The organism is Nonomuraea sp. NPDC050022 (assembly GCF_044460705.1).
Taxonomy (GTDB): Bacteria; Actinomycetota; Actinomycetes; order Streptosporangiales; family Streptosporangiaceae; genus Nonomuraea.
The window spans coordinates 1-56,608 of the sequence record NZ_JBITKE010000005.1; the positions used below are offsets into that span (position 1 = coordinate 1).

Sequence of the window (56,608 nt, forward strand, 5' to 3'; positions counted from 1 at the left end):
CCGGCCCGGTGTCAAATTGACCCGACCCGCTCCGACCTGCTGGAATAAAGACCGCCCCGTTTCCGGGACAACCCCTCTAACTTACCAGACCATCCGGACAGATGCGAATCAACCGGACGAATCAGGAAGAAGTGGGATGTGCCGGGCACTGCCTTGGTTCCATGAACCCTTGGCCGCCCTGCCTGAGCAACTCTAGCAGCCGTCCACGCCTGCTTCGTGCCGTACAGGTAATCATGAGGTCCTTCCCTGCCCTCAGGATGCTCAAACCCGTCGAGTCGCCGACCGGATCCGCGGCGGGAGGGTGACATGGCCGAGACAAGCCGACAGCAAGTCATCCGCAATCGGGGGTGTGTACGAAGTATGTACGAGCAATCTGCGCCCTCGGAGGTGTCCGCAATGACCCGCTCGGAGTTCGATGACATCCGTGCCTTCCTTGCCGACGATGCGACTCATGCTGGAGACCTCCTCCGAGTCGCCCGGACGCTGATCGATGACCTCGAGCACGCGCGCATGCGCGAAGCTGTCCTGCGGACGTACTACTTGCGCCTGCTCACCGCCGCTCGGGCCACGGTGGCCGCGGAGACGGTGGGCGCGCCCGATCCGCTGGCCTTCATCAAGCACGAGCTCGCCGAACGCGGTCAGCTTCCCGAGGACGGGGAGGCCGTGCAGCGCATCCTGTCCGACGCGCAGGCGGCGGCCGCCTTGCTGGCCTGTCTGGAGCAGCAGCAGCCGACTCAGGTCCGGCCGAGGGGCATGCGACTGCGCCGCTGTGTCGGCACCGCTCGCACGCTCCCCCGGTAGGCCAGCCGGATCGCGAAGCCCCACGAACCTGACGGACCAGACAGACCTGGCGAAGCTCGAACGGCTCTTGGAACCCAGACGAAGAGGCCGCTCGCGTGCCGAACAGGGCGTCAGGTAATGTTGCCGTCCCCAGCGATGGACCCGATCGAGGAGGTGAGACCCATTAACGCTGCAGCAGGCTGGGTGCTCCCGCCTCATGATCGTGCGGTCCACCTGACATAGGTGACCGAGGGAGCGCTCATTGGCTTTCCGAAAGGCGCTCATGTCGGTTTTTCCGTCACCTGTCCCCCCAACCGCCATCATCACCAGGCTCCGGGCCGCCGGCTGTGTCTTCGCCGAGGACGAGGCGGAGTTGCTCATCTCGACGGCGAGGACGCCGGACGAGCTCGCCACCATGGTCGATCAGCGGGTCGCCGGGCTGCCTCTTGAGCATGTTCTCGGGTGGGCGGAGTTCTGCGGGCTGCGGATCGCGGTGGATCCCGAGGTGTTCGTGCCGCGCCGCCGTACCGAGTTCCTCATCGACCAGGCCGAGGCCGCCGCGCTGAGCGATCCTTCCCCCACCGTCATCCTCGATCTGTGCTGTGGCACGGGCGCGATGGGCGCCGCGCTCGCCGCGGCCCTCAGCAGAGAAGGGGTCGAGTTGCACGCCGCGGACCTGCACCCAGCCGCCGTACGGTGCGCGCGCCGCAACCTGGCCCCCATCGGCGGTCACGTGTACGAGGGGGACCTCTACAAGCCCTTGCCCGCCACGCTGCGCGGCCGCGTCGACATCCTGATCGCCAGCCCTCCCTACGTGCCCACCGAGGCGATCCGGCTGCTGCCCTCGGAGGCCCGCGTCCACGAGCCGCTGGTGGCGCTCGACGGGGGCGCCGACGGGCTCGACGTCGTGCGGCGGGTGATCGCGGAGGCGCCGGCGTGGCTGGCGCCGGGTGGTCATCTGCTGGTCGAGACGAGCGAGCGCCAGGCGTCGCGGACGGCCGAAGACATGGCCGCCGCCGGGCTGACCCCGCGCGTGGCCGGCTCTGAGGACAGGTACGCCACCGTCGTCATCGGCACCAAAACCGCCGAGTAGCCCGCTGCCCAGGTGACCAGAAGACGACCGCTCACTTACCCAGCCTTGGCCGATCGGCTGCAAGACTGCGCATATGTGGCAGCGATGGTTCAACTGGGCAGCAATCGCCCTAGTCGGCGGTTTCAGCCTCATATGGATGGGTGTCGTCATTTACGTTGAAGACACCCCAGCCCTCTGGGTGCGCGTCGGCCAACTGGTCTTCGGTGCCGCGCTGGCCGCTTGGGCCGTACGCAAGACAACCCTGATGATCACCAAGGCGTGAGTCTCATGAGCGATCAACTCTACGAAATCAGTCATGACATGGGGGATGACGTACAGCTCTCCGCCACCGCCATGTACCTGGACAGACTCCCGCAACGGCACAGGATCCTCGAGATCGATGACGAGGCCGCACGCAGCATCTCCAGATGGGTGAACGAGGAGGACGATCGTGAGTCCGACGCCTTCGCCGATCCGCTGGAGGACTCCTTCTTCTTCGAGCAGGAGTAGGGACTATGGCTGGAAGCGATAGCCCATTCCGGGCTCTGTCAGCAGGTGCACGGGATGTCCCGGGTCGCGTTCCAGCTTGCGGCGCAGTTGCGCCATGTACTGCCGCAGATAGTGGGTCTCCTTCACGTACGAACTCCCCCACACCTCGTTGAGCAACTGCCGCTGGCTGATCAACTTGCCGGGGTTCCGGGCCAGCAGCTCCAGGAAGTGCCATTCCGTGGGCGTGAGCCGTACCCCGCCCGAGACCGTCTTCGTGGCGAAATCGATCACGTGCTCCCCCACCCGCACCGTCGCGGGCTCGTCGGCGGCCGTTGCGGTGCGGCGCGTCACCGCGCGGATCCGCGCGAGCAACTCGTCGATCCCGAACGGCTTGGTCACGTAGTCGTCGGCCCCCGCGTCGAGGGCGTCCACCTTGTCGGGGCTGCCCGCCCGGCCCGAGAGCACGATGATCGGCACGCTGGTCCAGCCACGCAGCCCCTGGATCACGTCCACCCCATCGAGGTCCGGCAGTCCTAGGTCCAGAATGACCAGGTCAGGATGCCAGTCGGCGGCCTGGCGCAGGGCGGCGGTGCCGTCCGGCGCGACGGCCACCTCGTAGTATCTGGCGACCAGGTTGACGCGCAACGCCCGCAGGATCTGCGGTTCGTCGTCCACCACGAGCACACGGGTCAAGGAGTCCTCCCCAAGAAGACGGTCGTGGTCAAGGAGCCCTCCACAGCGAGACGGTCACACTCAAGAAGCCCTCCGCAGCGAGACGGTCATGGTCAAGCCCCCTCCGGGCGTCTCCTCCGGGGTGAGCGTGCCGCCCATGGCCTCCGTCAGTCCCCGGGACAGCGCCAACCCGAGCCCCAGCCCCACGCCCTGCCGATCGCCCAACCGCTGGAACGGCAGGAACACCCGCTCCTGCGCCTCCGGCGGAATCCCGGGCCCCCGGTCGATGACGCGGATCTCGACGTGCTCGCCGTACGCACTCGCGGAGATCACCACCTGGCCGCCGGGCGGGCTGAAGCGGACGGCGTTGGACATCAGGTTGACCAGCACCCGCTCCAGCAGCGCCGCGTCGGCCATGAACTCCGGCACCTCGCCGGTGAACCCGTCATGGACGCGCGAGCGCAGCGGTCCGAGCTCGGCGATGGCCTGGGGGACGACGTCCTCGACGGCCAGCGGTTCCAGCGTGACGCCGAGCACGCCCGCCTGCAGGCGGCTCATGTCGAGGAGGTTCGACACCAGCCGGTCGAGCTTGATGAGCGACTCACCGGCCGTGGCCAGCAGTTCTTCGCGGTCCTCGGGGGTCCAGTCGACCTCTGTGCCGCGCAGGCCGTCGACCGCGGCCCTGGCCGCCGCGAGCGGGTTGCGCAGGTCGTGGCTGACGGCCGCGAGCAGGGCGGTGCGCATCTTGTCGGCCTCGGCCAGCGGCCTGGCCCGGTCGGCCTCCGCACGCAGGCGTTCCTGCCGCAGGGCCACCGCCGACTCCGCCGCGAACGCCTCGAGCACCTGCCGGTCGGCCGCGTCGAGCAGCCTTCCCCGTACGGCGAGCACCAGGTCGTCGTCGATGGGCACGTCGGTGTCGGCATGGCCCGGCGAGGTGGACGGCGGTCCCCCGGCCGTGGCCACGACATGCCACGAGTCGCCGTCGCGCTCCAGCAGCGTGACGGACTCCAGGCCGTACACCTCCTTGAGCCTGGCCAGCAGGGACGGCAGCGCCGCGTCGCCGCGCAGGACGTGGCCGGCCAGCGTGGACAGCACCTCGGCGTCGGCGCGTGAGCGGGCGGCCTCCCTGCTGCGGCGGGCCGCCTGGTCGACGACCGTGCTGACCATCGCGGCGACCAGCACGAAGGTGGACAGCGCGAACAGGTTTTCCGGCGCGGAGATCGTCAGCGTGTGGAGCGGCGGCGTGAAGAACCAGTTCAGCAATGCGAAGCCGAGCACCGCCGCCGTCAGCGCCGGCCACCTGCCGCCCACCAGCGCGACGGCGACCACCAGCAGCAGGAAGAAGAGGATCTCGCTCGGCAGTGTGAGCCGCTCGGCGAGCATCAGCATGACGGCTGTGAGCAGCGGCACCGCGAGCAGCGCCAGCGCCCAGCCGGCGATCCGCCGGTCCCGGTTCAGCGCGGCCGGCGAGCGGGCGGGACCGCGTACGCTCCGAACCGCCTCATGGGGCACCAGATGGACGTCGATCGAGCCGGACAAGGCGGTCGCCGTGACGCCCACGCCGCGGGACAGGATCTGCGCGAACCGGCCCCGCCTGGACGCGCCGAGCACGAGCTGCGTCGCGTTCGCGCCGCGGGCGAACTCCAGCAGCGCGCGCGGGATGTCGTCGCCCACGACCTGGTGATAGGTGCCGCCCAGGCTCTCGACGAGCGCGCGACGGCGTACGAGCGTCGCCGGCTCGCCATCGGACGCCGGACCGTCGGGTCTGGTCACGTGTACGGCCAGCAGGTCCACGCTCTTGGACCTGGCGGCGATCCTGGCGGCCCGCCTGATCAGCGTGTCGCCCTCGGGGCCCCCGGTGAGCGCGACGACGACTCGTTCGCGGGCTTCCCAGGTGCCCGCTATGCCATGGTCCGCCCGGTAGCGGATGAGCTGGTCGTCCACCTTGCCGGCGACCCAGAGCAGGGCCAGCTCGCGCAGCGCGGTGAGGTTGCCGACGCGGAAGTAGTTGGACAGGGCCGCGTCGACCTTGTCCGGGGCGTAGACGTTGCCGTGCGCCATCCGGCGGCGCAGCGCCTCGGGGGACATGTCGACGAGCTCGATGCGTTCGGCCCGGCGTACCACCTCGTCGGGGACGGTCTCGCGCTGCGGGACGCCGGTGATCTGGCGTACCACGTCGTTGAGCGTTTCGAGGTGCTGGATGTTGACGGTGGAGACGACGTCGATGCCCGCGTCGAGGATCTCGTCGACGTCCTGCCAGCGTTTGGGGTTCTTCGATCCCGGGACGTTGGTGTGGGCCAGCTCGTCGATCAGCGCGGCCTTCGGCGCGCGTTCGATGACGGCGGCCACGTCGAGTTCGGTGAAGGTGGCGCCTCGGTGGACGAGCGTTTTGCGGGGGATCGTCTCCAGCCCGTCGAGCAGGGCGGCCGTACGGGCGCGGTCGTGGGTCTCGACGAAGCCGACGACCACGTCGCGGCCGCGTTCCCTGGCGCGGGCCGCCTCGGCGAGCATCGCGAACGTCTTGCCCACGCCGGGGGCCGCGCCGAGGTAGATGCGCAGCCGCCCGCGTGTCATGCCTCGCTCCCCGGTGGTAAGTCTGTGACCTCCAGGCTACGACCAGGGACGCGACGGCCTGTCTACGGCTGGTACGGCGGCGCGACGCCCCAGCCCCAGTGGGGCACCGGAGCCTTGGTCGGAGGCTTCGCGCCGGGCTGGGAGTTGTGCACCGCCAGCCGGGTGCCCCACTCGATGTAGCCGGCGAAGGCGGCCCTGAACTCAGGGTCGTCAGGCAGCCCGACCTCGTCGGCGGCGTCCATGAGCAGGTTGACCCACCTGCGTCGCTGCGGCTCGGTGATGGCCTTGCCGAGGTGCTGGGAGAGCATGTGGGGGTAGCCGCCGCGCTCCTCGGTGTAGCGGTCGGGGCCGCCGAACACCTCACCGAGCCACATCGCCACGTATCGGGGATGGCCGGGGTCCATGTGCGCGAACAGCGGCCCGATCAGCTCGTCCTTCTTGACGTGCTGGTAGAAGACCTCGGTGAGCCGCTCCAGCGCCTCCACCCCGCCCGCCCACTCGTAGAGGCTCGGCACTGCTTCATTGTCCATGTAATCATGTAATCATCAAGGGGATCAGGTGGTCAATCCACGGCGATGGCCCTGAAAGTTACCCGCCGTTCCGGGCAGACGCCGCAGGTCGCGAGCCCCTCCAGAGCCGGTCGCCTTCCCGCCACCGCTCCGCGCTCCTACGCTCTCGGCAGACCCACGATCTTCGGGAGCCGACGATGTCGAGGACGAGCGCCTTGCTGGTGGCGATGCTGACCCTGATCGGAACGGTACTCTTCCTGACCACCACGCCGGCCGGCGCCGCCGCCATCAGGATCATGCCCCTCGGCGACTCGATCACCGGCTCACCCGGCTGCTGGCGGGCCCTGCTGTGGAACAGGCTGCAGAGCACCGGCTACACCGACATCGACTTCGTCGGCACCCTGCCGCCGCAGGGCTGCTCGGTGGCGCACGACGGCGACAACGAGGGCCATGGGGGCTTCCTGGCGACCAACGTGGCCAACCAGAACCAGCTCCCCGGCTGGCTGGCGGCCACCAGGCCCGACATCGTGGTCATGCACTTCGGGACCAACGACGTGTGGAGCAACATCGCGCCGGCGACGATCCTCAGCGCGTTCACCACGCTGGTCAGCCAGATGCGGGCGAGCAATCCCGCGATGAAGATCCTGGTCGCGAAGATCATCCCCATGAACCCGGCCAACTGCGCCGACTGCGGGCAGCGTGTCGTCGCCTTCAACAACGCGATCCCCGCCTGGGCCGCCGCCACCTCCACCCAGCAGTCGCCGATCGTCGTCGTGGACCAGTGGACGGGGTTCAGCACGAGCGCGGACACCTACGACGGAGTGCACCCGAACGCCTCGGGCGACCAGAAGATGTCCGACCGCTGGTACCCCGCGCTGGCGAACTTCCTGACCCCAGGGGGAAGCACCCCCACCCCCACCCCGGTAGGTGGCTGCACGGCGACGTTCAAGAACGTCGGGCAATGGACGGGCGGCTTCCAGGGTGAGGTCACGGTCAAGAACACCGGGGCCGCGACGCCGAACGCCTGGACGGTCCGCTGGACGTTCGCCAACGGTCAGCAGATCACCCAGATCTGGGGCGGCACTCTCAGCGCGAGCGGGGCCGCCGCGAGCGTGCGGAACGTCGCCTGGAACGGCACCCTGGCCGCCGGAGCCTCGGCCACCTTCGGTTTCCTGGCCTCCTGGAACGGCACCAACACCGCGCCCGTCCCCACGTGCTCCCCCACCTGAGCGCGCCGGGTTCCCGCGCGGAACGAGCCTGACCGCCTTCAGCGGGCGGACGCCCTGATGGCCAGGATGCTAGGGATGGGCTGCTCGCCCGGTTCGTACACCCGCTCGATGGCGAGCCCCGCGTCGATGAAGGCGTTGATCAGGTCCGCCAGCGGCACCTGGCTCATCCCGACCCGGTCCCTGATCCCGCCCTGGCGCCACCAGGACCCGCGCTGATGCCAGCCCTTGAGGTGGTACGTGGGATGGATGATCAGCGCGCCGTCCTCGCGGTTCTCGATGTGCGGGCCGTTGAAGCACGGGTGGACCCCGTAGAACAGCAGCAGCCCGCCCGTGCGGAGCACCCGGGCGGCCTCCCCGAGCAGTCCGGGGAAGTCGCCGATGTCCGTGGACACCCAGAGCATGGTGACGGTGCCGAACACCCCTGAGGCGAACGGCAGCGTCGTCCCGTCACCCTGGAGCAGCGGCGCGAGATCCCGGCGGCGGGCAAGGCGCAACTGGTCGCCGGACCGGTCGAGCCCCACGACGGTCCTGCCGGTGGATCGGATCGCGTCGAGGTAGCGCCCGGTGCCACAGCCCAGGTCCAGGCATGTCCCATCGCCTGGGCCCAGGAGTTCGGTCACGTCCGCGAGGTTCGGGACGATGAGGTCGTCGTACCACTCGGACAGACCGTCATAGCGTGCCGCCATGATCCCTTGATACCTCGAAATATGCCTGAACGGCGGGTTATTAGCCGCGCGGCTGCCGTAGCTGGCGTATTCCGAGGATGGCGACAACAGCGCCGACGATGAGGACGATGGGGCCGATGATGGCCCAGAGAGTAACGCCGCTCATCACGCTGCCGCCGACGATGCCCAGCCCTTGAAGCGTCCACAGGGCGCCCATCAGGACCAGGAGAACGCCGAGGACTAGGAAGATCCAGGCTTTCACGGCATTTCTCGTTTCTGTCGTGGAGGGGAAGACGGCGAAACTATCGGGTTTGTATCGGTCATTATGCTGCGCGAAGATCCTCGCCGCGAGCGGCCTCGACAAGGTCGTACAGACCGCCATGTTGATCTCACGTCGCCCGAGCCAGTGACCGATTCGTGATCCGACGCCCCCTTGTTGGGTCTTCGCATGCTATGTACGGTCCTTTCATTGCCACTTAACAACTTGTTCAGTCAGGTCGATCAAGAGGTTCGATGACGGAGTCGGAGACCGAATACTTAGGTGTACGCATCCGGGCCTACCGGAACATGCGCCAGATGACCGTCCGTGGACTCGCCGCCGAGGCCAAGGCGAGCGCCAGCTTCATCAGCCAGTTGGAGCGGGGGCGGACCAGCGCGAGCATCGGGATGCTGCGGCGGATCGCCGGGGCTCTCGGGATCACGGTCGCAGACCTGTTCAACGAGCAGGACGAAGTCGGACACCGGGTGCTACGCCGCGCCGGACGCCCGGAGCTCCCCACCCAACCCGGCACCCGCAAGTACCTGATCTCCCAGCGCCCCCTGCAGAACCTGGAGGTGTACGCCGGGGAGCTCGACCCGGGCGCCTCCACCGGGGACGAGCCGTACACCCACGGCGACTCCCAGGAGATCTTCCTCATCGTGCGCGGCCAGGTGACCCTCTGGCTCGGCCCCGCCGACTCGGCCGCCCCGCACGTCCTGGCGGCCGGCGACAGCGTGGAGTACCGCACGTCAGTGCCTCACCGCGTGGTCAATGACGGCGACGAGACAGCCGAGGTCCTCTGGACGATCAGTCCGCCCACACCCGCTTGACCAACCCCGTCGCGGTGACGAGGTCACGCTCACCTGGCGCGGGTCCGACTCCGTACTCCTGGCCGACGAAAGTGATGTGGAGGCAGTGCTCACGTGAAAGGCATCCCGCTGACCGAGGACTTCGCCAACGGCGGCGTCTCCTTCTGGTATCGGCAGATCGGCGTGCCGGACCGCCGGGCGGCGCTGCCCGGGTCCCGCTCGTACGACGTGGTGATCGTGGGTGGTGGCTACACCGGCCTGTGGACCGCGTACTACCTCAAGAAGGCCCAACCCGACCTGCGGATCGCGATCCTGGAACGGGAGTTCGCCGGGTTCGGCGCGTCCGGGCGCAACGGCGGCTGGCTGTCGGCGGAGTTCGCCGGCTCGCGCAAGCGGTACGCCAAGGCCCGGGGCCGCCAGGCGATGATCGACCTGCAGCACGCCATGTTCCGGTCGGTCGACGAGGTCATCGAGGTGACCCGCCAGGAGGGCATCGAGGCCGACATCCACAAGGGCGGCCTGGTGCACGTCGCGACCAACCCCGCCCAGCGCCGCCGCCTGCGCGAGGAGCTGTCCTCGTTGCGTACCTGGGGGTACGGGGAGGACGACCTCAGGGTGATGTCCCGAGACGAGCAGCAGGAACGTCTGCGGGTGGCGGGGACCCTGGAGGCCACGTACTCGCCGCATTGCGCCCGTATCCAGCCCGCCAAGCTGGCCGTCGGACTCGCCTCGACGGTCGCCGCGCTGGGCGTGGACATCTTCGAGAACACCACGGTGACCGAGATCCGCCCTCGCCAGGACGGTATGGCCTCGGCCGTCACCTCGCGCGGCGTCGTCTCGGCCGAGTACGTCATCCGCGCCACCGAGGGCTTCACCGCCAGCCTCGCCGGGCAGCACCGGCAGTGGCTGCCGATGAACAGCTCCATGATCGTCACCGAGCCGCTGCCCGCCGAGGTGTGGAAGCACATCGGCTGGTCGGGCAACGAGCTGCTCGGCGACGAGGCGCACGCCTACATCTACGCCCAGCGCACTGCGGACGACCGGATCGCGATCGGCGGGCGCGGCGTGCCGTACCGGTACGGATCGCGCACCGACTCCCGGGGCGCCACCCAGGCGCAGACGGTGGCGCTGCTCTGGCGGATGCTGGTCAAGCTGTTCCCCGCCGCGGCCGACGCCCGTGTCCAGCACTCGTGGTGCGGCGTGCTCGGCGTGCCGCGCGACTGGTGCTCCACGGTGCACCTGGACCACACGACCGGCCTCGGCTGGGCGGGCGGTTACGTGGGCAGCGGCGTCACCACCACGAACCTGGCCGGCCGTACGCTGCGCGACCTGGTGCTGCGCCGCGACACCGAGCTGACGGCACTGCCCTGGGTGGGCCGCCAGGTCAGGCAGTGGGAGCCGGAGCCGCTGCGGTGGACGGGGGTGCAGCTCATCTACGCGCTCTTCAGGGCGGCGGACCGGCACGAGAACGACCGCGGCACCACGACCTCGGCCTACGCCCGCCTCGCCAACCTCATCTCAGGCCGCTGACCCTCGTGAATCTCAGCCGCGTGGGCCGCCCGGTTTGCCTCGTCGCGTTCCGCGGGGCCACAGTGGCAGGCGAGACCCGCGCCGGCTACCTTCCCGAAGGGCGCACCATGAGCGACACGCCTTCCCCTGATGATCGCAAACGGAGCGATTCGTTCCCCGATTCCATCGGTGCGTTCCTCGCCCCTTTCGTGATTCTCACGCTGATGTTGGCGACCGGCTCATGGCTGACCAAGAAGTACGACTGGGCCGACCACGGCGGCTTCCAAGCACCACTCGGTCATCTCGTGGGCACCGTCGTGGGTGGCGTGATGCGCACTTTCGCGACGTTCTCCCTACCCATGCTCCTGTGGCGATTGGGGCGGTCGATCCTCCGTCGTGCGTACAGCCGCCTGAGCGCCGGGCTCCTACTCTGCGGACTCGCCACCTTTAGCTTCGTACTCTGGGTGCCCGACGGCGGCGGCCCCGTCCAGACCTGGCCTCAGTGGCTCTTGATCGAGGTTTCGGCCGGTTCGACGTTTTGCGGCCTGGTAGGTCTCGGGCACTGTGCATTCCTTGCCCGTAAGACGCGCGAGACAGGCGATTAACCCTCCACACGATGCTTCTCATCGCCTGGGCCGGCCGCACGCTAGCGGCCATGCACAGGCGCGACAGCAATACCGCCGAAAGGCCGATCACCAACATCGCCCCCTCTGGATCAGCTCCAAAAGGGCCTTTTACCTGGTAGTGGGGGCAGGAATTGAACGGGCGGCCTGACGTGATCAGAGTCGCTCACGCAGCCGCACGTACTCACGGCCGGCCTCGGTGATCGCGACGTACCGCTTGAGGTCGAACTCCTCGTAGGTGTGCCCGTAGTCCTGCGGAATCGCGTTCAGCCCTCGCGGGTCGACCGGCTCGACGAACCCCATGGCGTCGAGCCGGTCGAGCTCCATCTGCAGCTTCCTGTCCTGCCGGAATTGCGCGGGCACGGGCCCCTCCGCCGCGAGCCGCCGCAGATGGCCCCACTCGTACTTGGTCACCAACCCGCTCAACGCCACCTGCAGCGCCCGCAGCTCGGACTCCAACACGCGCTGCTTGGCCTCGGCCCTGTCCAGCCTGGCGCTGACGCCGCCGGCTCCGATCGAGAGATCGGTGATGGAGTACGACGAGGCCGTGAAGCAGACCCCGACCAGCAGCCCGGCCGCCAGCACCAGCTCGTGCGCTTCGAGCCGGTGAGACCTTCTTGGAATTCGCCTGCCTAGCGATGGACGTTGGGAGTACTGATCACTCAGGACGCTGCCCAGAAGTACCAGCCCTGGTCATCGAAGCAGGGATGGGTCTGTGTCCCACCTGCCTGCACACCGTTCCTCCAGTATTCGCAAATTCCCTGAGTGGAATAGGGGCCGTACCAGTGACCCGCCGTTTCCTTGGCCTGTGCGGGACTGACGGAGAGCAGTAGGGCCGAGAGGCCGCCGAGCGCGGTAATGGCAATTCTCCCGGTCACGTTTCGCTTCATTTCTCCGCTTCCTTCCAGTCGTTTCATCGTCATACGGCCGGCTACGTCAAGCGCGGAACCGGTATAGGCGACCACTACTTGCCCGGCAGAGAAGCGACCGGCCATTCGGTTCCACGTGATTGAAGACGGACGCATTTCTGGAGGTGCCGACAATTTTCGCCACCCGTGTGTCATTAACGCTAATGTCCAAGAAGGGCTTGACGCCAGGTAACCAGCAGGACATTCATAGGGCGTTTCGCTGCCAATGGAGCAGCTCGTGAGAGCTCGTATCGGCGTGCGGGGTTCAAGTGCAGAGCCATGGACAACAAGCACCGCTCTATCGCTGATCTTGGGACGTGGCACGATCCGGCTAGTTGATCGTATGCGGAATGCGTTGAGGAGCTGCTCCCGCATTGGGCGGGGATTGTGGTCGAGGTCGCGGGTTGGTGAGCGTGATGCCCGATACCGAGCCGATGTGGGAGTGTGCCCGCAGTGCGGTGTGGCGTCGGGCCGGGCGCATGACCGGTACGTTCGGTGGCCGGCCGACGCCGCGCCGAGCGGGATCAAGACCGCGCCCTGTACCTACGCCGAGGCCGCCCGCATCGGAGCACCCCAAGCTCGGCAGGTCGTTGCGCGCGCTGCGGGCGCGCTTGGGGACGGCGGCCGGAGCGAAGCGGAGGCACTTCAGGGGTCGGGGCTCCGGCGCGACCGGAAGCAGCGTCTGAGCTCCGAGAGCGCGAAGCGCACCAGACGAAGCCCTTCGTGCGCCGCCCCAAGTAACACAGCCCTCGCGAAGTGAGGCCCATCGTGGCCAGACGCGAAAAGGCCCTCCGGGATAATCCCGGAGGGCCTTTTCGACTTGGTAGCGGGGGCAGGATTTGAACCTGCGACCTCTGGGTTATGAGCCCAGCGAGCTACCGAACTGCTCCACCCCGCGTCGGTGTGTGTCTAAAGACTATAGGCGGCACGGGGTGGACGCAAATCGAAGAGGCTACGTACCGCCTGTCGGCGTGGGGGTTGCGGTGGGCGTCGGGGTGGCGGAGGTCGACGGTGACACCGTGGGTGACGCCGACGGGGAAGCCGTAGGTGACGGCGTCGGGGTGGTGGCGGTGGACGGCAGAGCGCCCAGCCCCTCCAACGCCTTCAGCGCGTCTTGCAGCCGCTTCTGGGCCTTGCCGTACTCGTCCCAGTTGGGCGGGCTTGACTGCAGGGCCTTCTGGGCGTCGTTGTAGGCGCTCTGCGCGCTGTCGATCGCCGACTTCAGAGCAGTGGTGTTCTGGTTGGGTTTGGCCTGCTCGTTGTTGGGCGTAGTCTGCTGCTGCTCTCCGCCGAACACCTGTTTCAGCGCGTCCTCGAGGGTGCGGGCGACACCGATCTTGCTGCCGAACGACACCAGTACGCGCTGCAGGATCGGATACGGCTCCTGCCCCCCACCGGCGGCGACCTGGATGTACACCGGCTCGATGTACACCAATCCCCCGGCATAGGGCAGAGTCAGCAGATTTCCGTATCTGACCGACGAGGCACCCACGCCCAACAGGTTGAGTTCGCCGGCGAATCGGCTCTGGAAGGCGTTCTGTGCCTGTCCGGGGCCCGGAATGGGGGTATTGGATGGCATTCGCAGGATGCGCAACTTGCCGTAGTCAGGGCCGGCCACCGAGTCGACCGCCATGAAGGCCGCCAGGTTGGGCCCCGATTTCGGGACGAACGTCGTCGTCAGCGAGAACGTCGGCGCCGGATTCTGGTCGGGCATCGTGGTCGTCACGTAGTAGGGCGGCTGCTTGGTGTTCGTGTCGCCCTGTGACGGGTCACTCGGGATGTTCCAGAAGTCCTGGCCGCTGTAGAAGGCGGCGGGGTTGGTGATGTGGTAGCGCGACAGGGTGTAGCGCTGCACCTTGAAGAGGTCTTCCGGGTAGCGGACGTGGGCCTTGAGGTCGGCGCTCATCTTCGATTCCGGCTGGATGATGCCGGGGAAGGCCTTGCTCCAGGTCTTGAGCACCGGGTCCTTGTCGTCCCAGGCGTACAGCGTGACCGTGCCGTCGTAGGCGTCGACGGTGGCCTTGACCGAGTTGCGGATGTAGTTGACCTTGTCCTGCGGCTGCTGGGCGACCACGCGGCGGTCGGTGTTGCGGTCGCGGGTCATGTCGCCCAGGCTCTCGCTCTGCGCGTAGGGGTATTCGTTGGAGGTCGTGTAACCGTCGATGATCCAGGTGATCCGACCGTCGACGATCGACGGGTAGGGGTTGCCGTCGAGGGTCAGGAATGGCGCGACCTTCTGGACCCGTTCGCGCGGGTTGCGCACGTAAAGGATCTTGGAGTTGTCGTTGACGTCACCCGAGAGCAGGATGTTCTTCTCGCCGTACTTGGCCGCGTAGACCAGCCGGTTGAGGAACGAGCCGACCGGGACACCGCTCTTGCCGGTGTAGGTGGTGTTCTTCTGCTCGGTGCCGCCCGTTTCCGGGTAGTCGAGCTCCTGCGGGTTGTTCGGGTTACCGCCGGCGATGACGTATTCGTTGGACGCCGGGCTCTCACCGAAGTAGACCCTCGGCTCCTTCAGCTTGGTCGTGTTGACCAGCGGGCCGACGACCGGCATGTCCTTGGCGTCGTAGTCGGGCAGGCCGCCGGAGTCGACCTCGTTGCCGGGCGCCGCCACGATGCCGTAGCCGTGGGTGTAGACGAGGGCGTTGTTGATCCAGTTGTTCTGGCCCTCGGGTGCCCCGAGCAGCTCGCGTACGCCGACGACGTGGTCGACCTGCTTGCCGCTGGCATCGGGATAGCGGTCGACGTCGAGCTGGGCGGAGAAGCCGTAGAAACCGCGGATGCGCTGGGTCTGCTCATACGTCGCCGAGACCAGCGCGGGGTCGAGCAGCCGGACGCCGGACACAGAGGCGTCGCCGCCGGTCTGGACCTTGGTCGGGTCGGCCTCCGCCGTGTAGGGCAGGATCTCCGTCTTGTCGACGTTGTACGACGCCCGCGTGGCGTCGATGTTGCGCTGGATGAAAGCCGACTCCTTGAGCTGCTGGTTGGGCTTGACCTGGAACTGCTCGACCAGCGCCGGGTAGACGCCGCCGATCAGGATGGCCGAGAGCACGAGCAGGCCGAAGGAGACGCCGGGCAGCATGCCACCGGGGCGTATGACTCCAGCGAAGAACAGAGCGGCGCAGATCAGCGCGATGATGGCCAGGATGGTCTTGGCCGGGAGCACCGCGTTGACGTCGGTGTAGGAGGCGCCGTGGACGAAGCCGCGGTCGGAGAAGACGAGCCCGAAGCGGTCGATCCAGTAGGCGACGGCCTTGAGCAGCACGAACACACCGAGCAGCACCGACAGGTGGGCACGCGCCGCGCGGGAGGCGTGCACGCCGGGTGACTGCAGCCGGAAGCCGCCGTAGAGGTAGTGCGTGATCCCCGCCAGGATGATCGAGATGATCACGGCGGTGAACAGGAAGTTGAGGATCATCCGGATGAACGGATAGTCGAACATGAAGAACGACACGTCCATCCCGAACAGGGGATCCTTCGTGCCGAAGGGCACCCCGTTGATGAACTGCAGCCAGGTCGTCCATTCCCCGGCGAACGACGAGCCCGCGAAGAGCGCGAGCAGGCCCATGCCGACGATGAAGATCAGCTTGCGGTGGGGGTCGAGCGCCATCCGATAGCGGTCGGCGCCACTGCCGCCACCGAACATGGCCGGGCCGAACATCGGCCGCATCCGGAAGGCCAGCAGCATGTTGCCGCCGGCGATGCCGACCATGAGCACCGCTCCGACCAGGAACAGCACGATCTCGGTCAGCAGCACGCCGGAGAAGACCGAGGTGTAGTCGACTCCAGGGTCGACCGTGTCGAACCACAAATAATCGGTATAAATACCGGAAAATAGGAAAAATAGCGCCACAATCGCCACGAGCGCGATCGCAACTGGAAGAAGCAGTCGCGGTCGGCGGGGCAAACGCATTGCCCTGCCGCCGGCTCCTGGGGTCCGGAAGCTCAAGGCCAACCCCTCGTCGTGATGAACAAACGGTCCGTGTCTGGCAACCTACACCGCTGTGCCAGCCGTACGGCTAACGGATGGCATTCGCCAGAAGTTTCATCCAGCAGCGCAAGCGGGCACATCGCCCTTGCCGGTGCGCAGCGCCTCAAGCGCGCCCACCGCGGCGTGCAATGTCTCGGCCTTCACCAGGCGGAGGCCGTCGGGGACGGCCTTCATGGCCTCGGCGCAGTTGTCCGGCGGGGTGAGGAACACGGTCGCGCCGGACTTGCGGGCGCCGACCATCTTCTGGGCGATGCCGCCGATGGGTCCGACCTCGCCCGACGCCTGGATGGTGCCGGTGCCGGCGATGTCCTTGCCGCCGGTGATCTCGCCGGGGGTCAGCTTGTCGAGGATGCCGAGCGAGAACATCAGCCCCGCGCTCGGCCCGCCGACGTCACCCACGTTGATGTCGACCTTGAACGGGAACTTGTAGCTCTCCTGCATGATCACGCCCACGACGGCCTGGCCATCCTTGTCCGCCACGGTGGGCACGCTGACCTGGCTCTTGTCCTTGCCCCTCGTGACGGTGAAAGCCACGGCGTCGCCCGGCTTGTGCGCCTTCACGGCGTCGCTGACGGTCTTGACGTTCACTACCGGCTTGCCGTCGACCTCGCTGATCTCGTCGCCCTGCTTCAGCTTGCCGTCGGCCGGCTTGCCCTTCTGCGTGGACGCGACCGAGACCTTCATGCCGAAGGGGATCTTGAGCTCGGTCAGCGCGGCCGCGGTGGCGAAGTCCTGGGAGTTGGTCATCTCGACCGTGTTCTCCTCCTCGACCTCCTTGGGCGAGCGGGACTTGGGGAAGATGGTCTCCTCGGGGACGACCGCGACGGTCGGATCCACCCAGCCGCGCAACGCGGTCAGCAGATCGATCCTGCTGCTCGGCCCACCCTGGTAAGCCACCGTGACCAGGCGCAGCGCGCCCTTTGTGGGGAAGGTCTGATGCCCGCTGATCGTGATCACGGGCTTCTTGTCGACCTCGCCGATGGTGTTCTCGGTCGGCCCAGGACTCAGTACGACGTACGGCACGGGCAGGAAAGCCCCTGCGACACCGAGCGCTAGCACGAGGAAACCCGCAACCAGCAGGGTCAAGGCGCGTCGCGACATGAAGACGAGCTTATTGGCAGGCGCCGACCCACTCGGCCGACCCGTCGGCGAAGATTTGGTGTTTCCAGATCGGTACCTGGGACTTGAGGTCGTCGATCAGCCTGCGCGACGCCTCGAAAGCCTCGCCCCGGTGCGGGCACGCGACCGCGACGATCACGGCGATGTCGCCGAGCTTCAGATCGCCGACCCGGTGCACGGCGGCCAGGGCGGTGACCGGGAAGTCGGCGGCCACCTTCTCCGCCACCTGCCGCAGCGAGTCGAGGGCCGAGGGGTGCGCCGAGTAGGAGAGCCCGGTCACGGGCTTGCCGTGGTCCTGCTCGCGCACGGTGCCGACGAAGAGTGTGGTGCCCCCTGCCGCGTGGTCCCCCACAGCGGCCAGCACCTCGTCCACCGAGAGCGAGGTCTCGCGAATCCCGAGCAACCGGATGACGTCCACGAACAGAGCCTACATAGTCACAGGCGGCGCTTCTTGCGCACCTGACGGACGATGGCGGCGGTGCCGATGACCGCCACCGTGGCACCCGCGGCGGTGAGCGTGGCCTCCTTGACCGGCAGCCGCCTGCCGACCACGGTCGTCCTGTTCTCGCGCAGCTCCAGGAGCTGCTCGAACACGGTCTCGTTGGTCCAGGCGGGCTTCCACCCGGCCTCGCGCAGCGCCGTGCAGTCGACGACCCACGGATAGACGACGTAGTGCAGGTCCGTCGCGGGCGCCGGGGTGATGCCCAGCCGGTGCAGGCGCTGCGCCGTCCCGAAGGTGAGGCCGGCCGGCAGCTCGAAGCGCCGCAATCCGGACAGCTCCTCGACCTGCTCCTGCTCCAGCCAGCCGTCGGAGCCGACGGCGGCCACGCCCGTCACCACGCCGCGCGCGGCCAGCTCCAGCGCCGTGATCAGGTCGTCGACGTGGCAGAACTGCCAGCGCGGCGAGCAACCCTTGACGGTGAGCAGCCTCGGCGACTCGAAATGGCGGGTGATGACCGTGTCGATGCCGGGGCCGACCACGGCCGCGGGCCTCAGCACGGTCACCTCCAGGCCGGGGTGGCTCCGTGACGATCTGCGTACGAGCGCCTCGATCTCCAGATAGTCGCCCACGACCCCCGTGTCGGGTTCGGCCGCGACCGGGGACTCCTCGGGCAGGGGCACGTCGTTCTCGGGCGCGGCGCCGTACACCATCGCGCTCGTGACCAGCACGACGCGCCGGACGCGCGCGGCGGCGCTGGCGGTGAGCACCGTTTGCGCAGCTCGCAGATTGTACGCGCGCCGCTCGGCGGGATCGGAGTCGACTGCGTAGTCACCGGCCAGGTGGACCAGGACGTCGATGTCGGAGATGCGGTTCGCCAAGAGCGGATCTCGTACGTCGATCACTCTCCACGTGGCTTCCTGGACGTCACCGCGTTCCTCGTCAATGGCCACCACCCTGCGGAAATCCGCGGAGGATACGAGCTTTGCTAGCAGCTCGCGGCCGATGCCCGAGGCGGCCCCGGTGACGGCGACGACGGGGTGGCGCGGGCGTTTCGAGGTAGGCACCAGGTCCTCACTTTGCACTGATCCGCCGTAGGACGACTAACGTGGCGGATGTGGACTCCTCCATCCTGCACGAGGTAGAGCGGTGACTGACCTGCCAGGTCGCGAAAACGACCCCAACGAGAACCCGTTCGCCATGTTCGGCAACCCTGAGCAGATGGCTCAGGCGATGCGCCAGTTCGCCGACATGCTGTCGGCGCCCCAGGGCTCCGGCCCTGTCAACTGGGACATGGCCAAGAACATCGCCCGCCACGCCGTGGTCGCCGAGAGCGATCCGAGCGTCATGGAAGGCGAGCGCCGCCAGATCGTGGAGGCGCTGCGCCTGGCCGATCTGTGGCTCAACGAGGCGACGACGCTGCCCAGCGGCGTGTCCAACCCGCAGGCGTGGAGCCGGTCCGAGTGGATCGAGAACACCGTCCCCGTGTGGCGCACGCTCTGCGAGCCGATCGCCGCGCGCATGGTCGAGACCATGGGCGGTGCGCTCGGTGGCGCGGGCCTGCCCGCGGAGGCCCAGCAGATGGCCGGGCCGCTGATGGGCATGCTCAAGCAGATGGGCGGCATGATGGTCGGCCAGCAGATCGGCCAGGCCCTCGGCTCGCTCGCCCGCGAGGTGATCGGCACCACCGACATCGGCCTGCCGCTGTCCGACACGGCCGCGCTGCTGCCCGGCGGCGTCGCGTCCTTCAGCCAGGGCCTCGACAATCCCGCCGACGAGATCCGGCTCTATCTGGCGCTGCGCGAGGCCGCGCACCACCGGTTGTTCCAGCACGTGCCGTGGCTGCGGGCCAACCTGCTCGGCGCCGTCGAGGAATACGCCAGGGGCATAACGGTCGACACCTCGGCGCTCGAAGAGCAGATCCGCGGGCTCGACATCAACAACCCCGAGGCCATCCAGGAGGCGTTGAGCGGCGGCGCGCTGCTCAAGCCCGAGGAGACCGAGCGCCAGAAGGCCGCGCTGGCCCGCCTGGAGACGATGCTCGCCCTGGTCGAGGGCTGGGTGGCGACCGTGGTCGACGACGCCGCGGAGGGCAAGCTGCCCTCCGCCGTCGCCCTGGCCGAGACCGTACGCCGGCGCCGCGCGACAGGCGGTCCCGCCGAGCTGACCTTCGGCACGCTCGTCGGGCTGGAGCTGCGGCCCCGGCGGTTGCGCGAGGCGGCGGCGCTGTGGCGGGCGTTGAAGGAGGCGCGCGGCGTCGACGGGCGTGACGCGCTGTGGGGTCACCCCGACCTGCTGCCGCACGCCGAAGACCTCGACGACCCCGAGGCGTTCGTCCGCGGCGAAGCCGCCTGGGACATCTCCAAGCTGGAGGCCAAGCCTGACGAGGACGACCAGAGTTGAGCCTGCGCCAGGACGCGGTGGCCGCGCTCTCCGACTGGACCGCGCCGACGCCCGGCGAGGAGTCGCTGCGCGCCGAGTTCCTCGATCACCTGCGCACGCATGACGACGCGATGCTGCGCGAGTGCGTGCCGGGCCATCTCACGGCGACGACCGCGGTGCTGTCGCACGACGGCGCGCGGGTGCTGCTGACGCTGCACCCGAAGGCCGGTATGTGGCTGCCGATGGGCGGACATTGTGAGATCTCCGACACCTCCCTCGCGGGCGTCGCGTTGCGCGAGGCGGTGGAGGAGTCGGGCATTCCCGGTCTGGAGCTGTTGCCCGGGCCGCTGGCCCTCGACAAACACCAGGTCTGGTGCCATCCCCCGCACAGCTGGCATCTCGACGTGGAGTACGCGGCCGTGGCCCCGGCGGGCGCCGAGGCGGTGATCAGCGAGGAGTCTCTTGACCTGCGCTGGTTCCCGATCGAGGAGATCCCGGAGCTCTCCGACGAGGCGACGCGGCGGTTGGCCGCACGTGGCCGCGTGGCGCTGACGGCGGACTCACGCGCGCTTGGTTAGAGTCCGCGTGGGCCGTACCGTTCCGAGGGGGTTATGTGCACACCGAGAGCTCAGTCGGCGGCACGATCGTTACACCCGCCCGCAAACGGCGTAAGTTCACCGGCACCACGCTGACCTGGCTGGCTCTGACGCCGTTCGCGGCCTGGGCACTGACCAGAGTGGCGGGGCTCGAACGCGGCTCGCTGGCCACCCAGCTCATGACCGCCACGCCGTACGCCGCCGCGGGCTCGCTCGTCCCGCTGCTGATCGCCGCGCTCAGCCGCAAGCGCGCCGCGACCGCCGTGGCGCTGCTCACCACGACCGCTTTCGGCTTCGCCGTCCTGCCAAGGGCCCTGGGTACGGCCGACACCACAGTGGGCCGGCCGTTCCGGGTGCTCACCATCAACATGCTGTTCGGCAGGGCCGACCCGCAGACGATCCTCGACCTGGTGCGCCGCTACGAGCCTGACGTGCTGAGCACCCAGGAGCTCACGCCCGACGGCGTCGAGGCGCTCGACACGGCCGGGCTGTCCGGGTTGATGCCCTACCGGGTGCTGCAGGAGGAATGGTCCGCGAGCGGCAGTGGGCTCTACTCCAAGCATCCGCTCAAGCCGATCTACAACCTGGTGCCGCCGGTCGGGCACAACATGCCCGCGGCGATGGTCTCGCTGCCCGGCGGCAAGCCGGTGGAGTTCGTGGACGTCCATCCCTTTCCGCCGCTCGGCCCCCAGGTGACGCAGTGGATCGAGGCGCTGGACGGGCTCCCCGCGGCTTCGGGTGACACCGTGCGCGTCCTGGCGGGCGACTTCAACGCCACGCTCGATCACACGCCCATGCGCCGGCTGCTGTCCCGCGGCTACAAGGACGCCGCCGCCCAGGTCGGGGCGGGGCTGATCCCCACCTGGCCGGCCAACAAGCGGGTGCCGCCGATCATCACGATCGACCATGTGCTGGTGGACCAGCGCGTGGGCGTGAAGGAGGTCAGCGTGCACACCGTGCCGCGCACCGACCATCGGGCGGTGTTCGCGGAGCTCAGCGTGCCTTGAGCAGGGCTCTTAGGTTGTCCCAGCCCTCCAGGCCGGGGTCGAGCCGGGTGAGGTCCTCGGGGGTGCGCAGGCGGTGCCAGCCAGGGCCGGTGGCCACCATGCGGCGGCCGGGCGCCTGGGCGCGCAGGGTCGTCACCGGGTCGGGGTCGTCGAGGTCGGGGTCGGCCCATTCGGGCATGGGCAGGCCGCAGGCCAGCGCCACGGCCCCGCCGTCCTCGGCCGGACAGAGCGTGATCTGGGCGCGGCCGAGCTCGCGGAAGAGCTTGCCGACCAGCAGGGGCGGCAGGTCGGGCGCGTCGGCGCCGATCACCACCGCCTGATCACCGTCGAACCGACTCATGATGGCCTTGAGCGGTTCGTCCTCGTCGATCGTGAGCACTTCGGTGCCGGGCCAGACGATCGCGTCGAGCCCCGGGACGCTGGTGACCAGGACGGGGGTGACGAGTTGGAGTCCGGCGACCATCTCGTATGTGTCCTCGGCCATGGCCTCCAGGAACTCGTCCGGATCCATGCCCTCGGGGGCGGCCTGCGCCATGCTCTGCCGTACGAGGACCGCGGCTATGCGCGTCAACACTCCTCCGGTGCCGTGTTGGCGGCGGCGGAGAATCCTTCGAGGAACCCGCGCGCCCGCTCCGCCTTGGGATATTGTTCGACCAGCGCCCAGAACCTGGCGCCGTGACTGGGGACGAGCAGATGTACGAGCTCGTGGATGATCACGTAGTTGATGACCCACTCAGGTAGACCCTTGAGGCGGGTCGAGATCCGGATCGTGCCGTTCTCCGGGGTGCATGATCCCCATCGATGCTGCTGATTGTCCACCCAGCGCACGCTGGCCGGCATGGCCCTGCCGTGGAGATACTTCGCCGACAGCTCTTTGGCCCGCTCCAGGAGTGCCTCGTCGGTCGGTCTTCGCCGGTTCTCCTTGGCCGCAAGCCGATCGAGCATCCGGCTCACCCATTCATCAGCGTCTTCGCCGCTCAGCCAGGCGGGCAGGAGCACGATCGTCTTGTCGCCGTCGCGGTAGGCGGAGACCGTACGCCGGCGACGAGAACTGCGACGGACCTCGACTGTCTCGGGGGGCACATATGCACGTTAGCCGAGACTGGCGAAATTCCACAGAGGGGGAGAGGTTGTTTCTGCTGGTCAGATGATTAAGACCCGGTGAATTTGGGCATGCGCCTTTCCCGATGCGCGGCCAGTCCCTCGATCATGTCGGCAGATGCCATGGTCACCGGCTGGGCGAGAGACTCCCAGCGCAGAGCGGCGTCCAGGTGTTGATGGTCCTGGTTCAGGGCGACCTTGGTGAGTCTTGTGGCAATCGGGGCGTTCTGCGCGATGGTCTGGGCGATGGCCTCTACTTCCGACATAAGGTCATTTTTCGGGAAAGATTGATTTATAAGACCTTTAGCGGCGGCTTCCGGTCCCATGACCGTGCGGCCGGTCAGCAGCATCTCCCTGCCGAAGGCGCCCGCCCTCCTCGGCAGCAGGTACGTGGCCGCCATCCCGGGATGCAGACCGAGCTTCGTGAACGGGGCCAGCAGCTTGGCGTCGTCGGCGGCGTACACGAGATCGCAGGCCAGCGCCACGCACAGACCCGCCCCCACCGCCGGGCCGTTGACGGCGGCGATGGTCGGCACCTCCAGCTCGGTGATGGCCAGCCAGGTGCGGTAGAAGGCGAGCATCCGGTCACGCAGCTTCGGCACCGTCTCCACCCCCCGTTCGCCCAGCCAGGACAGATCACCGCCGGAGGAGAACGCGGTGCCGGCCCCCGTGACGATCACGCAGCGGACGCCGGGGTCGACGGCCAGGGCGGCCATGGTCTCGCGCCACTCGTCGGTCATGCCGTCCGTCATGGCGTTGCGCCTGTCGGGGCGGTTGAGGGTGATCAGGACGGTTCCGTCGTCTCGGCGATCCACCAGGAGTTCGTTCGTGGGGGTTGTGGGGTTCGTGGCGTTCATGGGCTGAGCGTAACGGCGGGGAGTTGTCCACAGGGGGTGCGACTGTTCGACGCTCGGGGCCTTGGTGGCGGCGAGAGTTATCCACAGACGGACTCAACCATTAGGCCCGCGAGACCCTGATGACGGAGAGTTATCCACAGGCGGCTTGTAAGTCGCTCGGGATCTTGGTTCGGGGTGGCAGTCTTGCCCGCCATGAGGCCACGTGTGAAGCCCGCCCTCCGGCGGATCGTCCGCGACGAGCAGACCTTGCAGCTGGGGGCGCATCCCCTGCGGGCCGTCCTGGTGACGGGTTCGGTCCACCGGTGGGTGTCCGGGCTCGACGGCACCCGCGACCTGGGCCAGGTGCTGCGTGACGGGGCCGCCGCCGGTCTGGCCGAGGCGGACTGCCGGGCGGTGCTGGATCGGCTCGCCGCGCAGGGTGTGCTGGAGGACGCGGCGCTCCCACCCATTCGCCTATCTCTCGGGGAGCGTGATCGCCTGGCTCCTGACCTGGATGCCCTCGACCTGGGCGGTGGCTCGTTCACTCGGCGACGGCGGGCGCGGGTGCGCGTCTACGGGGCCGGGCGGGTGGGGGCGCAGGTGGTGGGATTGCTGGCGGCGTGCGGGATAGGGGCGATCCGCGTCTTCGACGAAGGGCCGACCCGGCCGTGCGACCTCACGCCGGGTGGGCTGACGTGGTCGGAGCTGGGCATGAGCCGCCAGGACGGGGCGGTGGCGCTCGCCCGCCGCCTCACCTCCGGCGGCCCACTGCCGCCGGCCTCGACACTGGCGGGTCCGGCTGCTCCACGCCCGATGACTCCAGGCCCAACTGCCCGAGGCGCGGCCGCCCGAGGCACGACCGCACCGGGACCGGCGTCCCAAGGCCCGGCGCCCCGAAACCGTGCGGCTGCGGGCCCGGCCGCCCGAGGCCCGGCCAGTCCAGAGCGAGCCTCCCAAGGCCCGGCCGCTCCAGGACAGGCGTCGCGTTCCCGTACGGCGTCCCGGATGCCGGACGGCGCCGCGCTTCCCGGCACGCCCTCGATGCCGTCGACCGACGCGCGGGCCGGTGGACCTCACCTGGGTGATGGCTCCGACCGTCCCGACCTGGTGATCCTGGCCCCGGTCACCCCGCTGGACGGCGTACTGGTCAACGACTTGACCGTCCTGTCCATCCCCCACCTGCTAGTGTCCGCCTTCGAGGGCCACGGCTCCGTGGGACCGCTCGTCCTCCCCGGCGAGACCGCCTGCCTGCACTGCCTCGATCTGGCGCGCCGCGACGCCGACCCGGCGTGGCCCATCGTCACCGCGCGACTGGGCGGCTACCCACCGGGCGAGATCGCCTGCGACGCGACCCTGGCCACGCTGGTGGCGGCCGCCGCGACGGGCCACGCGCTCGCTTACATCGACGGTCGCGACCCTGTTGTGACCAACGGCACATTGGACGTCATGCCTGATTGGCAGTGGAAAACCAGGTCATGGACCCAGCATCCGCAATGTCGTTGTATGCGAAACCATCCGTATCGCCCAGAATGGTCATGTCAGTCGCAAGCGATGGGCTGACGCAGTACGGGGAACCTCGAAGGGGGGAAGCGGTGTCTCAGCCACGATGCCGCGCTTCAGTGTGAGCGATCTGCCGCGCCGCGCCGTAACGCGTTCCGCCAAGCTGGCCACTCTTCCACTCGGCTACGCCGGCCGCGCCGCTCTGGGGCTGGGCAAACGGATCGGCGGCAAGCCGGCCGAGATCGTCGCCCAGGAGATCCAGCAGCGCACCGCCGAACAGATCTTCAAGGTCCTCGGCGAGCTCAAGGGCGGGGCGATGAAGGTCGGGCAGGCACTGTCCATCTTCGAGGCGGCCCTGCCTCAGGAGATCGTCGGGCCCTATCGCGCCACGCTCACCAAGCTGCAGGAATCGGCTCCGCCGTTGCCCGTGGCCACGGTCCACAAAGTGCTCACCGAGCAGCTCGGTGACGATTGGCGCGACTATTTCGACTCGTTCGACGACCGGCCGACCGCCGCCGCCTCGATCGGCCAGGTGCACCGGGCGGTCTGGCATGACGGCCGCGACGTGGCGGTGAAGATCCAGTATCCGGGTGCGGGCAAGGCCCTGCTCGGCGACTTCGCCCAGCTGTCGCGGCTCGGCAAGCTCTTCGGTGTGCTGATGCCCGGCCTCGACATCAAAGCGGTGCTGGCCGAGCTGCGCGAGCGCATCGCCGAGGAGCTCGACTACCTGCGCGAGGCCGAGGCCCAGCACGCCTTCGCCCTCGGCTTCATGGACGACCCCGACTTCCACGTTCCCGACGTGGTCGCCGCCAATGAGATGGTGCTGGTCACGGAGTGGATGGACGGCACTCCCCTGTCCCAGATCATCGCCGACGGCACCAAGGAGCAGCGCGACCACGCGGGGCTGCTCTTCGTCCGCTTCCTGTTCTGCTCCCCGGCCCGGGTCGGCATGCTGCACGCCGACCCGCACCCCGGTAACTTCCGCATACTCGACAACGGCAAGCTGGGTGTCCTCGACTTCGGCGCCGTCAACCGCCTGCCCGACGGCTATCCCAGGTCCTTCGGCCAGCTGACCCGCATCTTCAACCAGGGCGACATGGACAGCGTGGTCGCGGGCCTGCGCGCCGAGGGCTTCATCCGCCCTGAGATCGAGGTGGACGGCGACGCCCTGCGTTCGTTCCTCTCCCCCTACGTCGAGCCGACGGCGGTCGAGGAGTTCACCTTCAGCCGCGAATGGTTCCAGGCCCAGGCGGCCAGTGTCACCGACTTCCGCCCCACCAACGTGGTCCGCCAGCTCAACCTGCCGGTCTCCTACGTGCTCATCCACCGGGTGCACGCGGCGGGCGTCGGCGTCCTCTGCCAACTGGGCACCACGGCCCGCTTTCGAGACGAAGTGATCCGCTGGGTCCCAGGCTTCGCCGACGACCCCGACGACGAGGCCCTGCCGGTCAGCTGAGCCCGGATGTGGCCGCTCGATGGTTGGCTGAGCCCGAATGTGGCCGCTCGCCGTACACGATGGCAAGCAGGCAGCCACAGGTAACCAGTCGAGCCGTCGGGGCGGATGGGCAGGAGGCGCTCCCAGTGGACGTAGTCGTCCGCTTTCAGCGCGGCCTCGTCGATCTCTCTCCCCCAGCCGGGCCGATCCGGGCGTAGCTCCAGATAACCGTCCACGGGCAGGTACGGATCCGGGCACCAGGTCGTCTCGCAGGGCTTGTACTCCAGCATCTTCAGCCCATGATGCGAGGCGGCGAAGTGCACGTTCACCGCCGTCGCCAGCGGGCCCATCGGGTTGTGCGGGCCACGGTCACGAAGTGGGCCTCGGTGATCGCGGCGATCCCGCGTATCTGCGCGAGGCCGCCGACCACGCAGATGTCCGGCTGGACGATGTCGGCCCCGCCCGCCGCCAGTAGAGCGAGGAAGTCCTGCGGCAGGAACAGGGACACGCCGGTAGCCAGGGGCACGTCGAGCTGGGCCCGCAAATGCCCCCGGGCGGGGATGTGCTCCGGCCGGATGGGCTCCTCGAACCACAGCGGGTCGTACGGGGCCAGCGCGTTCCGGAGTTGGATCGCCTGGCGCGGCTCGAAGATCCGGGCGTGCGCGTCGAAGGCTTACTCCCACTTGGGCGGGCTGATCGAGCGGATCTCGGCGGCGGCTTGGGGCGGGGTGCCGACGTGGGAGCGAGAGGCCGAGGAACACCGCCAAATCCTCCAGGCTGCCCAGTCCGGCTCCGCCACTGAGGCCGCCGCCTTGCTACGCGACCACATGCGCTGCTTCGTCGACCGCGTGAAGGACAGCGGCGGCTTGGAGGGATAGACCCCCCACCGGCAGGCGGCCGGTCACGACCTCTGCATCACGGGCCGGGGAGCCGTACGGCTTTTCGAACAGCGGCCCGATCACGACCGGTTGAACAGCGGCCCGATCATGACCGGTCGAACAGCGGCCCGATCAGGGCCTACCGAGCAGCGGGTCGGTCCCCTCCCGGTTGGCGCATGCCTCTGAGCAGAGCGCTCACCCCGTCGGCCAGCACACGCGCGCCCTCCTCACGCGAGTCCAGAAACCAACCGGGCAGCGGACTACGCAGCGAGCAGGTGAGCTCGATGCTGACGAGGCCATGGATCGTGGTCCACACCAGGTATGCCATCCGGGTGGGCTCTTCTGAACCCGCCATGGTCTCGGTGAGCAGGCTGAATGTCCGCCCAAGGGCGTCCTGCCGCAGCTCCGGCGAGGGGTCGAAGTCAGGCAGCGGCCGCTCGAACATCAACGCGTAGAGCGCCGGATCGGCCAGCGCGAACTCCCGGTATCCGTAGGCCACCGCCATGATCCGCTCGAACGGCTCCGCTTGACCGTCGAGCGAGCGCAGCAGCACCTCCTGCAGCACGTCGAACCCGTACCGATAGATCGCCTCAAGCAGCCCCGCCCGTCCGCCGAAACATGTGTAGATGCCCATCGTGGACGTCCGCGCTTCCTCGGCCACACGGCGGAGCGTCAGATGCGGCGCCCCTTGCTCGCGCAGAACGCGCACGGCCGCGTCCAGCAGGTCGCCGCGTAATTCGCCGAGTTCTTTCGAGGCGCTTACATCTCTCTGCACCCTCTAACTCTAAGGGGCTATAACGCGCATGATAACGAGCGTTATCGCCTACGGAGAAAGGGACTCCGACATGCGTTCATCGGCTCTCTACCGGGCCACTGCGACGGCCGGGTTCGCCTGTGCCGTGCTGCTGCTGGTCAACGTCCTCCGCCGTGCGGGTCTGATTCCGGAAACAACGCTCACCCACGCCATCGCCCCATTCGGCGCGTTAACCGGCTTACTCTCGATCACCGGCCTCTACCTGCTCATTCGCAATACAGCCGGCACCCTCGGCCTGATCGGCTACCTGCTCAACGCCGCGGGACTGGCCGGCGCCTACGCGATCGAGTACACCTTGCACTACGTCTTCCCCCTTCTGGGCGGAACCAAGGTGAATGAACTGCTGGTCGGAGGCACCGGCCAGGCATTCCTCGCCACTTCGGTCGTACTGTTGGCGGGAGTCCTGACCTTCAGCGCGGCGGCCCTACGAGCAGGCACGCTGCCGGCCCTCGCGGTCGTGCTCTATGCGGCCGGCATGATCCCCGGGGCGCTGCGGGGCATGGTCCCGCTCCCGGTCTATCTGATCGGCCTGGCAGTGGCCGCGGCGGGAATCGCCTGGATGTCGGCCCGTCTCTGGTCGGCCCAGGAGGAAGCGGCGCTACTTCCCGCCGGACGGCGAATGCCCGCTTGAATTTTCCGGAATAGCCCGCCCGTTGAAGGTGAGGATGACCTTACCTTCAACGTGGGGGTCAGCGTGGACGACGATCGGGGCCATGACGGGAAGAGTCGGAGGCATTGCCGACTCCTCTCGTCCAGTTGGTTCCCATGTCCCATGGAATGTCTCGCCGGAGCGTGTTGCTCGCTGGATCAACGGTTGGCGCCTCTGCGGGCGCACCCAAACTCGCCGCCGCCGGCTCGAAGGTCCCGATGATGCGATCGCGCTCACCCGGGTGACGGTGATCGATGCGACCGGAGCGCGGCCCCGGCCTGACCAAACGGTGGTCATCAGTCGCGGACGCATTGCCGCGATCGGCCGACGTCACGAGGTGCCATCACGCGGGCGAGCGACGCTGGACAACGCTCATTCGAGCACTTATTGGGCACGCTGTTCGCGACATCGGACCGCGAGGCCGAATTGCTGCGGGCGACCCGACGACCGTAGCGACCCCGATCAGTGGTTGCGGATGCGTCGGCCCCTGAACGCGAACAGCGGCCGGGCGCTGGATGCGCCCGGCCGCTCACTCACTCCGCGTGGATCAACGCAACAATTGGCTGGCTAGATCAACCGCGTGGAAAAACCGCTGGATCAACTAAGAGCCCGCAACGGGAGATCCTGCGCCGGCGGCAGGATCTCCCGTGTCAGACCTCCTGGCCAAGAGCCCGGCTGAGGCGCTCGTTCGCCCGCTCGACATCGCGGCGTGCGCGCTGCACACGACGGATGCGGGCGGCGAGACGCTGCTCCTCGGCTTCGCGGTGGAGGGTTTGTATTCGGTCGTTTACCAGTTCATGGTAGAGATACGGCACCTTGAGGCTCCTCGTGGAGAACGGATTCATCTGTCTGTCTGCTTTCTGCTCGAAGGGGACGGCGGATTGTTGGTCAGGCAGCGACCGGGTGCTTCCGCGGACGACCGCGGGGCCGCTTGCGGGGAACGACGGCTCCCCGGAGGATCAGTTCGCCGCCCCAGACGCCCCACGGCTCCTCGCGCTCGAGCGCGCGGGCCAGGCAGGCCTTCTGGATCGGGCAGCCGCCGCAGAGCGCCTTCGCGAACTCCACGTCCTCCGGCGACTCGGCGAACCACAGGTCAGGGTCGGTACGACAGGGGATCTTGGCTTCGTCGATCAGGTCCATGATCGTCATCGCCCCCATCACGTTCTCCTTCTGATCGATCTTTTTGATCTTGGTCGGGCACCTCGTGGGTGGTGGGGGTTCGCGGACAAACAAAGAGGCCGCGGATCCGTCTGCGGATCCGCGGCCTGGAGGCTTGTTGCCGGTCAGGTTATGACCGGCACATCCCTCCAGGGATGCGGACCACGCAGTCCACCCTTGGTGATCTGCTGGGTCGGCAATTCACTAGCTGCTGCCATGTACACGAGAGCGCTCGGCGCGGCCGCGGCGTAGCGGGCATGCGCGAACACGGCGGGCTCCTGGCGACGGGCAGACTTGTCCTGTCGCGGCTTGGCCGGCCCATCGGCGAGCCTCACCAGGTCACGACATGCGAAGGCGAGCCACGGCGTGGCCGACATGTTGATGCTGATCACTGGGACTCACCTCCACTCATGAGATCGTCGGACAGGACCTGTCCGACTCGCTTGACCATGACCCTAAACCGGGAACCGAAGAACCGGCAACATATTTTCTACCTGCGATTTTGTGACTTTGTCACGCGGATCATGGCCTCCTGTACGACGGAGACGACGAGGTCACCGGACGCAGTGAACATCTCACCCCGCGCAAGCCCCCTCGCTCCCCCGGACCAGGGGGACTCATGTGCGTAGAGCAACCAGTCGTCCGCCCTGAACGGCCGGTGGAACCACATCGCGTGGTCCAGCGAGGCCCCCATGACATCGGACGCGCCCCACGCCATGCCATGCGCCAGCAAGATCGTGTCGACCAGCGTGAAGTCGGACGCGTAGGCGGCCAGCACCACGTGCAGCAGCGGATCGTCAGGGAGATCCGCGTCGTAGCGGAACCACACGTTGGTCTCGGCGCTGCGCAACTCGGGGTTGCGGTGTGCCTCCCACGTCAAGGGCGAGGCATAACGCGCGTCGACCGGCCGCGGCCGAGACAGCCACTCCTTGTATTCGGAGTTGTCGCCGACGATCTCCGCCATCCGCTCCTGAAAGGTCGCAAGCGTCGCAGGATCGGGTACGGCCGGCATCACGGACGCCTGATGCTCGACGCCCTCCTCGAAGATGTGGAACGACGCGGACATGGTGAAAATGGCCTTGCCATGCTGGATCGCCTGGACCCTGCGCGTGGTGAAGGACCGCCCGTCACGCACCCGCTCGACGTTGTAGACGATCGGGATGGACGGGTCGCCGGGGCGGATGAAGTAGGCGTGCAGCGAGTGCACGTTCCGGTCGGAAGGCACGGTACGGCCGGCGGCGACGAGCGCCTGCGCGGCCACCTGACCACCGAAGACGCGCTGAATACGCTCCTCCGGGCTACGGCCACGGAAGATGTCGAGCTCGATCTGCTCCAGGTCGAGCAGGTCGAGCAATTCCTTCAACGCCTCGTTCACGAATCCCCCTACCAACCACCATTAGCCCCTAAGTCTGGCGTGCCCTCACACCTCCCACCAACCCGGCACCCCTTTACCGCGGATCTCCCCCAGAGAACAGGCGGGGGTCGGTACGCCACGCGAAGGGCTGAACGGATGAAGCGGCCCGGCAGCGGACCACGGACACGGCCAAGGGACGCGACGTAACGGCGGCCCGCCGGGGAAGCTGGTAACCGTATCCCTGGAGGGCCCCCAGCCACGTACGGCGGTTGGCGCCCTCCCGTGCCTGCCGTACAAAAAAGCCGTATAAAAAAGCTCACGCGCGGCACAGCGCGAGCACGGCATCCCCGTAGCGGTCGAGTTTGACGCGGCCGATGCCCGTAATGGACAGCAGATCCTGCTCGGTGACCGGCGCGCGCTCAGCGATGGCCTGCAGTGTCACGTCGGTGAACACCACGTACGGCGGCAGCTTGGCCTCCTTGGCGGTGGCGGCGCGCCACGCCTTGAGCCGCTCCAGCAGCTCCTCGTCGTAATCGGCCGGACAGGTGACGCACCGCCCCAGCTTCTGCTCCGTGGCCGCCACCAGTGTCTTGGCGCACACCCGGCAGCTGACCGTAACGGCGACCGACCGCCGCTCACGGGTAACCGAACCAGAACCAATGCCGCCGCCGGAGCCGATGCCAGCGCCGGCCGCGCGCGCGGGGCGGCCGGTGAGGCCGTCGAGGAAGCGGGACGGGCGGCGGCCCTTGCGGCCGCCGGGCGCGCGTGCCAGGGCCCAGGAGATCGACAGGTGCTCGCGCGCCCGCGTCACCCCCACGTAGAGCAGGCGCCGCTCCTCCTCGATCTGCTCCGGCGTCTCCGCGTAGACGATGGGCAGCATCCCGTCCGTGACGCCGACCAGGAAGACCGCGTCCCACTCCAGTCCCTTGGCGGCGTGCAGGGAGGCCAGGGTGACGCCCTCCACGGGCGGGGCGTGCTGCTCGGAGGCGCGCCGCTCCAGCTCCGCGACGTATCCGGCCAGGTCGGCGCCCTCGGCGGCCATGTCCTCGGCGAGGTCGGCCAGCGCTTTGAGGGACTCCCATTTCTCGCGCGCCTTGCCGCCGCCCGGCGCCGTGGGCGTCAGGCCGACGCCCGCCAGGATGTGGTGGACCTCCGTGGCCAGCGGCTCCTCGGAGGCGGATCTGGCGGCGCCGCGCATCAGTACGACGGCGTGCCGTACTTCGGGGCGTTCGAAGAAGCGCTCGGCGCCGCGCAGGACGTAGGGGATCTCGGCCTTGGCCAGGGCCTCCTCGTAAGCCGCCGACTGGGAGTTGACGCGGAACAGCACGGCGATCTCGCGGGACTGCACTCCCTGGTCGAGCAGCTTCCTGATCGCCCTGGCGACTCCGGCGGCCTCGGCGGGCTCGTCGTCGTAGTCGGCGAAGACCGGCCGGGGGCCGTCAGGCCGCTGGGCGACGAGTTCGAGGCGGTGCGGGGAGCGGCCCTTGGCGATGACCAGATTGGCCAGGTTCACCACCTGGGGGGTGGAACGGTAGTCGCGCACCAGCTTGACGACGGCGGCCTTCGGGTGCTCGACGGCGAAGCCCGTGAGGTAGCGCGGCGAAGCGCCGGTGAAGGAGTAGATGGTCTGGTTGGGGTCGCCGACCACGCACAGGTCGTCGCGACCGCCGAGCCAGGTGTCGAGCAGGAGCTTCTGCAGCGGGTTGACGTCTTGGTACTCGTCGACGACGAAGTAGCGGTATTGCTGGCGGATCTGCGTGGCGACCTCCTGGTGCTCGGTCATCACCGCGGCGGTCAGCTCCAGGATCGTCTCGAAGTCGACCAGGTGCCGCTCGCGCCTGATCCGCTCGTACGCCTCATAGAGCCGGGCCACCTCCTCGGCGGGCACCGGAGGCGTCCTGGAGGACTTGGCGGCGGCAGCGGCGTAGTCTTCGGGGCCGACCTGGGTGACCTTGGCCCACTCGACCTCCGCCGCGATGTCCCGCAGCTCGGACCGGTCCGGATTTTTCCGGATCTGGCGGCAGGCTTCGATCAGGATTGGCAGCTTGGATTCGATCACTGAGGGCGCTTCGCCGCCGATGACCCGCGGCCAGAAGTAGGTGAGCTGCCGCAGCGCCGCGGCATGGAACGTCCGCGCCTGCACCCCCGGCGCCCCCAGCGCCCGCAACCGCTGCCGGAGCTCCCCCGCCGCCCGTGTGGTGAACGTCACCGCCAGCACACTGGGTGCGTCGACGACCCCGCTGCGTACGGCGTGAGCGATCCTGTGGGTGATCGCCCTGGTCTTACCCGTGCCCGCACCTGCGAGAACGCACACGGGACCGCGTACGGCCTCGGCCACCTCGCGCTGCTCCGGATCGAGGCCGGACAGGACATCGTCCACATTGGTCACCTGTCAATCCTCCCAGCCAGTGGCGGTGAAGGGCTCCATTCTGGCAACATGCCGCCCGTCGTCCGAATCGTGGCAAGATGCAAAGAACTGGTCTCTTCCCCCACAATGGGGCCCGACCAACTGCATGGGGGAAAGGGCAGGCCGTGCGAACTGCGGTGCTCGTGAGCGTTCTCGCGCTCGCTGCCGTCACGTTGACACCGATGTCGGCGCAGGCGACGAAGGACCCGACACCGAGCCCCGTGTCGACCACGACCCCCGACCCGTACGGGCTCAGCGGTTTATCCACCGAGACCGTCTCGTACGGCTCGCGGCGCCGCCAGGACATGGACGTGTGGTGGACCTCGGACGGCACCAAGCGACCCGGCGTCTTCCTGATCCACGGCGGCTGGTGGTCCAGCGGCGACAAGAAACAGATGACCGAGATCGCCCGTAGTTACGCTGATCTCGGCTACACGGTCTTCAACATCAACTACCGACTCTCCGGCGAGGCGTCGTGGCCCGCGCAGCGGATCGACGCTATGGCCTCGATCGCCCTGGCGCGCAAGCACGCCGAGCGCTGGTCGTTCGACCCGAACAACTACGTCGTGGTGGGCTTCTCGGCGGGCGGGCACATCGCCGCGGCGGTCGGCACGTACGGCGACGGGCAGCGGGGGCTCAAGGGCGTGGTCGGGCTCTCGCCGATCATCTCGCCGCTGCGCGCGTACGCCGACGGCGCGACCTCCACGGACCCGTACAAGCGCAAGCTACGCGCCTCGGCGATCAAGCTGGCCGGTGGCTGCCTGCCCAGGGGCAAGTGCTCGCGCGTCTGGGCCAGCATGGAGGTGGCCTGGCACGCCAGCCACAACGACGCGCCGGTGCTGACCGTGCACTCCACGGACGAGTTCGTGCCGCCGGCGCAGAGCCAGCTGCTCAAGGAGATGCTCGGTCAGGTCGGCGTGCCTGTGACGATCTTCACCTCGCCCGGCGTCGCGCACAGCGCGCCTCTCTACCGCGAGATGGGTGTGGCCGAGCGGGTGCAGGAGTGGATCGCCGATCGCATCGGCTAGGGATTACCTGAGGGGCCCGGGTTGTTGCACCGACCGGTCTGCTTTACGCCTCGAAGGGATGTCCACATGGCGCTCACGGTCTACAGCACCACCTGGTGCGGTCCCTGCAAGCGACTCAAGTCGCAGCTCACCCGTGAGGGGATCAGCTTCGACGAGATCGACATCGAGCGGAACCCCGATGCCGCCGAGTTCGTGATGAGCGTCAACAACGGCAACCAAGTGGTGCCCACCGTGGTGATCGAGACGCCCGCGGGGCGGGTGGTCCGCACCAACCCGTCGGCCCGCGAGGTGAAGGCGCTTCTCGAGGCGGCCTGAGGTTTTAACGGGCTCGGGCCCCAGCGGAGAAGCTGGAGCCCGAGAAGAGTGGCCTAGCACGGCCACGAGGGCCTGGGCGGTTGGTGCGCCCAGGCCTTTTAGTTCAGGTGGCTGTCGAGCTTGCGCTCCAGGAGCTTGATGTCGACCTTGAGCTGAAGCACCGCGCTAAGTGATCTACCAGTCCCCTGAAAGCGGTCCCCCGTACCAGGTCTCGATGAGGCGGCGGGCGATCGAGACCGGTGGCGGGAGGCGGATCTCGCCCGACTGCAGGGCCTCCACCAGCTCCTCGCGGGAGAACCAGCGGGCCTCGGCGATCTCCTCCGCGTCGGGGGTGAGGGTCGTCGTGGTGGCGTGGGCGAAGAAGCCGAGCATCAGGCTGCGCGGGAACGGCCACGGCTGGCTGCCGAGATAGCGGGGGTCGACGACGGTGACGCCCACCTCCTCGGCCACCTCGCGGATCACAGCGTGCTCCAGCGACTCCCCCGGCTCCACGAACCCGGCCAGGATCGACAGCCGCCCCTCCGGCCACTGCGGGCCGCGGGCCAGCAGGCAGCGGTCGTCCTCGTCGCGGACGAGCATGATCACCGCCGGGTCCACGCGCGGGAAGTGCTGGCTGGAGTCACGCGGGCAGACCCGGATGTGGCCGCCCGCCTGCACGTCCGTACGGCTGCCGCAGCGCGGGCAGAACTCGTGTGTCGAGTGCCAGGCCTCCAGCGCCACCGCGTAGACCAGCATCCCCGCGTCGCGGTCGCCCAGCAGGCCGCCCACCTGGCGCAGGCCCGCGACGACCAGCTCGCCCTCGGCCGTGTCGCGCAGGCTCATCGGCATCGTGACGCGGCCGTTGACGTCGCCGGCCCGCGAGCCGGGCAGCGGCGCGGCGACCGCGAAGTAGGCGGTCCCGTCCTCGACTCCCAGCAGGTAGCGCTCGCCCGCCGGCGCCTCCGATGGCGCGTAGAGGACCGCGTGCACCTCATCGCCGGCGCGCTTGACCAGCGTCCGGCCGTCGTCGATCACCAGCACCTTGGTCGCCGGATCCGCCCAGGCACGCTCCAGCCAACCGGCGTTCGCCCGCAGCGCGGACGACCTGTCGATGGTGCCGCGCGCGAGGAGCAGCGGTCCGATGAGTTGCTCTTCCACCCTCGTCTGCACGGGCCCCACCCTTCCCAAATCCCATGTCATCCTATGACCGCCACCGAATGTGGGGTCTTGCATCCGGGATGATCTCCCAGCGGCTAGGATCAGCGAGTTAGGTTAGGCTTACCTGATTCTCCGGGGGTATCTCGCGTTGCGGCTCTACCTGACCGCGCTCAAACCCACCGATTCGGTGACCGATGGGTTCCTGCCCGCCGCCGAAGCTCTGGGCTGTCGTGTGACGATTCTCACCGACCAGCCGGAGCGGCATCCCGGTGCCGTCGCGTGCGACGTACGGGATCCGCGCGCGGTGATCGACGCGATCGAGCAGCTCGGCCGGCCGGACGCGATCTTCTCAAACTCCGACCACCTGCAGGCGGAGACCGCGCTGGCGGCGGCCTATTTCGGGCTGCCCGGCAAGGACTGGCGGGCCTGCCTGGCGGCCAAGAACAAGTTCCTGATGCGCCGCCGGCTCGCCGAGGCGGGGGTCGAGCGGGTCTCGTCCGTACGGTTGGCGCCCGGCGACCCCGTGCCCGACGACCTGCCGTACCCGCTGGTCGTCAAGCCGCGCGAGGGAGTCGCGAGCGAGGACGTGCTGCTGGTCGAGCGGGACCTGGCCGGAGCGGTGGCGAAGGTCAGGAAGCGGCGGCCCGGCGAGGCGCTGGTCGTGGAGGAATACCTGGAGGGGCCGCTGCGCACCCTGGAGACCCTCGGGGACGCCGACGGGGTACGGGTGCTCGGCGGATTCCGTACGACGCTCGGGCCGTTGCCGCACTTCATCGAGGAGCGGCTGGACTGGACGCCGCCCGATGGAGCGCGTGAGCACGTTCTGGGGGCGTTGGCGGCGCTCGGGGTGGGGTTCGGCGCCTGCCACACCGAATACATCGTCACCCCGGCCGGGCCGCGCATCGTCGAGGTGAACTATCGGGTGATCGGCGACCATTGCGACTTTTTGCTGGCCGATGTGCTCGGGGTGCCGGTGTTCGAGTGGATCCTGCGGGTGCACCTGGGTGAGGCCGTGCCTGCCGTGCCGGATACGTCCAGGTACGGCAGCGCGGTCAGCCTGGTCGCCGACCGGTCGGGGACGATCACGGCGGCGCCGGGGGCGGAGGAGCTGGTCTCCCAAGGCGTACGACTGTGGCACCGGCCGCTTCGAACCGTGGGTGATGTCGTCGAACAGACCCATACGAACCGCGACTATCTCGGCGTCCTCCGGGCCGTCGGTCCGGACCGGGCGCGGGTGGACGCGGCCATCGAGGGCTTCCGGGCGGCCAAGCCGTGGATCGTGGGATGAGCTCGGGCGAGGCCGAGGATCGTGAGCTGAGTACGCGGGAGGCGTATTTGGCCAGGCGGGTGCTGGACGCGCTGCTGCGCGAGGACTACGGCGGGCTGTCGGCGCGGGTGGCCAGGAGCCGTGACGGCGTGGAGCTGGAGCTGGCCGGCGGGCGCCGGGTACGGCTGGTGCCCGGGCTGCTGTTCCAGGACTTCGTGGTCGGTCCCGACGAGCGGCTGGGGCTGGCGGAGGTGCTCGGCACGCTGGCCGAGGTGGCCGATCCGGCCGACGCGCCGGGCGTGGCGGCGTTCGCCGAGGAGTGCGCGCAGGCGCTGGCGGCGCTGGAGCTACACGACGTACACAGGGCCGAGGTGCTCGCCCGGCGGCCGTCCTACGAGTCGCTGGCGGCGTTCGTCGACCATCCGGTCTATCCGACATCCCGGGCGCGGCTGGGCGTGCCCGCCGCCGCGCTGCCCGCGTACGCGCCCGAGTTCGCGCCGTCGTTCGAGCTGCGCTGGGCGGCCGTGCCGCGCCACCTGCTGACGCCGGGCTCCACCATCGTGCCGACGCCGTTTCCGGCGCATCCGTACGCGAACCACGAGGCACGTCCGCACACGACCCACGAGGCACGTCCGCTCGCGATCCACGAGGTGCGGGCCGACGAAGTGCTGTTTCCCGTTCATCCGCTCACCGTCGATGAGGTACGGCAGATCGACGGGGTGCGGCTGCTCGGCGAGCCGTGGCTGACCGTGCGGCCCACGCTGTCGATGCGGACCGTGGAGCTCGACGATCGCACCCACCTCAAGCTACCCCTGCCCACCAGCACCCTCGGAGCGCGCAACCGGCGGTCGATCAAGCCCGGCACCCTGCACGACGGCGCCATGGCCGAGCTGCTGCTGCGGCGCCTGGCCGACCCTGACGTGCTGGTCGCCGACGAACAGACCTACGCGCACGCCGGGCACGAGTATCTCGCCTGGATGGTGCGCAGGCTGCCGGAAGGGCGGATGGTGCCCGTCGCCGCGCTCAACGCTCCTGGCGTGCTCCAGCAGGTGGGCGACGTGCTGCCCGGCTATCTGCGCCTCCTGCTGCGGTGGAACGTACGGCTGTTCGTACGCTACGGCGTCGCGCTGGAGGCCCATCAGCAGAACCTGTCGCTGGTATTCCAGGACGGGCGGATGAAGCTGCTGGTCAAGGACAACGACGGGCTGCTGGCGTCCCCTTCGAGGCTCGCCGCGGCGGGTGTCGAGGTGCCCGCGTTCGCCGACGAACGGATGCTCACGGACGACCCGCACGCTCTGGCCGACGTGTTCGTGACCATCACGCTGCACCTGGCGGCGGCGGCCGTCGTGTTCGGGGCCCTGCCGCCCGGCCGGGCCGCCGCCCTGCTGCGCCACACGCTGACCGAGGCGCTCGACGAGTACGGCGACGACCCCATGGCCCGGCTGCTGCGCGCCAGGACGCTCGACGCGGCCAGGCTCACCGGCAAGTCGATGATCACCGCGGGGACTCTCGTGGCCAAGGAACGCTCCGGGGCGCGGGACATCAACAAGTTCTACGGCACCAGCGGGCCCAACTATCTGAGGAGAGCTTGAATGCACGGTCTGGTCCTCGACTCGCCGGCCAACCAGGTCTCGGCGGTTCCGCCGACCGCACCGACCGCACCGGCCTCATCACCGGCCTCGCTGGCGGAGGAGGCGACGCTGGGCGCCCTGCTGCGGTGCTGTGTGCGGGAGGTGGCCGGGCCGCGCGGCCTGGTCTGGGCCGCGCCGCCGTACCTGCTGCTGAGAGTCGGAGACACGCTGCTGCGAGTCCGTACGTACGGCGGAGCGGCGTTGCGCTTCGACGGCCGACCTGAGCGCCTGGACCGTGGCGCCTGGCGGCCTCTTACGATCGACGAGCTGGTACGGCTGGCCGAGGCCGACCTGACCGGGCAGGCGGCGCCGGACTTCGAGGACTTCACCAGCCCGGACTTCGATGGCCCGGCACCCAACGGGCTGGCCTCCAATGGGTCGGCCGCCAACGGTGAGTTCGCCGGGCAGGTGGCAGCGAGCCGCGACGCCGTCGCCGCGATCCTGGCGGCCAGGGCCGAGGCCGTGGCGCCCGCCGATCCGTGGCTGGCCTCCGAGCAGGCGCTGGTCTACGGGCACCGGTTCCACCCGAGCCCCAAGTCGCGAAGCGGCGCCGACTGGCTGCGGTACGCGCCCGAGGCGCACGCCGAGTTCCCCGTACGGCTGCTCGGCGTCCGCGCGGACGTGCTCGCCGAGGAAGGCGACGCCTCCGCCCTCGACCTGCTGGGCGAGGCGCCGTCCGGCTACCGGCTGCTGCCCGCTCACCCGTGGCAGCTGGACCTGCTGCGCCCCGCGTACGGCGCCGAGCTGATCGACCTGGGTCCCGGCCCGGTGGCCGTGCCAACCTCGTCGGTGCGGACCGTCTACGCGCCCGCGGCGGAGTCGTGCCTGAAGTTCAGTCTCGACGTCCGCATCACCAACTGCGTACGCAAGAACGCCTGGTACGAGCTGGCCGGAGCAGTTGAGCTGACCTCCCGCCTGACGCCGGTGTTCGAGGCGGTCTCGGCCGCGCATCCGGGCACCCGGTGGCTGCCCGAGCCGGGCTACCGCTCCGCCGCGCTCGGCACCCGCCTGCTCGAAGGGCTCGGCGTGATCGTCCGGGCCAGCCCGTGGTCCGTGTGCTCCCCCGGGGTCACTCCGGTCCTGTCCGGGGCCCTCGCGATCGAGGTACCGGCCGGCGATCCGCTCGCGTGGTGGACGGCCTATGTCTCGGTGGTGGCGCCGCCGGTGCTGGAGCTGTACTTCACGCATGGGGTGATCCTCGAACCGCACCTGCAGAACGTCCTCGTCGGCCTGGACCCCTCAGGGCTGCCCGTCGAGGCGGTCTTCCGCGACCTGGAGGGCACCAAGCTGGTCAGCGGCCGTCACTCGCTCGACGGCGTACCCGCGAAGGTGGCCGAGGCCCTGAGCTACGACGCCGAGCGCGGCTGGGCCCGCGTCGTCTACTGTCTGCTGGTCAACCATCTCACCGAGATCGCCGCCACGCTGGCGGGCGATGACGACGAGCTGCTGCGCGAGCTGTGGCGGACCGCCCGGGACGTGCTCGCCCGCCACGCCGGGGCGCTCGGCTGGCCGCTCCCGCTGTCCGATCTGCTGGCCGGCGCGCCGCTCCCGGCCAAGGCGAACCTGACGGTCCGCTGGTCCAGGGCCGCCGACCGGACCGCCGGATACGTCCCGATCGCGAACCCGCTCGCATGATCACGACGAGAGTCCGCGAAGCCGCCCTGCGGCTTCGCGACGCGCCCGCCTACCTCTACGACCTGCCCGCGCTGCACGCCCACGCCTCGGCGGTACGGCGGGCGCTGCCCGGCGTCGAGCTGTACTACGCCGTCAAGGCCAATCCCGACACCGAGCTGCTCAAGACGCTGGCCGAGCACGTGGACGGCTTCGAGGTGTCGTCCGGCGGCGAACACGCCCACGTGTCGGCCCTCTTCCCCGGCGAACCCGGCCTCCCCGGCACGCCTGGCACGACCGGCAAGCCGCTGGCCCTCGGCGGCCCCGGCAAGACCGACGCCGAGCTGCGCCTGCCCTGCCATCGCCTGCACGTCGAGTCGCCCAACGAGCTGCGCCGCCTGCTCGCCACCGGCCGCGAGGCCGACGTCCTGCTCCGGCTCAACCCGGACCTGCCGGTCGAGGGCGCGGCGCTGACGATGAGCGGGCCGTTCGGCATGGACGAGGCGGGTGTACGCGAGTGCCTGCCGCTCTTCACCGACCGCGTACGACTGCGCGGCCTGCACACCCACCTGGCCAGCGGCCTGGCCGCGCCGGGGCTCCTGCGGCTGGCCGAGACGCTGCTGGACACCGAGTACGACGAGGTCAACCTGGGCGGCGGCATGGCGGTCTCCTACGCCGCGCCGGAGTCCCGGTTCGACTGGGCGGCCTACGGCGCCGGACTGGCGGCGCTGCGCCGGGCCGGGCAGCGGGTGCGGATCGAGCCGGGGCGGGCGCTGACCGCGTACTGCGGCTACTACGTCACCAAGGTCGTGGACGTGAAGCGGGTACGCGGGGAGGCGTACGCGATCGTGCTGGGCGGCACGCACCATCTGCGTACGCCGGTCACCAAGGGGCACGACCAGCCCTTCACGGTGCTGCCTACAGGCTCCGGTCCTGCTCTGGCGGATGAGCCGGTGACGGTGGTCGGCCAGCTGTGCACCCCGAAAGACGTTTTCGCCCGAAAAATCGGGGCTTCGCTGCGGGTGGGGGACACGGTGGTGTTCGAGATGGCCGGGGCCTATGCGTGGAACATCTCCCACCACGACTTCCTGATGCACCCCAAGCCGGGCTTCCACTACTTGCGGGACTAGGCCCGTCACACGACGGCCTCGGTCCCTGTGACGGCCCGTGGTGGCGGGGGTCCTTCTGGAGATACCCCCTCCGGGGGAGCTGAAGGAAACGGTCCGTCGTGTCTGGGGTCCTTAGGAAGGGACCCCCTCCGGGGGAGGCGGAAGAAGACGGTCCGTGGTGGCTGGGGTTCTTTAGAGGGATGCCTCCTCCGGGGGAGCGGAAGATGTCAGGCCCTACGAGACGGGAACCGCCTCTATGAGCGCCACCAGGCCGTCGGCATCAAGCAGGTTCACCGGGCGGACGGTCTGGTTCATCCGGACATAGTGGAAAGCCGCCCCCACCCGCTCCAGCGGCACCGCCGCCAGGTGTGACCAGGCCAGCCGGTAGGCGGCCAGCTGCACCGAGGCGGCGCGGGCGGCCTTGCCCCGTGGCGGCGCGCCGGTCTTCCAGTCGACGACCTCATAACGGCCGTCGGGCAGCTCGAAGACGGCGTCCATCCGGCCGCGCACCAGCCGGTCGGCGATCATGGTCTCGAACGGCACCTCCAGGTCGAGCGGCCGGCGCCCGGCCCATTCGCTCTCCTCGAAGCGTTCCTGCAGCTCCGCCAGCCGTACGTCGGCCTCTTCCGGCTCGTCCACCAGGTCCAGGTCGAAGTCGTCGAGCAGGCGCTGCTGGTCCCAGCGCGATTCCAGCCACTTGTGGAACGACGTGCCGCGGCGGGCCAGCGGCGCGGGCTTGACCGGGACGGGACGGCGGATCCTGCGGGCCAGTTCGCGGGCGTCCTCCGCCAGCGTGACCAGCGACGACACGGTCAGCTTCGAGGGCAGTTCGACGGTGGTGGAGCCGCGCCGCCGGTGCAGCTCGCGCTCGCGCAGCAGCAGGTCGGTGTCGCGTTCCCAGGCGCGGACGCGTTCCTCCTCGAAGGCGCGTAGCGGCTCGTCCTCGGCGGGGGCGAGCGTGCCCGTCAGCGCGTCCTCGACCAGCCGCGCCCCGTCCAGCACCGACTCATAGCGCAGGCCCTCCGGCGTGACCGGCCACACGGCCTCGGCGGGCTCGGCCAGCAGCGGGTTGGTCGTGCCGGCGGCGAGCTCCGGCGCCCAGAACGCGACCCGGTCGCTGGTGTCGCGGATCTCCAGCAGGAAGTCCGACGGCTCCAGCGGCTTGGAGGCGCTCCCCCAGCGGTAGCCGGAGGCGATCAGGTGGTAGTGGGCCCGGGTGACGGCCACGTACGCCAGCCGCCGTTCCTCCATCAGGTCACGGTCACGGCAGCCCTCGTCGAACGCGGCCAGCTCCTCCTTGGTGAGCCCCGTCAGGCGCGGCAGGTCGGCGACGTCGCCGCGGAGCGGGTAGGGGAGTTTGCGCGGGTTGTCGGTCCAGCGGCTGTTCATGACCGGCGTCGCGGGGAACATGCTGCCGGTCGCGATCGTGCCCTTCGAACTGACCAGCTGCGACAGTCCGGGCACGACCACGATCGGCCACTCCAGGCCCTTGGAGGCGTGTACGGTCATCAGCTTGACGCTGTTGCTCTCGCCGACCCGTCCGGCCTCCAGCCCGAACTCCTCGGTCTCGGCCGCCTGCAGATAGGCCAGGAACGCGCCGAGCGTCGGATCCTCCGCGTCACCGGCGAACCTGGCGGCCGCGTCCTGGAAGGCGTCGAGATCGGCCCTGGCGGCGAAGGCGCTGACCGTGCCGCCGCGGGCCGCCACCTCGATGTCGAGGCCCAGCCGCCGCTCCACCTCCGTGATCAGGTCGGGGAGCGGCTGGGCGGTGTGCGCCCTGAGCTGCCGCAGCTCCTGCGCCAGCGCGACGAGCCGGGTCCTGGCCAGCGGCGAGAACGCCTCCAGCCACGCCTCCCTGTCGGGCAGCTCGTCGAGCGCGTCGATCAGGCTGCCGCGCTCCTCCGCCAGGTCGGCGACCACCTGGTCCAGCGGGTCCTGCTCATGGCGCGTCTCACGGGCCTCGCGGGTCAGCTCCCTGGCGTACTCGCCCAGCACCCGCATGTCGGCGGGCCCGACCCGCCAGCGCGGTCCGGCCAGCAGCCGGGCCAGGGCGTCACCGGCGGTCGGGTCGTACAGGACTCTGAGCGTGGCGACGATGTCGTTGACCTCGGGCACGGTCAGCAGCCCGCCGAGACCGACCACCTCGACCGGGATGTCGCGCTCTTCGAGCGCTCTGCGCAGCGCGGGGAACTGAGACCGCTTACGGGCGAGGATCGCCACGTCCTGGGGTTGTACGGCGAGCGTCTTCTTGCGTTCCTTCTCCCCCCAGGGCAGGCCGTCGGGCGCGAACTCCTGGCCGAGGATCTTGTGGATGCCGTCGGCGATCCACTTCGCCTCGTCCTCCGCGGTCTCGTGGAAGGCGCAGGTGACGCGCCCCCGGTCGACGCGGTTGGCGCCGGGGACGAGGACCGGCACCTCGCGGGCCTCCATGCGCAGCGGCAGCTGTACGCGGGCGGCGACGTCGAGGACCCGGTCGCCGTTGCGGAAGCTGACGCTGAGCTGGCGTACCGGGGCCAGGTCGCCGGTGCTCGTCCTGAAGTCCTGGGCGAAGCGCCGCAGGTTGCCCGCCGAGGCGCCGCGCCAGCCGTAGATGGACTGGCAGGGATCGCCGACCGCGGTGACCGGGTGGCCGTTGCCGTACAGGGATCGCAGCAGTACGAGCTGGGCGTGGCTGGTGTCCTGGTATTCGTCGAGCAGCACCACGGAGAAGCGGGACCGCTCGATCTCGCCCACCTCCCGGTGGCCGGCGGCGATCCTGGCGGCCAGCGACATCTGGTCGCCGTAGTCGATGACCTCCCGGCCGCGCTTGAGCCGCTCGTACCGCTCGACCAGGGGCAGGAGCTGCTTCCTCGCGGCCTGGACGTTGATCGGCTTGCGCTGGGCCACGGTCGTCCGGCCGGTCAGCGCGGCGTACCTCTCGTCGAGCCAGTCGCCGATCCGCCGCACGTCGGAGGCGGTGCGCAGGTGCTCGGACAACTCGCCGGCCAGCTCCAGGACGGCGGCCGTGACGGACGGCGGACCGAGCTCGATCTTGTCCATCGGCCCGTCGTACATCGCCACCACCCTGGACGCCAGCTGCCACGAGACTGCGGGCGTGACCAGGCGCATGGTGGGTTCGAGGGCCTCGCGCAGGGCGTGGTCGGTGACCAGGCGGGCGGCATAGGCGTGGTAGGTGGAGACGGTCGGCTCGTTGTCGAGCAGCCCCGGCTCGACCAGGCCGGCCTCGGCCAGGCCGTTGAGCCGTTCGCGGACGCGGGTGGCCAGCTCGGCGGCGGCCTTGCGGGTGAAGGTCAGGCCGAGCACGTTCTCGGGCTTGACCAGGCCGTTGGCCACCAGCCAGACCACGCGCCCGGCCATGGTCTCGCTCTTGCCCGAGCCCGCTCCGGCCATGACGACCATGGGTTCGAGCGGGGCCTCGATGACGCGGGACTGTTCGGAGGTGGGGGGCAGGATGCCGAGCTTCTCGGCCAGCTCGACCGGGTTCAGCACACCTGTCCCCCGTTGTCGTTGACGGGGCAGCTGGACCTGGCCGCGCAGGTGCGGCAGCCGTCGTTCACCTTGGCCTGGAAGAACGGGCCCGACATGCCGATCGCCACGGTGTCGACCAGGTCCTTGGCCCAGCCGGGGTTCTTGTCGTCGGCCAGCGCGCCCTGTGTCTGCTCCAGCGCGTCGTTCTTGCCCGCCGCCTTGCCGACCTGGACCAGCGCGGCGCCACCCGGCTCGGTCATGCCGTGCCGGGCGAACGCGCCCAGGAGCGCGGCCAGTTGGTAGACGCCCAGCTGGGGGTGGCGGTCGAGCTCGCCTGCCTTGGGCTTCGCGCTGCCGGTCTTGAGGTCGATGATCACCGCGCGGTTCTCCGAGTCACGCTCGACGCGGTCCACGCGGCCCTTGATCTGTACGCCGTCGGAGACCGTGGCGGTGAACGCCTCTTCGAGGGCGACGAGCTCGCGTGGGTTCTCCTGGTGCCAGCGCCAGAACTTGGTGATCATCTGCTCGGCCACCTGGCGCTGCTTGCGGTTGAACCAGACGCCGCCGAAGTCCAGCTCGTTCCAGATCTCGTCCAGGCGCTTGCCGAGCAGGTCCTCGCTGGGCAGGTCGGTGGCCGCGAGCACGGCCAGGGCGTGGATGACGGTGCCGAGGCCCTGGGCCGAGCTGGTGCCGGCGGCGCCGACGGCCGTCTCCAGCAGCCATCTCAGGCCGCACTTGGTGAAGCTCTCGACCGCCGAGGGCGAGATCCTGACGATGTCGTCGGGCCAGCTCAGGGGGCGGTCGTCGGTCATGGAGGTGAGGGCGTACCAGTCGTTGGGGTGTGCGCCCTGGACTCCGGCCGCGGCCAGGCGGGCGAGCTGGGTGGCGGCCTTGTGCCGAATTTTTCCCGATTTAGTGGGATCGGTTACTGCGCTGCGGAGGTCCGCCACGAGCGCGGACATGTTCAGCCACCGCGCCCGATCGTCCACCGTGGCGGCCTCGACGGCGCCCGGCATGAGCTCGCTGAGGAACCTCGACGGCCGCTCATCGGTGTCCTCCCCGCCGACGGCCGTGACGACCAGCCTGCGCCGGGCGCGGGTGACGGCCACATAGAACAGCCGCCGCTCCTCGGCCAGCAGCTTGGAGGCCAGCGACGCCGCGTTGGGCTTGCCGCCCTCGACCAGCTCGACGAGATCCTCCACGCCCAGCAGCGTGCCGCGCAGCCGCAGATCGGGCCAGACGCCCTCCTGCGCACCCGCGACCACCACCACGTCCCACTCCAGTCCCTTGGACCGGTGGGCGGTCAGCACCCGGACGGCGTCACCATCGGGCGCCCGCTCGGCCAGCGTGTCACCCGGGATCTCCTGCGCGGCCAGATCGTCCAGGAACACCTCGGGGCCCGCCTTGGGCATCCTGTCCACGAACCTGGCGGCGTGGTCGAACAGGGCGACCACGGCGTCGAGATCCCGGTCGGCCTGCGCCCCTCTGGCGCCGCCCGACAGGCTGAGCTCAGTCCACCTCTCGGCCAGGCCGCTCTCGTGCCAGACGGCCCACAGGACCTCCTCGGCGCCGGCGTGGTCGCGCACGGCCTGACGGGCGGCGGCGAGCAGCTTGGCGACGCGTTCGGCGGGGAGTGCCACGTGGGGCTCGATCCGGGTCAGCTCGCGCGCGTCCTTGATGGCCGCGACCAGCAACTCTCCAGAGGTACGCGCTTGCGTGACCTCTTTCGCGGGCTCGCTCTCGGATTCGGCATCCGTCGCCTCGTTGTTGTCGGACGTGGCGGCCAGCGCCTCGTTTTCGGCGATCTTCAGTGCCCGTCGCAGCCGCCGTACGCCGATCATGTCGGTGCCGCCGAGGGGCCCGGTCAGCAGTTCCTCGGCCACCCCCTCGTCGAGCTCGCCCGCGTCGAGGGCGACCCTGAGCATCGTCAGCAGCGGGCGTACTCCGGGCTCCTGCGCGATCGGCACCTCGTCACCGGCCACCATCGTCGGCACGCCCGCGCTGACCAGCGCGCGCCGCAGCAACGGCACCTGACGGGCCGCCGACCGGACGAGCACCGCCATCCGATGCCACGGCACGCCGTCGATCAGGTGCGCCCGGCGCAGCGTGTCGGCGACGACGGCCGCCTCCTGGCTGGTGCTGTCGGCCAGCAGCACGCGTACGTCGCCGCCCTCCATCTCGGGCAGCGACAGCAACTCGCGATGCCCGTGGGGGCGTCCGGCGGCTATGGCATCCGGCATCGGCGCCGCGGGCAGCCGGTCGGCCACCCGCCTGGACGCCGCCAGCAGCTCGGCCCCGCTCCGGCGGCACATCCGCAGCGCCACCACCGGAGCGTCCCGCCCGTCACGGGCCGGGAACCGCTGCGGGAACTCCAGGATCCCCCGCACATCGGCCCCCCGGAACCCGTAGATCGACTGGTCCGGATCGCCCACCGCGATCAGGTCACGCCCGTCACCGGCCAGCTGCCGCAGCAGGAACTCCTGCGCCGGGTCGGTGTCCTGGTATTCGTCCACGAAGACCACGTCGTGCGCCGCCCGCTCCCTGCGGCGCACCTCCGGGTCGGCGAGCACACCCGCCGCCGCCCTGATCAGCTCGGCGTAGTCGAGCGACGGTTCGGGATCGAGGTCGAAGCGCACTTCGTACCGCTCAAGGAATCGGCCGACCGCCACCCAGTCCGGCCTGCCGTACTGCCTGCCGAGCTCCTGCAGCCGTGGGCCGCCGAGCCCGCGCTCGCCCGCGCGCGACAGGAAGTCGCGCAGCTCCTCCGCGAACCCGCGCGTCTTGAGCGGCTCGCGCAACGCGACCGGCCACTCGCGCGCGCCGTCCTCCAGCTCGCCGTGCAGCAGCCGCCGGATCTCCAGCAGTTGCTCGGGCCCGGTGAGCAGCCGCGGCGGCGTCTCACCCGCCAGCACCGCCTCCCGCCGCAGCAGCGCGTAGGCGTAGCTGTGGAACGTGAGCGCCAACGGCGTCCTGGTCGTGCGGCGCAACCGCCCGGTGACCCGTTCACGCAGCTCACCGGCCGCTTTGCGGCTATATGTCAGGATGAGGACGCGTTCGGGATCCACCCCGCGCCGCTCGATCCGGTCGACCACGCTCTCGACGATCGTCGTGGTCTTGCCGGTGCCGGGACCGGCGAGCACGAGCAGCGGCCCGCTCCGGTGCTGAACCACGGCACGCTGGTGCTCATCGAGCACAGGGGCCGCAACAGGTCCCCCGCTCCCACGCCGCACCAACCGCCAGGTCTGAGCACTCACAACACTAGATTCCACCAGACCACAGGGGTAGATCGTGCCGAGTTGACCTCTCTACCACGCGATCGGCCAACGCTATCGGCGGAAACGTCACCACACCCAATGACACGCCGCAGCGCCCCAGCGCCAATTTCACGACATATCTTGACTTGGAGCTAATGCGATATATCGTGACTTCTATCACAACGCTCCACCGTGGCAGAGAGGAGCAACACGTCATGACCAGAACCGACAAGGGCTACAAGGGCATCGGCATGGAAGGCTCGATCGCCCGCTGGTATGCGAGAAACACCGGCAAGGACCCGTCGAGGTTCGCGGAGCAGGCCCAACTGGTCCTGGAGCACGCCCCGGCGAGCGGCGACATCCTGGAGGTGGCCCCCGGCCCCGGCTACCTCTCGATCAGATTGGCCAGAACCGGCCACTACCGGGTCACCGGCCTGGACGTCAGCTCCTCATTCGTCCAGATCGCCCGCCAGAAGGCCGCCGAGGCAGGCGCCCAGGTCGAATTCCGCCACGGAAACGCCTCAGCCATGCCCTTCGACGACGAGAGCTTCGACTTCATCGCCTGCTGCGCCGCCTTCAAGAACTTCTCCGACCCGGTCGGCGCCTTACGCGAGATGCACCGCGTCCTACGTCCCGGCGGCTCCGCCTACATCAACGACCTACGCCGCGACGTCTCCAAGGAGGCGGTCGACGAGGACGTCGCCCGCATGGGCATCGGCCCGGTCAACGCCGTCATCATCCGCTACGTACTCCGCTCGGTCCTTCCCAGGCGGGCGTACGACAAGAAGCAGTTCGCGGCCATCATCGCCCACACGCGCTTCCGGACGTTCAACATCCAGGAGACACCGATGTCCCTTCTTGTCGAACTGCGCAAGTAACCCCGCCCGGACGACATACAAGGCGCCAACCCAACCGTGTGCGATAATGGCACAATGACGGAGGAGCAAGGGTGGCGCGAAGTCGGCAGGCGCGTAGCGGACGCCCGCAAGACACGCGGGCTCAGCCAAGACGAGCTCGCCGGGCAACTGGGCCTGGAGCGTACGGCCGTAACCAAGATCGAGACCGGCCGCAGGCACATCAACTCCCTTGAGCTCGTACGGCTGGCCGAGGTCCTCGACCGCCCTTTGCACTGGTTCGTCGCCACTCCTCCGGCTGCGATCATCAGTCGTCGCGCGGCGACCGCCGATCAACGCTGCGACCCGAACAGCGATTACGCGATCGAAGACATCGCCTACGACCTGTCGGTTCTCGTCGACGCCAGAGCGCTCGGACCGCACCCGGCCAAGGGCGCGTTGAGCGCGGTCAGGCCAGGTAGCGAGGATTGGGTTGTCGAGGCGGTCGCGACCGAGGCCAGGCGGCTACTGGGAGCGGACGCGGGCTCTCCCTTGTCCGATCTCGCCGACCTCGTGGAAGGCGTCGGCCTGTTCTGTTATTCACTTTCCCTGGGCAAGGCCGCCGCCGATGGCGCCTACGCCGAAGTGGACGGCCTCGGGGTCGCGGTGATCAACGGCGATCTCGAAGCCGGAAGAAGGCGCTCCACTCTCGCCCACGAGCTCGGCCACCATCTCTTCGGAGACGCCTACTCCGCCGACTGGGGCACAGACACCAGCGCCATCGAGAAGGCAATCGACTGCTTCGCCGTCAACCTGCTGTTCCCCCGCAACGGCGTCACCCAGCAATGGCGCTCCCTCCGAGAAACTCACGGCCTACGGCCGGCGGCCATCATCATCAGCGCGCAGTATCGAGTCAGCTGGACGGCGGCGCTTCGGCAGCTCAAGACCTTTGAGCTCATCTCGAAGGACGACTACAGGGCCCTCGATTCGCGCTCACCCACGCGCGCGGATTATCTGGAGTGCAATCTGCGCGTCACCGAGGAGCTTGAGCCGCCCTATGTCGCGACGGGGATATCCGCAGCGGCCATTCGCGCATATCGCAGCCACAAGCTGTCGGCCGAACGGGTCATCGAGATGCTGCGTGGTCAGATCGAAATCGATGATCTGCCGGCCCGCGACGAGATTCCCCTGGACGCGCTCCGAGGCGAGCTGCGTTGAGCAACGAGCAGCTGGTCATCGACAGCTCCCCCCTGAACTACTTCGCCCGCTCGAACCAGCTGCCCCTTCTGGGAAAGCTGCTGGCCGGGCTCACATGCTTGATAGTGCGCGCAGTGGAAGAAGAGCTGCTGAACGGCGGATCAAAACACGCGCAGCTTTACCAGGTGTCCATGCAGCCATGGCTGACCACGGTGGACGCGACCACGCTGGACTACCTCAGCCTGTTCTCCGAATATCACGGCCGTCTCGGGCGCGGATCGCGCAACATCGGCGAAGCGGCGACGCTGGCATACGCGGAGCTGCACAACGCCACAGCGATGATCGACGACCGGGCCGGCCGTCGGCACGGCCTGGACAGAGGCGTCAAAGTTACCGGCACGCTTGAGATCCTGTGTACGGGAGTTCGCGAGGGAGTGGTAGAGGAACAGGAGGTGGTGGCGGTGGTCGATCTTCTCCGCGATCACGAAGCCTTCCTTCCCTGCGATGGCGCCGGCTTCTTCGCATGGGCACGCGCCGAAGGACTCCTGAACTGATCCGCCCCTTCCCTCAGGAGGAGGGGCGCCGCCAAAGTGGTCTTCTGCTTTCCCCGGAGAGTGGGCGTGTCACAGCAGTCCACTCGTTTCATAGATTGTGACCTCGGCCCTGTCTTGCCCGAAGTTCTCATGAAGAAGGTCACGTGATCGACGTCCGCAAGCTCCGCCCCTCTGACAGAGCGGCTTGGGAGGTCCTGTTCCGCGCCTACATCGACTTCTACCAGCGTGTCGAGCCGGACCTGATGTACGACAGGGCATGGGAGGAATTCCAGGCGGACACGCGTCTACACGCCCTCGGCGCGACACTGGACGGCAAGCTCATAGGGATCACGCATTTCCTCACCCATCCGAGCACCTCGGCACCGGATACCGACGTCTGCTATTTGCAGGACCTGTTCACGGCTGAGGATGTGCGCGGGCTGGGTGTGGGTCGTACGTTGATCGAGAGCGTGGTCGGCTGGGCCCGGGATCGTGGTTGTGATCGCGTCTACTGGAACACCCATGAGTCGAACGCCACCGCGCGGCGCCTCTACGACAAGGTGGCCGTGAACCGGGGTTTCATCCGGTATCAGATCGACCTGCCGCGATAGGAATCGATCGATCCTGGGTTCTCGACGCCTATGCCGAAAGAGCCGAGTTCTGCGGGATGTCATCCTGATGCCCACTCACTGCCCCTCATAGTCAGCCGAGGGAGCGGCGAAGCGTTCAAAAAGGACCCCCGAGCGGAGCGAGGACCCTCACGGGGTCGGCGCGGGCGCCGACTGGAAAGGCGTCTGAGCCCGTTGCGCGAAGCGCCCGCGGTGAAGCCCTTTTGCGAGCAGACGGCCACCCGCCCCGATGGGTGGGTGGCCGATCGGCTAGGAGAACAGGTGGTCTACGACTCGGGCCGTGGCCTTGCCGTCGTCCTTGGGGGCGAAGGTGGCGCGGAAGGCGTCGTAGCGGTCCGCGTGGGCCGCGGCCACCGAGTCGATCGAGCGTAGTGCGTCGATCACCTCCGCCGACGTCGACAGCACCGGCCCCGGCGCCTGCTCCGGGAGGTCGATGTAGAGGCCGCGCTTTGATGAGTATTTCGCCAGGTCGTACCCGTAGAAGACGATCGGGCGGCCGGTGGCGGCGAAGTCGAACATGACCGAGGAGTAGTCCGTGACCAGCACGTCCGTCACGAGCAGCAAATCCGCCATATCGGGATAAGTCGTGACGTCGTGGGCGATGTCGGGGACGGCGGGCATGGCTTGCATAGGGTGGGCTCTGACCAGGAGTTCGTGGTCGGCGCCCAGTGCCTCGCGGGCCTTCGCCAGGTCGAGCTTCACCATCGCGTTCTTGCGGTCATAGTCTCGCCACGTCGGCGCGTACAGCACCACGCGCTTGCCCTCGACCAGGCCCAGCCGCTCCCGCACCGCGGCCGCCAGCGAGTCGCGGTCCGGCGAGGTGAGCACGTCGTTGCGCGGCAGCCCGCTCTCCAGGATCTCCCCCTGGTAGCCGAACGCGCGCCGCAGCACCGGCGTGGCCCAGGGCGACTGCGACAGCAGCACGTCCCAGCCGCGTACCTCGGCCGCCTGCCGGTGCCAGATCGGCGGGCGGGGGTCGCGGGTCATGTGCGGCTGGTCGTTGCCGATGCGCTTGGCCGGCGTGCCGTTCCAGGTCTGCAGGACGACCTGGTCCTCGCGCGAGCGGAACCAAACCGGCAGGAACGCATTTGTCACGATAAATCGGGACCGGGCGAGCGCAGCGTGGTGCTCGCGGCTGCCGGCGCGCACCGAGGTCGTGCCCGGAGGCGGCGTGAACGCGCCGTCCTTGACGATCCAGATGTGCTCGCGGTCATCACCCCGCCGCACCCGCTCCTCGTAGATCGCCCGGACGCTGTCGGCGTAGAGGCGGCCGTCGTTGACCACGTAGACGGTCGCGTCGGTCAGCGGCTCGGTGCGCTGCGCCGGATAGAAGACCCGCCGCAGCACGTGAGTGCCCGCGACGCCCTTCTCGTCGGCCGGCCGCTCCTCTTCCACGGCCACCACCGGCACGTCGAAGCGTGTCGAGAGCATCCGGAAGGACCGCCCCTCGGACGCGCGCGGCGCCTCGTCGAGGCCGGGCAGCGCCGCGTGGTCCATGCGGACGGGGACGATCTCCCCGGACGGGTGCCGGAGCGACATGTTCCAGGTGCCGGACGACAGCGGCACCACCTCGCCGAAGCGGTCCATCGACGCGGGCTCGACGCGTACGGAGAACTTATCGCCCGTACGCTCCATCGGCATGTGGTAGGACAGCCCCGACCGGTGGCGCAGCGTCAGCACGCGCGGCCCGGCCGCGTCGGGGTAGTCGCCACGCAGCACCAGCGTGAGCCCCTCCCACACCGCCGAGGTGATCACCGGGCGGATGCGGTGGGCGGAGACGAGCACGCGGTCGCGCCGGTCGCCCAGCACGGTGATCTCGCGGTCTCCGGAAGGCATCCTGGTCTCCACCAGGTCGGCGAGCATGACCGACGCCGCGGGATCGCCCTTCGGCTCGACCCAGAGCCGCCGCCCGTCCTTCTCCTGCAACAGGGCGGACACGGCCTGGCTGACCAGCACCTCGGTGCCGTTGGCCACCGGCGTGAACTCGGCGGCCATGCGATGGCCGCCCAGCCGGGCGTGGCCCTTGGTCACCGTACGGCCGGCCAGGAAGATCTTCAGCTCCAGGCGGTCGCCCTCGACGGAGACCCCGGTGAGCTCGGCGCGGTTGGGCTGGAGCACGACCTGCAGCGCCCGATCGGAGGTCCACACCGGCCTGGCCCACCAGCCCGGCCGCAGCTTGAGCCCGGCGGGACGCTCGGTGCGACCAGGGGACGCGCCACGCAGCAGGCCCGTCGCCCGCGCGCCGCGGCTGTAGAAGACGATCTCGGCCCGCCACGTCGTGGTGTCGTGGACGGCGGGCCGGTGACGCATCCGCCTGCGTACGGCGTGCACCAGGCCGCGCACGGCTCCGCGCCAGCGCAGGGACCATGGGCTGAGGTCGGCGGTGAACCCGGACCAGTCGTAGTTGCAGCCGGGCTCGCGCGCGCCGTGCGTGGCCTCAGGGGCCAGCACCCGGCGCGTGCGCAGGCGCACCGGAGGCAGCCAGCGCGGCCCGCGCAGCACCACGGTCGCCCAGTTGAACCGGCGGCTACGCACGGACAGGCCCGCCAGGTAGGCGAAGCCGGTGACGCGCAGCTTGCCGTTGACCCACACGATGTCGTCGATGTGGGTCACGGGCACCAGGTCAGCGCGCCGCAGCCGGTAGAGGTCGGCGGGGAGCTCGTCTCGGAAGGGCAGGTCGGCGTACCAGCGCAGACCCGCGCGGATCCGCTTGGACGGCTCGGCCGCCGCCGCCACGACCTTGGTGAGCGTTTCGCCGTCGACGAGCTCGTCGTCCGGGCGATGCTCGATGAGGTGGCAGATCAGGCGCCGCGCGACCGGCAGGTCGCGCTTGACGCCCGCGTCCACGGCCGCCAGGTAGGGGCGCAGCAACGTGATGAGCTCACGCCTGCGCGCCGCGCCACGCTTGACGGCCAAGTCCATCCGCGCGCCCAGTGGTCCGCTGAGCGCCTCGGTGTCGAACGCCGAGTCGCGGCCGCCCGGTCCGACGGCCCGCATGACCGCGTCGAGCGGCTCACCCCGGTCACAGAGATCCTGGACAGCCTTCAGGCGATCGGCGATCAGATCGCCGCCCTGACTCAGGGCTGTGACGCCGGTTGCCATCGGTAAGGCACCGCCTTTCGAACCGCCATCACTGGTTCTAGCCATCGTAAGGGGAGTCACGTGCGGCGGATTCGCCCAACGAGCGAATCCGCTGGTCAAACTCGTTTCTGAGAATCGGCTGAACGACCGTCCCAGCGCGCCTGGCGCATGTCGACGCGCTCACCGCGCAGGGGGGTGCCCTCTTCGCGCCAGTGCTCCAGACAGCGTCGCACGTGGTCAGGGGCCGCGCCGGTGCCGTCGGAGTGCACCACGCGCCACCACGGCACGCCGCCGCCCCAGGTCGACATGACCTGCCCGACCTGACGCGGTCCGCCCTCGCCGAGATATTCGGCGATGTCGCCGTAGGACATCACCATGCCCGGCGGTATGGACTCCACCACCTCGAGGACCCGTTCGGCGAACGGGTTCACGGAGTCCATGCGTTGGGCCCCGCCTCGATCATCTCGTGGAACTTGCCGATCTCGACCACCGAACCGCCGGCCACCAGCTCCACGATGCCGTCGCGCAGCGTGTAGCTCTCGCCGTCTTCGCCGACGAGTCTGGCGCCGAGAGCGGACGCCAGCAGGACGAGCTGCGCCACTTGCCAGTCGGAGCCCGGCTCGCCGATCACCTGATCGCGCCAGTGCCCCACGACGTGCGTGTCACCGGCGTGTCCGGTGACGATCTCGTCCGGCCCGCGCAGCCCGAAACCGGCCGGCGCGATCGCCTTCGCGAGCTCGGAAAACGCCAGGGGCGCCTCACGAACCACGCGCAGCTCGTATCCCATGACGCGCGACCATAGCGGATCTTTACTCTCTACGCTGATTGAGCACGATGATGGCCCCGCAGAACATCACCAGCGCCAGCAGCACGCCCCCTCCATAGAGCCACAGCCGCCACGGATCGGGCCCCGGACGCGACGGCCCGGGCGAGTCCTCGCCGACGCCGAAGTGCCGGTCGTCGGGCACGGCGACCTCGCGCTGCTCCCCGGCCAGCCGTTCGGCCGCGTTGAGCGCGGCACCGGCGTCGACCACCCCGAACCCGGTCTTGTCGTCATAACCGGCGGCGGGCCGTCCGCGCGCGCTCGCGGCCAGGGCCTGCGCGACCTGCTCGGGCGCCATGGCGGGATAGCGCGACTTGACCAGCGCGGCCACCCCGGCCACGAGCGCGCTGGCCGAGCTGGTGCCCTCCGACAGCTCGTAGCCGCCCTTGCGCTTGACGACAGGCACGCCCACCCCCGGCGCGGAGACGAGGACGGACAGGTTGTCGCTGCTGAACGTCGCCTTCTTGCCCTGCTTGTCGACGGCCGCCACACCGATGACGCCCGAATAGCCCGCGGGGAAGCTCCAGAACGAGGTGCCGTTGTCCTTGGCGTACTTGGTCTGCCCGTCGTTGCCGACTGCGGCGACCAGCACGACACCCTTGCCGAGCGCGTAGGAGACGGCCTCGCGCTCGGACTTGAGCGGCCCGTAGGAGCCGATCGACATGCTGATGACCTTGGCGCCGTGGTTGGCGGCGTAGCGGATGGCACGGGCCAGCGGGCTCTCCAGCGCGCTCTGCTCCTCCTGCTGGGGGTCGATGGTGCCGGCGCCGGGGTCCTCGTCGACGGCCAGGGCCAGGGAGAGGATGCCCGACTCGGGCGCCACGCCGATCAGCCCGTCGTCGGCCCCGGACCCGGCGATGAGGGCGGCCATCGCGGTGCCGTGCTCGCCGGGCTTGGCCTGGCGCTGGACGGTGGCCTCGGTCATGTC

General features: G+C 69.2%; 52 protein-coding genes, 1 tRNA gene and 1 pseudogene (1 of these 54 cut by a window edge). 25 read left to right on the forward strand and 29 right to left on the reverse strand.

The window, feature by feature from the left end; all coding sequences use genetic code 11:
* Positions 1–396: 396 nt before the first annotated feature.
* The 4 genes from ACIBO2_RS21435 (at position 397) to ACIBO2_RS21450 (ending at position 2,362) form a co-directional block, all read left to right on the forward strand.
* Positions 397–801 carry a hypothetical protein gene (locus ACIBO2_RS21435; RefSeq protein WP_358551475.1) on the forward strand — a complete coding sequence of 135 codons (405 nt, stop codon included), beginning with the start codon at positions 397–399 and terminating at the stop codon, positions 799–801.
* A 262-nt stretch (positions 802–1,063) separates the two neighbouring features.
* Entirely contained in the window at positions 1,064–1,873 is an 810-nt protein-coding gene (locus ACIBO2_RS21440) for a putative protein N(5)-glutamine methyltransferase (RefSeq protein ID WP_397299876.1), read from the forward strand.
* A 136-nt stretch (positions 1,874–2,009) separates the two neighbouring features.
* Positions 2,010–2,135 carry a hypothetical protein gene (locus ACIBO2_RS21445; protein WP_358551477.1) on the forward strand — a complete coding sequence of 42 codons (126 nt, stop codon included), beginning with the start codon at positions 2,010–2,012 and terminating at the stop codon, positions 2,133–2,135.
* 5 nt (positions 2,136–2,140) lie between these two features.
* Positions 2,141–2,362 carry a hypothetical protein gene (locus ACIBO2_RS21450; RefSeq protein ID WP_357944550.1) on the forward strand — a complete coding sequence of 74 codons (222 nt, stop codon included), beginning with the start codon at positions 2,141–2,143 and terminating at the stop codon, positions 2,360–2,362.
* Between the two features lie 3 nt (positions 2,363–2,365).
* On the opposite strand, the gene ACIBO2_RS21455 is transcribed toward ACIBO2_RS21450, so the two are convergent.
* From ACIBO2_RS21455 to ACIBO2_RS21465, 3 genes are all read right to left on the reverse strand, one after another.
* Positions 2,366–3,034, reverse strand: coding sequence for a response regulator (locus tag ACIBO2_RS21455; RefSeq protein WP_397298602.1), 669 nt, complete (start codon positions 3,032–3,034; stop codon positions 2,366–2,368).
* Positions 3,035–3,094: 60 nt separating this feature from the next.
* Positions 3,095–5,587, reverse strand: coding sequence for a DUF4118 domain-containing protein (locus ACIBO2_RS21460; protein WP_397298604.1), 2,493 nt, complete (start codon positions 5,585–5,587; stop codon positions 3,095–3,097).
* Between the two features lie 62 nt (positions 5,588–5,649).
* Positions 5,650–6,117: a group II truncated hemoglobin gene (locus tag ACIBO2_RS21465; protein ID WP_358551483.1), complete on the reverse strand. Its 468-nt coding sequence runs from the start codon at positions 6,115–6,117 to the stop codon at positions 5,650–5,652.
* 176 nt (positions 6,118–6,293) lie between these two features.
* Here ACIBO2_RS21465 and ACIBO2_RS21470 point away from each other — a divergent pair, with 176 nt between their 5' ends.
* A complete protein-coding gene (locus ACIBO2_RS21470; protein ID WP_397298606.1) occupies positions 6,294–7,325 on the forward strand; it encodes a cellulose binding domain-containing protein in 1,032 nt (343 codons plus the stop codon).
* 38 nt (positions 7,326–7,363) lie between these two features.
* Here the strand turns inward: ACIBO2_RS21470 and ACIBO2_RS21475 are convergent, their stop codons facing one another.
* A complete protein-coding gene (locus ACIBO2_RS21475) occupies positions 7,364–8,011 on the reverse strand; it encodes a class I SAM-dependent methyltransferase (RefSeq protein WP_397298608.1) in 648 nt (215 codons plus the stop codon).
* A 40-nt stretch (positions 8,012–8,051) separates the two neighbouring features.
* A complete protein-coding gene (locus ACIBO2_RS21480) occupies positions 8,052–8,252 on the reverse strand; it encodes a hypothetical protein (protein WP_358551489.1) in 201 nt (66 codons plus the stop codon).
* A gap of 251 nt (positions 8,253–8,503) precedes the next feature.
* On the opposite strand from ACIBO2_RS21480, the gene ACIBO2_RS21485 reads away from it, so the two are divergent.
* The 3 genes from ACIBO2_RS21485 (at position 8,504) to ACIBO2_RS21495 (ending at position 11,172) form a co-directional block, all read left to right on the forward strand.
* The gene (locus tag ACIBO2_RS21485) at positions 8,504–9,079 is read left to right on the forward strand and encodes a helix-turn-helix domain-containing protein (RefSeq protein ID WP_397298611.1); all 576 of its coding nucleotides are present in this window, start codon (positions 8,504–8,506) and stop codon (positions 9,077–9,079) included.
* 93 nt (positions 9,080–9,172) lie between these two features.
* Entirely contained in the window at positions 9,173–10,588 is a 1,416-nt protein-coding gene (locus tag ACIBO2_RS21490) for an FAD-binding oxidoreductase (RefSeq protein WP_358551492.1), read from the forward strand.
* A gap of 107 nt (positions 10,589–10,695) precedes the next feature.
* Positions 10,696–11,172 (forward strand): hypothetical protein, encoded by a 477-nt coding sequence (locus ACIBO2_RS21495; RefSeq protein WP_397298613.1) that lies wholly within the window; start codon positions 10,696–10,698, stop codon positions 11,170–11,172.
* A 174-nt stretch (positions 11,173–11,346) separates the two neighbouring features.
* On the opposite strand, the gene ACIBO2_RS21500 is transcribed toward ACIBO2_RS21495, so the two are convergent.
* The 7 genes from ACIBO2_RS21500 to ACIBO2_RS21530 all read right to left on the reverse strand — a co-directional run bounded on the left by ACIBO2_RS21500 (position 11,347) and on the right by ACIBO2_RS21530 (position 18,717).
* A complete protein-coding gene (locus ACIBO2_RS21500; RefSeq protein WP_358551496.1) occupies positions 11,347–11,775 on the reverse strand; it encodes a hypothetical protein in 429 nt (142 codons plus the stop codon).
* 77 nt (positions 11,776–11,852) lie between these two features.
* Entirely contained in the window at positions 11,853–12,185 is a 333-nt protein-coding gene (locus tag ACIBO2_RS21505; protein WP_397298615.1) for a hypothetical protein, read from the reverse strand.
* 734 nt (positions 12,186–12,919) lie between these two features.
* Positions 12,920–12,996: transfer RNA gene (locus ACIBO2_RS21510), tRNA-Met, on the reverse strand.
* Positions 12,997–13,050: 54 nt separating this feature from the next.
* Entirely contained in the window at positions 13,051–16,011 is a 2,961-nt protein-coding gene (locus ACIBO2_RS21515; protein ID WP_358551500.1) for a UPF0182 family protein, read from the reverse strand.
* Positions 16,012–16,143: 132 nt separating this feature from the next.
* Positions 16,144–17,190 carry a PDZ domain-containing protein gene (locus ACIBO2_RS21520; protein ID WP_358551502.1) on the reverse strand — a complete coding sequence of 349 codons (1,047 nt, stop codon included), beginning with the start codon at positions 17,188–17,190 and terminating at the stop codon, positions 16,144–16,146.
* A 10-nt stretch (positions 17,191–17,200) separates the two neighbouring features.
* The gene (locus tag ACIBO2_RS21525) at positions 17,201–17,626 is read right to left on the reverse strand and encodes a molybdenum cofactor biosynthesis protein MoaE (RefSeq protein WP_358551504.1); all 426 of its coding nucleotides are present in this window, start codon (positions 17,624–17,626) and stop codon (positions 17,201–17,203) included.
* Between the two features lie 17 nt (positions 17,627–17,643).
* On the reverse strand, positions 17,644–18,717 hold the full coding sequence (locus tag ACIBO2_RS21530; protein WP_357944621.1) for an NAD-dependent epimerase/dehydratase family protein: 1,074 nt from the start codon (positions 18,715–18,717) through the stop codon (positions 17,644–17,646).
* Positions 18,718–18,796: 79 nt separating this feature from the next.
* Here ACIBO2_RS21530 and ACIBO2_RS21535 point away from each other — a divergent pair, with 79 nt between their 5' ends.
* Genes ACIBO2_RS21535 through ACIBO2_RS21545 form a run of 3 tightly spaced genes read left to right on the forward strand, consistent with a single transcriptional unit; the run spans position 18,797 to position 21,632 of the window.
* Complete coding sequence (locus ACIBO2_RS21535) at positions 18,797–20,050, forward strand: zinc-dependent metalloprotease (RefSeq protein ID WP_358551506.1); 1,254 nt, start codon at positions 18,797–18,799, stop codon at positions 20,048–20,050.
* Complete coding sequence (locus ACIBO2_RS21540) at positions 20,047–20,607, forward strand: NUDIX domain-containing protein (RefSeq protein ID WP_358551507.1); 561 nt, start codon at positions 20,047–20,049, stop codon at positions 20,605–20,607. The genes ACIBO2_RS21535 and ACIBO2_RS21540 overlap by 4 nt, the downstream gene beginning before the upstream one ends.
* A 35-nt stretch (positions 20,608–20,642) precedes the next feature.
* On the forward strand, positions 20,643–21,632 hold the full coding sequence (locus ACIBO2_RS21545; protein ID WP_397298619.1) for an endonuclease/exonuclease/phosphatase family protein: 990 nt from the start codon (positions 20,643–20,645) through the stop codon (positions 21,630–21,632).
* On the opposite strand, the gene ACIBO2_RS21550 is transcribed toward ACIBO2_RS21545, so the two are convergent.
* From ACIBO2_RS21550 to ACIBO2_RS21560, 3 genes are all read right to left on the reverse strand, one after another.
* Positions 21,619–22,203, reverse strand: coding sequence for a DUF2064 domain-containing protein (locus tag ACIBO2_RS21550; protein ID WP_358551511.1), 585 nt, complete (start codon positions 22,201–22,203; stop codon positions 21,619–21,621). The two genes, ACIBO2_RS21545 and ACIBO2_RS21550, sit on opposite strands and share 14 nt — an antisense overlap.
* The gene (locus tag ACIBO2_RS21555; protein WP_397298621.1) at positions 22,200–22,715 is read right to left on the reverse strand and encodes a M48 family metallopeptidase; all 516 of its coding nucleotides are present in this window, start codon (positions 22,713–22,715) and stop codon (positions 22,200–22,202) included. Before ACIBO2_RS21555 ends, ACIBO2_RS21550 begins: the two co-directional genes overlap by 4 nt.
* 68 nt (positions 22,716–22,783) lie before the next feature.
* Positions 22,784–23,590, reverse strand: coding sequence for an enoyl-CoA hydratase-related protein (locus ACIBO2_RS21560; RefSeq protein ID WP_358551515.1), 807 nt, complete (start codon positions 23,588–23,590; stop codon positions 22,784–22,786).
* Positions 23,591–23,782: 192 nt separating this feature from the next.
* Here ACIBO2_RS21560 and ACIBO2_RS21565 point away from each other — a divergent pair, with 192 nt between their 5' ends.
* Positions 23,783–25,129, forward strand: coding sequence for a thiamine biosynthesis protein ThiF (locus ACIBO2_RS21565; protein WP_358551517.1), 1,347 nt, complete (start codon positions 23,783–23,785; stop codon positions 25,127–25,129).
* 61 nt (positions 25,130–25,190) lie between these two features.
* Positions 25,191–26,525, forward strand: coding sequence for an AarF/UbiB family protein (locus ACIBO2_RS21570; RefSeq protein ID WP_358551519.1), 1,335 nt, complete (start codon positions 25,191–25,193; stop codon positions 26,523–26,525).
* Between the two features lie 212 nt (positions 26,526–26,737).
* On the opposite strand, the pseudogene ACIBO2_RS21575 reads toward ACIBO2_RS21570, so the two are convergent.
* Positions 26,738–27,156 (reverse strand): annotated as a pseudogene (locus ACIBO2_RS21575) (enolase C-terminal domain-like protein); the annotation flags it as partial.
* Between ACIBO2_RS21575 and ACIBO2_RS21580 the strand changes: the two are divergent.
* Complete coding sequence (locus ACIBO2_RS21580) at positions 27,080–27,382, forward strand: FCD domain-containing protein (protein WP_397298624.1); 303 nt, start codon at positions 27,080–27,082, stop codon at positions 27,380–27,382. The pseudogene ACIBO2_RS21575 and the gene ACIBO2_RS21580 sit on opposite strands and share 77 nt — an antisense overlap.
* 139 nt (positions 27,383–27,521) lie before the next feature.
* Here the strand turns inward: ACIBO2_RS21580 and ACIBO2_RS21585 are convergent, their stop codons facing one another.
* The gene (locus ACIBO2_RS21585) at positions 27,522–28,157 is read right to left on the reverse strand and encodes a TetR/AcrR family transcriptional regulator (protein WP_397298626.1); all 636 of its coding nucleotides are present in this window, start codon (positions 28,155–28,157) and stop codon (positions 27,522–27,524) included.
* 70 nt (positions 28,158–28,227) lie between these two features.
* Here ACIBO2_RS21585 and ACIBO2_RS21590 point away from each other — a divergent pair, with 70 nt between their 5' ends.
* Positions 28,228–28,827 (forward strand): hypothetical protein, encoded by a 600-nt coding sequence (locus ACIBO2_RS21590; RefSeq protein WP_358551525.1) that lies wholly within the window; start codon positions 28,228–28,230, stop codon positions 28,825–28,827.
* A gap of 668 nt (positions 28,828–29,495) precedes the next feature.
* Here ACIBO2_RS21590 and ACIBO2_RS21595 read toward each other — a convergent pair.
* The 5 genes from ACIBO2_RS21595 to ACIBO2_RS21615 all read right to left on the reverse strand — a co-directional run bounded on the left by ACIBO2_RS21595 (position 29,496) and on the right by ACIBO2_RS21615 (position 33,737).
* On the reverse strand, positions 29,496–29,690 hold the full coding sequence (locus ACIBO2_RS21595; protein ID WP_225300576.1) for a hypothetical protein: 195 nt from the start codon (positions 29,688–29,690) through the stop codon (positions 29,496–29,498).
* 43 nt (positions 29,691–29,733) lie between these two features.
* Positions 29,734–30,003 carry a WhiB family transcriptional regulator gene (locus ACIBO2_RS21600; RefSeq protein ID WP_358551527.1) on the reverse strand — a complete coding sequence of 90 codons (270 nt, stop codon included), beginning with the start codon at positions 30,001–30,003 and terminating at the stop codon, positions 29,734–29,736.
* A 125-nt stretch (positions 30,004–30,128) separates the two neighbouring features.
* Positions 30,129–30,395: a hypothetical protein gene (locus ACIBO2_RS21605; RefSeq protein WP_358551529.1), complete on the reverse strand. Its 267-nt coding sequence runs from the start codon at positions 30,393–30,395 to the stop codon at positions 30,129–30,131.
* A gap of 98 nt (positions 30,396–30,493) precedes the next feature.
* Positions 30,494–31,378 carry an acyl-CoA thioesterase II gene (gene tesB, locus ACIBO2_RS21610; RefSeq protein ID WP_358551531.1) on the reverse strand — a complete coding sequence of 295 codons (885 nt, stop codon included), beginning with the start codon at positions 31,376–31,378 and terminating at the stop codon, positions 30,494–30,496.
* 295 nt (positions 31,379–31,673) lie between these two features.
* Positions 31,674–33,737, reverse strand: a complete 2,064-nt coding sequence (locus ACIBO2_RS21615; protein WP_358551733.1) for an ATP-dependent DNA helicase UvrD2 — start codon at positions 33,735–33,737, stop codon at positions 31,674–31,676.
* Between the two features lie 152 nt (positions 33,738–33,889).
* Between ACIBO2_RS21615 and ACIBO2_RS21620 the strand changes: the two genes are divergently transcribed.
* Positions 33,890–34,792 (forward strand): alpha/beta hydrolase, encoded by a 903-nt coding sequence (locus ACIBO2_RS21620; protein WP_358551533.1) that lies wholly within the window; start codon positions 33,890–33,892, stop codon positions 34,790–34,792.
* Positions 34,793–34,858: 66 nt separating this feature from the next.
* On the forward strand, positions 34,859–35,107 hold the full coding sequence (locus ACIBO2_RS21625; RefSeq protein ID WP_357944454.1) for a glutaredoxin domain-containing protein: 249 nt from the start codon (positions 34,859–34,861) through the stop codon (positions 35,105–35,107).
* A gap of 174 nt (positions 35,108–35,281) precedes the next feature.
* On the opposite strand, the gene nudC is transcribed toward ACIBO2_RS21625, so the two are convergent.
* Positions 35,282–36,256, reverse strand: coding sequence for an NAD(+) diphosphatase (nudC, locus tag ACIBO2_RS21630; RefSeq protein ID WP_358551535.1), 975 nt, complete (start codon positions 36,254–36,256; stop codon positions 35,282–35,284).
* Between the two features lie 136 nt (positions 36,257–36,392).
* On the opposite strand from nudC, the gene ACIBO2_RS21635 reads away from it, so the two are divergent.
* The 4 genes from ACIBO2_RS21635 to ACIBO2_RS21650 are packed head-to-tail and all read left to right on the forward strand — an operon-like array spanning position 36,393 to position 41,883.
* Positions 36,393–37,532 (forward strand): siderophore biosynthesis protein, encoded by a 1,140-nt coding sequence (locus tag ACIBO2_RS21635; RefSeq protein WP_358551539.1) that lies wholly within the window; start codon positions 36,393–36,395, stop codon positions 37,530–37,532.
* Positions 37,529–39,103 (forward strand): IucA/IucC family protein, encoded by a 1,575-nt coding sequence (locus tag ACIBO2_RS21640; RefSeq protein ID WP_358551541.1) that lies wholly within the window; start codon positions 37,529–37,531, stop codon positions 39,101–39,103. Before ACIBO2_RS21635 ends, ACIBO2_RS21640 begins: the two co-directional genes overlap by 4 nt.
* Entirely contained in the window at positions 39,104–40,777 is a 1,674-nt protein-coding gene (locus ACIBO2_RS21645) for an IucA/IucC family protein (RefSeq protein WP_397298631.1), read from the forward strand.
* Complete coding sequence (locus tag ACIBO2_RS21650) at positions 40,774–41,883, forward strand: type III PLP-dependent enzyme (RefSeq protein WP_397298633.1); 1,110 nt, start codon at positions 40,774–40,776, stop codon at positions 41,881–41,883. The genes ACIBO2_RS21645 and ACIBO2_RS21650 overlap by 4 nt, the downstream gene beginning before the upstream one ends.
* A gap of 213 nt (positions 41,884–42,096) precedes the next feature.
* On the opposite strand, the gene ACIBO2_RS21655 is transcribed toward ACIBO2_RS21650, so the two are convergent.
* Both ACIBO2_RS21655 and ACIBO2_RS21660 read right to left on the reverse strand, forming a co-directional pair.
* Positions 42,097–45,351, reverse strand: coding sequence for an ATP-dependent DNA helicase (locus ACIBO2_RS21655; protein WP_358551547.1), 3,255 nt, complete (start codon positions 45,349–45,351; stop codon positions 42,097–42,099).
* Positions 45,345–48,524: an ATP-dependent helicase gene (locus ACIBO2_RS21660; RefSeq protein WP_397298635.1), complete on the reverse strand. Its 3,180-nt coding sequence runs from the start codon at positions 48,522–48,524 to the stop codon at positions 45,345–45,347. Before ACIBO2_RS21660 ends, ACIBO2_RS21655 begins: the two co-directional genes overlap by 7 nt.
* A gap of 275 nt (positions 48,525–48,799) precedes the next feature.
* Here ACIBO2_RS21660 and ACIBO2_RS21665 point away from each other — a divergent pair, with 275 nt between their 5' ends.
* From ACIBO2_RS21665 to ACIBO2_RS21680, 4 genes are all read left to right on the forward strand, one after another.
* The gene (locus tag ACIBO2_RS21665) at positions 48,800–49,462 is read left to right on the forward strand and encodes a class I SAM-dependent methyltransferase (RefSeq protein WP_397298637.1); all 663 of its coding nucleotides are present in this window, start codon (positions 48,800–48,802) and stop codon (positions 49,460–49,462) included.
* A gap of 54 nt (positions 49,463–49,516) precedes the next feature.
* Positions 49,517–50,635 (forward strand): helix-turn-helix domain-containing protein, encoded by a 1,119-nt coding sequence (locus tag ACIBO2_RS21670; protein ID WP_397298639.1) that lies wholly within the window; start codon positions 49,517–49,519, stop codon positions 50,633–50,635.
* Positions 50,632–51,168: a hypothetical protein gene (locus ACIBO2_RS21675; RefSeq protein WP_397298641.1), complete on the forward strand. Its 537-nt coding sequence runs from the start codon at positions 50,632–50,634 to the stop codon at positions 51,166–51,168. The genes ACIBO2_RS21670 and ACIBO2_RS21675 overlap by 4 nt, the downstream gene beginning before the upstream one ends.
* Before the next feature lie 143 nt (positions 51,169–51,311).
* Positions 51,312–51,758: a GNAT family N-acetyltransferase gene (locus ACIBO2_RS21680; RefSeq protein WP_397298643.1), complete on the forward strand. Its 447-nt coding sequence runs from the start codon at positions 51,312–51,314 to the stop codon at positions 51,756–51,758.
* Between the two features lie 267 nt (positions 51,759–52,025).
* On the opposite strand, the gene ACIBO2_RS21685 is transcribed toward ACIBO2_RS21680, so the two are convergent.
* The 4 genes from ACIBO2_RS21685 to ACIBO2_RS21700 all read right to left on the reverse strand — a co-directional run.
* Positions 52,026–54,878, reverse strand: a complete 2,853-nt coding sequence (locus ACIBO2_RS21685) for a CDP-glycerol glycerophosphotransferase family protein (RefSeq protein ID WP_397298645.1) — start codon at positions 54,876–54,878, stop codon at positions 52,026–52,028.
* Positions 54,879–54,973: 95 nt separating this feature from the next.
* The gene (locus tag ACIBO2_RS21690) at positions 54,974–55,297 is read right to left on the reverse strand and encodes an MGMT family protein (RefSeq protein ID WP_357944419.1); all 324 of its coding nucleotides are present in this window, start codon (positions 55,295–55,297) and stop codon (positions 54,974–54,976) included.
* The gene (locus ACIBO2_RS21695; protein ID WP_358551561.1) at positions 55,285–55,644 is read right to left on the reverse strand and encodes a hypothetical protein; all 360 of its coding nucleotides are present in this window, start codon (positions 55,642–55,644) and stop codon (positions 55,285–55,287) included. The genes ACIBO2_RS21690 and ACIBO2_RS21695 overlap by 13 nt, the downstream gene beginning before the upstream one ends.
* A gap of 22 nt (positions 55,645–55,666) precedes the next feature.
* Positions 55,667–56,608: the 3' portion of a S8 family serine peptidase gene (locus tag ACIBO2_RS21700; RefSeq protein WP_358551563.1), read on the reverse strand. 216 nt of this gene lie beyond the right edge of the window; only the last 942 of its 1,158 coding nucleotides appear in the window; its start codon lies off the right edge, out of view — the gene reads right to left on this strand; the stop codon is at positions 55,667–55,669.

What these genes read in the sequence shown, in the direction of transcription:
- ACIBO2_RS21475 (WP_397298608.1), bottom strand. Translation starts at nt 8,011, where the DNA reads ATGGCGGCACGCTATGACGGTCTGTCCGAGTGGTACGACGACCTCATC.
- ACIBO2_RS21505 (WP_397298615.1), bottom strand. Translation starts at nt 12,185, where the DNA reads ATGGCCGGTCGCTTCTCTGCCGGGCAAGTAGTGGTCGCCTATACCGGT.
- ACIBO2_RS21440 (WP_397299876.1), top strand. Translation starts at nt 1,064, where the DNA reads ATGTCGGTTTTTCCGTCACCTGTCCCCCCAACCGCCATCATCACCAGG.
- ACIBO2_RS21690 (WP_357944419.1), bottom strand. Translation starts at nt 55,297, where the DNA reads ATGGACTCCGTGAACCCGTTCGCCGAACGGGTCCTCGAGGTGGTGGAG.
- ACIBO2_RS21435 (WP_358551475.1), top strand. Translation starts at nt 397, where the DNA reads ATGACCCGCTCGGAGTTCGATGACATCCGTGCCTTCCTTGCCGACGAT.
- ACIBO2_RS21495 (WP_397298613.1), top strand. Translation starts at nt 10,696, where the DNA reads ATGAGCGACACGCCTTCCCCTGATGATCGCAAACGGAGCGATTCGTTC.
- ACIBO2_RS21670 (WP_397298639.1), top strand. Translation starts at nt 49,517, where the DNA reads ATGACGGAGGAGCAAGGGTGGCGCGAAGTCGGCAGGCGCGTAGCGGAC.
- ACIBO2_RS21450 (WP_357944550.1), top strand. Translation starts at nt 2,141, where the DNA reads ATGAGCGATCAACTCTACGAAATCAGTCATGACATGGGGGATGACGTA.
- ACIBO2_RS21485 (WP_397298611.1), top strand. Translation starts at nt 8,504, where the DNA reads ATGACGGAGTCGGAGACCGAATACTTAGGTGTACGCATCCGGGCCTAC.
- ACIBO2_RS21465 (WP_358551483.1), bottom strand. Translation starts at nt 6,117, where the DNA reads ATGGACAATGAAGCAGTGCCGAGCCTCTACGAGTGGGCGGGCGGGGTG.
- ACIBO2_RS21515 (WP_358551500.1), bottom strand. Translation starts at nt 16,011, where the DNA reads ATGCGTTTGCCCCGCCGACCGCGACTGCTTCTTCCAGTTGCGATCGCG.
- ACIBO2_RS21665 (WP_397298637.1), top strand. Translation starts at nt 48,800, where the DNA reads ATGACCAGAACCGACAAGGGCTACAAGGGCATCGGCATGGAAGGCTCG.
- ACIBO2_RS21600 (WP_358551527.1), bottom strand. Translation starts at nt 30,003, where the DNA reads ATGGGGGCGATGACGATCATGGACCTGATCGACGAAGCCAAGATCCCC.
- ACIBO2_RS21560 (WP_358551515.1), bottom strand. Translation starts at nt 23,590, where the DNA reads ATGAACGCCACGAACCCCACAACCCCCACGAACGAACTCCTGGTGGAT.
- ACIBO2_RS21695 (WP_358551561.1), bottom strand. Translation starts at nt 55,644, where the DNA reads ATGGGATACGAGCTGCGCGTGGTTCGTGAGGCGCCCCTGGCGTTTTCC.
- ACIBO2_RS21460 (WP_397298604.1), bottom strand. Translation starts at nt 5,587, where the DNA reads ATGACACGCGGGCGGCTGCGCATCTACCTCGGCGCGGCCCCCGGCGTG.
- ACIBO2_RS21650 (WP_397298633.1), top strand. Translation starts at nt 40,774, where the DNA reads ATGATCACGACGAGAGTCCGCGAAGCCGCCCTGCGGCTTCGCGACGCG.
- ACIBO2_RS21470 (WP_397298606.1), top strand. Translation starts at nt 6,294, where the DNA reads ATGTCGAGGACGAGCGCCTTGCTGGTGGCGATGCTGACCCTGATCGGA.
- ACIBO2_RS21625 (WP_357944454.1), top strand. Translation starts at nt 34,859, where the DNA reads ATGGCGCTCACGGTCTACAGCACCACCTGGTGCGGTCCCTGCAAGCGA.
- ACIBO2_RS21595 (WP_225300576.1), bottom strand. Translation starts at nt 29,690, where the DNA reads ATGAATCCGTTCTCCACGAGGAGCCTCAAGGTGCCGTATCTCTACCAT.
- ACIBO2_RS21645 (WP_397298631.1), top strand. Translation starts at nt 39,104, where the DNA reads ATGCACGGTCTGGTCCTCGACTCGCCGGCCAACCAGGTCTCGGCGGTT.
- ACIBO2_RS21520 (WP_358551502.1), bottom strand. Translation starts at nt 17,190, where the DNA reads ATGTCGCGACGCGCCTTGACCCTGCTGGTTGCGGGTTTCCTCGTGCTA.
- ACIBO2_RS21640 (WP_358551541.1), top strand. Translation starts at nt 37,529, where the DNA reads ATGAGCTCGGGCGAGGCCGAGGATCGTGAGCTGAGTACGCGGGAGGCG.
- ACIBO2_RS21445 (WP_358551477.1), top strand. Translation starts at nt 2,010, where the DNA reads ATGGGTGTCGTCATTTACGTTGAAGACACCCCAGCCCTCTGGGTGCGC.
- ACIBO2_RS21565 (WP_358551517.1), top strand. Translation starts at nt 23,783, where the DNA reads ATGAGGCCACGTGTGAAGCCCGCCCTCCGGCGGATCGTCCGCGACGAG.
- ACIBO2_RS21590 (WP_358551525.1), top strand. Translation starts at nt 28,228, where the DNA reads ATGCGTTCATCGGCTCTCTACCGGGCCACTGCGACGGCCGGGTTCGCC.
- ACIBO2_RS21580 (WP_397298624.1), top strand. Translation starts at nt 27,080, where the DNA reads ATGGGCTCCTCGAACCACAGCGGGTCGTACGGGGCCAGCGCGTTCCGG.
- ACIBO2_RS21685 (WP_397298645.1), bottom strand. Translation starts at nt 54,878, where the DNA reads ATGGCAACCGGCGTCACAGCCCTGAGTCAGGGCGGCGATCTGATCGCC.